51 protein-coding genes (1 of these 51 running past the window's edge) are annotated in these 57,671 nt (G+C 65.0%); 36 read left to right on the forward strand and 15 right to left on the reverse strand.

Translation table 11 applies throughout. The annotated features are described in order from the left end of the window. The first annotated feature begins 323 nt into the window (after window positions 1–323). Entirely contained in the window at window positions 324–1,769 is a 1,446-nt protein-coding gene (locus QWL29_RS13470; RefSeq protein WP_305823397.1) for an alkaline phosphatase, read from the forward strand. Between the two features lie 5 nt (window positions 1,770–1,774). Continuing rightward, entirely contained in the window at window positions 1,775–3,166 is a 1,392-nt protein-coding gene (locus QWL29_RS13475; RefSeq protein ID WP_305823398.1) for an alkaline phosphatase, read from the forward strand. 284 nt (window positions 3,167–3,450) lie between these two features. Here QWL29_RS13475 and QWL29_RS13480 read toward each other — a convergent pair whose 3' ends face one another. Both QWL29_RS13480 and ffh read right to left on the reverse strand, forming a co-directional pair. Further along, window positions 3,451–3,849, reverse strand: a complete 399-nt coding sequence (locus QWL29_RS13480) for an SWIB/MDM2 domain-containing protein (RefSeq protein ID WP_305823399.1) — start codon at window positions 3,847–3,849, stop codon at window positions 3,451–3,453. A 220-nt stretch (window positions 3,850–4,069) separates the two neighbouring features. Then, window positions 4,070–5,437: a signal recognition particle protein gene (gene ffh / locus QWL29_RS13485; protein WP_305823400.1), complete on the reverse strand. Its 1,368-nt coding sequence runs from the start codon at window positions 5,435–5,437 to the stop codon at window positions 4,070–4,072. 267 nt (window positions 5,438–5,704) lie between these two features. Between ffh and QWL29_RS13490 the strand changes: the two genes are divergently transcribed. The 13 genes from QWL29_RS13490 (at window position 5,705) to QWL29_RS13550 (ending at window position 21,513) form a co-directional block, all read left to right on the forward strand. Next, window positions 5,705–6,676: an ABC transporter substrate-binding protein gene (locus QWL29_RS13490; RefSeq protein ID WP_305823401.1), complete on the forward strand. Its 972-nt coding sequence runs from the start codon at window positions 5,705–5,707 to the stop codon at window positions 6,674–6,676. 25 nt (window positions 6,677–6,701) lie between these two features. After that, the gene (locus QWL29_RS13495) at window positions 6,702–7,547 is read left to right on the forward strand and encodes an ABC transporter permease (protein ID WP_305823402.1); all 846 of its coding nucleotides are present in this window, start codon (window positions 6,702–6,704) and stop codon (window positions 7,545–7,547) included. Beyond that, entirely contained in the window at window positions 7,548–8,342 is a 795-nt protein-coding gene (locus tag QWL29_RS13500) for an ABC transporter ATP-binding protein (protein WP_305823403.1), read from the forward strand. Between the two features lie 289 nt (window positions 8,343–8,631). Continuing rightward, window positions 8,632–9,444: a cytochrome C assembly family protein gene (locus QWL29_RS13505; protein ID WP_305823404.1), complete on the forward strand. Its 813-nt coding sequence runs from the start codon at window positions 8,632–8,634 to the stop codon at window positions 9,442–9,444. After that, window positions 9,441–9,713 carry a PP0621 family protein gene (locus tag QWL29_RS13510; RefSeq protein WP_305823405.1) on the forward strand — a complete coding sequence of 91 codons (273 nt, stop codon included), beginning with the start codon at window positions 9,441–9,443 and terminating at the stop codon, window positions 9,711–9,713. Before QWL29_RS13505 ends, QWL29_RS13510 begins: the two co-directional genes overlap by 4 nt. 4 nt (window positions 9,714–9,717) lie before the next feature. Continuing rightward, the gene (locus QWL29_RS13515) at window positions 9,718–11,445 is read left to right on the forward strand and encodes a sensor histidine kinase (RefSeq protein WP_305823406.1); all 1,728 of its coding nucleotides are present in this window, start codon (window positions 9,718–9,720) and stop codon (window positions 11,443–11,445) included. Window positions 11,446–11,456: 11 nt separating this feature from the next. Next, window positions 11,457–12,965 carry a sigma-54-dependent transcriptional regulator gene (locus tag QWL29_RS13520; protein WP_305823407.1) on the forward strand — a complete coding sequence of 503 codons (1,509 nt, stop codon included), beginning with the start codon at window positions 11,457–11,459 and terminating at the stop codon, window positions 12,963–12,965. 1 nt (window position 12,966) lies between these two features. After that, window positions 12,967–13,131: a hypothetical protein gene (locus QWL29_RS13525; protein WP_305823408.1), complete on the forward strand. Its 165-nt coding sequence runs from the start codon at window positions 12,967–12,969 to the stop codon at window positions 13,129–13,131. 582 nt (window positions 13,132–13,713) lie between these two features. Further along, window positions 13,714–16,632: a ribonucleoside-diphosphate reductase subunit alpha gene (locus QWL29_RS13530; protein ID WP_305823409.1), complete on the forward strand. Its 2,919-nt coding sequence runs from the start codon at window positions 13,714–13,716 to the stop codon at window positions 16,630–16,632. Between the two features lie 82 nt (window positions 16,633–16,714). Continuing rightward, window positions 16,715–17,824: a ribonucleotide-diphosphate reductase subunit beta gene (locus QWL29_RS13535; RefSeq protein ID WP_305823410.1), complete on the forward strand. Its 1,110-nt coding sequence runs from the start codon at window positions 16,715–16,717 to the stop codon at window positions 17,822–17,824. 613 nt (window positions 17,825–18,437) lie between these two features. Continuing rightward, window positions 18,438–19,403 (forward strand): hypothetical protein, encoded by a 966-nt coding sequence (locus tag QWL29_RS13540; protein WP_305823411.1) that lies wholly within the window; start codon window positions 18,438–18,440, stop codon window positions 19,401–19,403. A gap of 549 nt (window positions 19,404–19,952) precedes the next feature. Next, window positions 19,953–20,897 carry a transcriptional regulator gene (locus QWL29_RS13545; RefSeq protein WP_305823412.1) on the forward strand — a complete coding sequence of 315 codons (945 nt, stop codon included), beginning with the start codon at window positions 19,953–19,955 and terminating at the stop codon, window positions 20,895–20,897. An 82-nt stretch (window positions 20,898–20,979) separates the two neighbouring features. After that, complete coding sequence (locus tag QWL29_RS13550) at window positions 20,980–21,513, forward strand: YggT family protein (RefSeq protein WP_305823413.1); 534 nt, start codon at window positions 20,980–20,982, stop codon at window positions 21,511–21,513. A 195-nt stretch (window positions 21,514–21,708) separates the two neighbouring features. Here QWL29_RS13550 and QWL29_RS13555 read toward each other — a convergent pair whose 3' ends face one another. From QWL29_RS13555 to QWL29_RS13590, 8 genes are all read right to left on the reverse strand, one after another. Continuing rightward, complete coding sequence (locus QWL29_RS13555) at window positions 21,709–22,650, reverse strand: carbohydrate kinase family protein (protein ID WP_305823414.1); 942 nt, start codon at window positions 22,648–22,650, stop codon at window positions 21,709–21,711. 6 nt (window positions 22,651–22,656) lie between these two features. Next, window positions 22,657–24,150, reverse strand: a complete 1,494-nt coding sequence (locus tag QWL29_RS13560; protein WP_305823415.1) for a zinc-ribbon and DUF3426 domain-containing protein — start codon at window positions 24,148–24,150, stop codon at window positions 22,657–22,659. A gap of 13 nt (window positions 24,151–24,163) precedes the next feature. Continuing rightward, the gene (gene prmA, locus QWL29_RS13565; RefSeq protein WP_305823416.1) at window positions 24,164–25,117 is read right to left on the reverse strand and encodes a 50S ribosomal protein L11 methyltransferase; all 954 of its coding nucleotides are present in this window, start codon (window positions 25,115–25,117) and stop codon (window positions 24,164–24,166) included. After that, window positions 25,114–26,502, reverse strand: coding sequence for an acetyl-CoA carboxylase biotin carboxylase subunit (gene accC / locus QWL29_RS13570; RefSeq protein ID WP_305823417.1), 1,389 nt, complete (start codon window positions 26,500–26,502; stop codon window positions 25,114–25,116). The genes prmA and accC overlap by 4 nt, the downstream gene beginning before the upstream one ends. 93 nt (window positions 26,503–26,595) lie before the next feature. Beyond that, on the reverse strand, window positions 26,596–27,063 hold the full coding sequence (gene accB, locus QWL29_RS13575; protein WP_305823418.1) for an acetyl-CoA carboxylase biotin carboxyl carrier protein: 468 nt from the start codon (window positions 27,061–27,063) through the stop codon (window positions 26,596–26,598). 97 nt (window positions 27,064–27,160) lie between these two features. Then, a complete protein-coding gene (gene aroQ / locus QWL29_RS13580) occupies window positions 27,161–27,592 on the reverse strand; it encodes a type II 3-dehydroquinate dehydratase (RefSeq protein ID WP_305823419.1) in 432 nt (143 codons plus the stop codon). A 142-nt stretch (window positions 27,593–27,734) separates the two neighbouring features. After that, complete coding sequence (locus QWL29_RS13585; RefSeq protein ID WP_305823420.1) at window positions 27,735–28,295, reverse strand: TlpA family protein disulfide reductase; 561 nt, start codon at window positions 28,293–28,295, stop codon at window positions 27,735–27,737. Then, window positions 28,292–28,924, reverse strand: a complete 633-nt coding sequence (locus tag QWL29_RS13590) for a hypothetical protein (RefSeq protein WP_305823421.1) — start codon at window positions 28,922–28,924, stop codon at window positions 28,292–28,294. The genes QWL29_RS13585 and QWL29_RS13590 overlap by 4 nt, the downstream gene beginning before the upstream one ends. Before the next feature lie 76 nt (window positions 28,925–29,000). Here QWL29_RS13590 and mpl point away from each other — a divergent pair, with 76 nt between their 5' ends. The 10 genes from mpl (at window position 29,001) to corA (ending at window position 38,127) form a co-directional block, all read left to right on the forward strand. Further along, window positions 29,001–30,371, forward strand: coding sequence for a UDP-N-acetylmuramate:L-alanyl-gamma-D-glutamyl-meso-diaminopimelate ligase (mpl, locus tag QWL29_RS13595; protein ID WP_305823422.1), 1,371 nt, complete (start codon window positions 29,001–29,003; stop codon window positions 30,369–30,371). Continuing rightward, a complete protein-coding gene (locus QWL29_RS13600; protein WP_305823423.1) occupies window positions 30,368–30,976 on the forward strand; it encodes a YqiA/YcfP family alpha/beta fold hydrolase in 609 nt (202 codons plus the stop codon). Before mpl ends, QWL29_RS13600 begins: the two co-directional genes overlap by 4 nt. Continuing rightward, window positions 30,976–31,551, forward strand: a complete 576-nt coding sequence (locus QWL29_RS13605; protein WP_305823424.1) for a chorismate--pyruvate lyase family protein — start codon at window positions 30,976–30,978, stop codon at window positions 31,549–31,551. Before QWL29_RS13600 ends, QWL29_RS13605 begins: the two co-directional genes overlap by 1 nt. A gap of 40 nt (window positions 31,552–31,591) precedes the next feature. Continuing rightward, complete coding sequence (locus QWL29_RS13610) at window positions 31,592–33,652, forward strand: ribonuclease catalytic domain-containing protein (RefSeq protein ID WP_305823425.1); 2,061 nt, start codon at window positions 31,592–31,594, stop codon at window positions 33,650–33,652. Between the two features lie 26 nt (window positions 33,653–33,678). Then, entirely contained in the window at window positions 33,679–33,948 is a 270-nt protein-coding gene (locus tag QWL29_RS13615) for a hypothetical protein (RefSeq protein WP_305823426.1), read from the forward strand. Window positions 33,949–34,188: 240 nt separating this feature from the next. Continuing rightward, window positions 34,189–34,467, forward strand: a complete 279-nt coding sequence (locus tag QWL29_RS13620; protein ID WP_305823427.1) for a hypothetical protein — start codon at window positions 34,189–34,191, stop codon at window positions 34,465–34,467. Window positions 34,468–34,620: 153 nt separating this feature from the next. After that, window positions 34,621–35,472, forward strand: a complete 852-nt coding sequence (locus tag QWL29_RS13625) for a TonB family protein (RefSeq protein ID WP_305823486.1) — start codon at window positions 34,621–34,623, stop codon at window positions 35,470–35,472. 8 nt (window positions 35,473–35,480) lie between these two features. Beyond that, window positions 35,481–36,290, forward strand: a complete 810-nt coding sequence (aroE, locus tag QWL29_RS13630) for a shikimate dehydrogenase (protein ID WP_305823487.1) — start codon at window positions 35,481–35,483, stop codon at window positions 36,288–36,290. Window positions 36,291–36,298: 8 nt separating this feature from the next. Beyond that, window positions 36,299–37,030 (forward strand): monofunctional biosynthetic peptidoglycan transglycosylase, encoded by a 732-nt coding sequence (mtgA, locus tag QWL29_RS13635; RefSeq protein WP_305823428.1) that lies wholly within the window; start codon window positions 36,299–36,301, stop codon window positions 37,028–37,030. Between the two features lie 122 nt (window positions 37,031–37,152). Beyond that, complete coding sequence (gene corA / locus QWL29_RS13640) at window positions 37,153–38,127, forward strand: magnesium/cobalt transporter CorA (RefSeq protein WP_229437314.1); 975 nt, start codon at window positions 37,153–37,155, stop codon at window positions 38,125–38,127. On the opposite strand, the gene QWL29_RS13645 is transcribed toward corA, so the two are convergent. Then, window positions 38,128–38,799 (reverse strand): class I SAM-dependent methyltransferase, encoded by a 672-nt coding sequence (locus QWL29_RS13645; protein ID WP_305823429.1) that lies wholly within the window; start codon window positions 38,797–38,799, stop codon window positions 38,128–38,130. Window positions 38,800–38,897: 98 nt separating this feature from the next. On the opposite strand from QWL29_RS13645, the gene QWL29_RS13650 reads away from it, so the two are divergent. From QWL29_RS13650 to QWL29_RS13660, 3 genes are all read left to right on the forward strand, one after another. Continuing rightward, window positions 38,898–39,431, forward strand: coding sequence for a hypothetical protein (locus tag QWL29_RS13650; RefSeq protein WP_305823430.1), 534 nt, complete (start codon window positions 38,898–38,900; stop codon window positions 39,429–39,431). A gap of 67 nt (window positions 39,432–39,498) precedes the next feature. Further along, window positions 39,499–39,804, forward strand: a complete 306-nt coding sequence (locus QWL29_RS13655; protein WP_305823488.1) for a DUF4349 domain-containing protein — start codon at window positions 39,499–39,501, stop codon at window positions 39,802–39,804. A gap of 186 nt (window positions 39,805–39,990) precedes the next feature. Next, complete coding sequence (locus QWL29_RS13660; RefSeq protein WP_305823431.1) at window positions 39,991–42,420, forward strand: outer membrane beta-barrel family protein; 2,430 nt, start codon at window positions 39,991–39,993, stop codon at window positions 42,418–42,420. Window positions 42,421–42,469: 49 nt separating this feature from the next. On the opposite strand, the gene QWL29_RS13665 is transcribed toward QWL29_RS13660, so the two are convergent. Next, the gene (locus QWL29_RS13665) at window positions 42,470–42,985 is read right to left on the reverse strand and encodes a hypothetical protein (RefSeq protein ID WP_305823432.1); all 516 of its coding nucleotides are present in this window, start codon (window positions 42,983–42,985) and stop codon (window positions 42,470–42,472) included. Beyond that, a complete protein-coding gene (locus QWL29_RS13670; protein WP_305823433.1) occupies window positions 42,954–43,694 on the reverse strand; it encodes a glycoside hydrolase family 19 protein in 741 nt (246 codons plus the stop codon). The genes QWL29_RS13665 and QWL29_RS13670 overlap by 32 nt, the downstream gene beginning before the upstream one ends. Before the next feature lie 356 nt (window positions 43,695–44,050). On the opposite strand from QWL29_RS13670, the gene QWL29_RS13675 reads away from it, so the two are divergent. After that, a complete protein-coding gene (locus tag QWL29_RS13675; RefSeq protein ID WP_305823489.1) occupies window positions 44,051–46,252 on the forward strand; it encodes a TonB-dependent siderophore receptor in 2,202 nt (733 codons plus the stop codon). A gap of 24 nt (window positions 46,253–46,276) precedes the next feature. Continuing rightward, a complete protein-coding gene (locus tag QWL29_RS13680; RefSeq protein ID WP_305823434.1) occupies window positions 46,277–47,554 on the forward strand; it encodes a PepSY-associated TM helix domain-containing protein in 1,278 nt (425 codons plus the stop codon). Between the two features lie 624 nt (window positions 47,555–48,178). On the opposite strand, the gene hemL is transcribed toward QWL29_RS13680, so the two are convergent. Then, window positions 48,179–49,474: a glutamate-1-semialdehyde 2,1-aminomutase gene (gene hemL / locus QWL29_RS13685; RefSeq protein WP_305823435.1), complete on the reverse strand. Its 1,296-nt coding sequence runs from the start codon at window positions 49,472–49,474 to the stop codon at window positions 48,179–48,181. A gap of 18 nt (window positions 49,475–49,492) precedes the next feature. Then, window positions 49,493–50,314: a bifunctional hydroxymethylpyrimidine kinase/phosphomethylpyrimidine kinase gene (thiD, locus tag QWL29_RS13690; RefSeq protein ID WP_370663697.1), complete on the reverse strand. Its 822-nt coding sequence runs from the start codon at window positions 50,312–50,314 to the stop codon at window positions 49,493–49,495. Window positions 50,315–50,409: 95 nt separating this feature from the next. Between thiD and QWL29_RS13695 the strand changes: the two genes are divergently transcribed. The 6 genes from QWL29_RS13695 to QWL29_RS13720 all read left to right on the forward strand — a co-directional run. Further along, window positions 50,410–50,562 carry a rubredoxin gene (locus tag QWL29_RS13695; protein ID WP_091876441.1) on the forward strand — a complete coding sequence of 51 codons (153 nt, stop codon included), beginning with the start codon at window positions 50,410–50,412 and terminating at the stop codon, window positions 50,560–50,562. A 226-nt stretch (window positions 50,563–50,788) separates the two neighbouring features. Then, window positions 50,789–51,184, forward strand: coding sequence for a response regulator (locus QWL29_RS13700; protein ID WP_305823437.1), 396 nt, complete (start codon window positions 50,789–50,791; stop codon window positions 51,182–51,184). Between the two features lie 22 nt (window positions 51,185–51,206). Continuing rightward, complete coding sequence (locus tag QWL29_RS13705; protein WP_305823438.1) at window positions 51,207–51,575, forward strand: response regulator transcription factor; 369 nt, start codon at window positions 51,207–51,209, stop codon at window positions 51,573–51,575. Continuing rightward, complete coding sequence (locus tag QWL29_RS13710) at window positions 51,575–52,096, forward strand: chemotaxis protein CheW (RefSeq protein ID WP_305823439.1); 522 nt, start codon at window positions 51,575–51,577, stop codon at window positions 52,094–52,096. The genes QWL29_RS13705 and QWL29_RS13710 overlap by 1 nt, the downstream gene beginning before the upstream one ends. A gap of 81 nt (window positions 52,097–52,177) precedes the next feature. Next, window positions 52,178–54,511 carry a methyl-accepting chemotaxis protein gene (locus QWL29_RS13715; protein WP_305823440.1) on the forward strand — a complete coding sequence of 778 codons (2,334 nt, stop codon included), beginning with the start codon at window positions 52,178–52,180 and terminating at the stop codon, window positions 54,509–54,511. 13 nt (window positions 54,512–54,524) lie between these two features. Next, window positions 54,525–57,671, forward strand: partial view of a hybrid sensor histidine kinase/response regulator gene (locus tag QWL29_RS13720; RefSeq protein ID WP_305823441.1) — the 5' portion only. Its footprint extends 2,556 nt past the window's final position; the window shows 3,147 of its 5,703 coding nt (coding positions 1–3,147); it begins with the start codon at window positions 54,525–54,527; its stop codon lies beyond the right edge, outside the window.

Here is a 57,671-nt window from a genome sequence, read left to right on the forward strand (position 1 = left end):
AGGGTGGAGTCCATCACATTAGGGTGGGCACTCGTGCCCACGCGGTATGCACGTATCCTTGCACCGCTGGCCGTGATTACTCGCTCGCCAACATCTCCGCGAGCCGAGAATCAAAAACCGCCTTTTCAACCGTCCACGATATTGTCACCCACTGCGAGCGACAATTCACGGCAGCGGGCCAAAAGCATGCGCACGTAACCGCGTGGGCACGGAGTGCCCACCGTACGGATGAAGCCGCAGGCCATACAAGCGGCTACATATCAATCCCACCATATAAACAGTTTGCGGTGTAGACTCCCCGCTTTCCGTCCCAGGGATTTCCCATGCGATTGACCCTTCTCGCCGGCGCCAGCGCGCTGCTGCTGTCCGGCTGCGCCGCCACCGGCCCGGCGCCCCAAAGCAAGGCCACCCAGACCGCGTCCAGCGCCGACACCCGCGCCAAAAACATCATCTTCTTCCTCGGCGACGGCATGGGCATCAACACTCTCACCGCCGCGCGCATCTACGCGGTGGGTGAAGACGGCGAGCTGACCATCGACACGCTCCCGGAATCCGCCTTCGTCAAAACCTTCTCGAACGACGCGCAAGTCACCGACAGCGCCGCCTCGATGTCGGCCTACATGACCGGCGTGAAGCAGAACAACGGCGTGATCTCGATGTCCTCGGACACTCGCGCCATCAGCCCGGCCGCCGATGCCAACGGCAACAAGCAGGTGAGCCGCTGCGAGAATGGCCGCGCCATGCCGACCCTGGCCGAACTGGCCAAGGCGCGCGGCATGGCTGCCGGCGTGGTCACCACCACCAGCGTCACCGACGCCACGCCCGCCGCCACCTACGCCCACGCCTGCCACCGCAAAATCGAATCCGACATCGCCGCCGCGCTGGTGCCGGGCGGCGCGGGATACAACGCCGCCCTCGGCGCAAACGGCCTGGATCTGGTCTTCGGCGGCGGCGCCCAATTCTTCGCCCCCGTCGCACAAGGCGGCAAGCGCGCCGATGGCCGCAATCTGGTCGCCGAACTGCAGGCCAAAGGCTGGCGCTATGCCGCCGACACCCAGCAAATGCAGGCCCTGGCCGCCACCGGCCAGCCGGCCATCGGCCTGTTCGCGCCAAACCACTTCAGCTACGAAGCCGCACGCGATGCCACGAAGCAGCCGGCCCTGGCCGACATGACGGCGAAAGCCATCGACATCCTGTCGCGCAACCCGAATGGCTTCTTCCTGATGGTGGAGGGCGGCCTGATCGACCATGCGCTGCACGCCACCCTGGCCAAGCGCGCGCTGCAGGAAACCGTCAGCTACAACGCCGCGCTCAAAGTCGCCATTGACAGGATGAACGCCATCGACCCGGGCCTGAAGAACACGCTGATCGTGGCCACCGCCGACCATGACCACACCCTCTTGATCAACGGCTACTCGCCACGCACTGGCAAGACCACGCCGACCAACCCCGGCGTGCTGGGCCTGGTGCGCAGCCTGCCGGACAACAAGATCCGGCTCGACAAGGACGGCGCGCCCTTCACCATCCTGGGCTTCGGCACCGGCGAGCATCGGATACAGGGCAGCCGCAAGGACGTGCAACTCACCGACGCCATCGCATCCGGCGACGACTACCACCAGGAAGCCGTGGTGCGCACGCGTACCGGGGCCGAAACCCATGGCGGCGCCGACGTCTACCTGGGCGCCATCGGCGCGAATGCGGAACTGTTCCGCGGGACCATCGACAACACCCGCGTCTTCAACCTGATCAAGACGGCGGGGGACCTGTGAGCGCCATGAACAAACACACCACCACCCGCCTCACCGCGCTGCTGCTGGTCGCCTTCTGTACCCACGGCGCGCAGGCGCAGGCTCCGGCCAAGCCGACAACCAAGAACATCATCTTCTTCCTCGGCGACGGCATGGGCCCGACCACCATCACCGCGGCGCGCATCTTCAAGCATGGCGAAGACGGCCTGCTGAACTTCGAGCGCCTGGACCGCACCGCGCGCATCAAGACCTATTCCGCCGACGCCCAGGTGACCGACAGCGCACCCTCGATGGGCGCCTACATGACCGGCGTGAAGATCAACAACGACGTCATCTCGATGCAGGACGCCAAGCCTGTGGCGCCTGCCAAGGACGCCAACGGCAACGCCAGCATCAATCGCTGCGGCGCCGGCAACGGCAGCTCGCCGATGACGATCCTGGAACTGGCCAAGGCCAATGGCAAGGCGGTCGGCGCGGTGACCACCACCGAACTGACCCACGCCACCCCGGCCTCGACCTTCTCGCACGTGTGCGACCGCGACATGGGCTATACCATCGCGGAGCAGATCGTGCCGGGCGGCGCGGGCTATAACGAGCGTCTGAAAGACGGCGTCGACGTCCTGATGGGAGGAGGGCGCATGCACTTCACGCCGTTCGATGCGGCGCGCAACCCGAAGGGCCGCGGCGACGGGCGCGATTTGATGGCCGAGTTCAAGGCGCGCGGCTACTTTGTCGCGGGCACGCGTGCGGACATGATGTCTGCGCTCCCGAACCGCAAGTTCGTCGGCATCTACGCCGACAGCCATCTCGACTACGCGTCGAAACGCCGCTCCGAGCAGCCGACGCTGGCCGAGATGACGGCCAAGTCGATCGAGCTGCTGGCCAAGAATCCGAAGGGTTTCTTCCTGATGGTCGAAGGCGGCAAGATCGACCACGCGCTGCACGACACGAATGCGCGCAACGCCATGACCGAAACGGTGGCCTTCGACGAGGCGATCCAGACCGCAGTGGAGCGCATGCGCGCACTCGATCCGGGGCTGGAGAACACGCTGATCGTGGTGACGGCCGACCATGATCACACGATGGTCCTGAACGGCTATCCGAAGCGCGGCAACCCGGTGCTCGACATCGTGCGCGGCTACGCGAACGGCGAGCCGACGGAGGATGCCGACGGCAAGACCTTCACGACCCTGGTGTTCGGGAATGGCCCGAACCGGCCCGAGGTGCGCGCAGACGTGAGCAGCGCGCAGGCGCTGGCCGAGGATTATCACCAGGAGGCGGGCATCCGCTGGTCGAGCGAATCGCATGGCGGCGGCGACGTGAAGCTGTATGCGGCCGGGGCGGGCTCGGCGCCGTTCAAGGGCACGATCGAGAACACGCGCGTGTTCGATTTGATGAAGGCCGCGTTCGGGTTGTAAGGGCTGGCCAGCGGCATATGTCGTAGGGTGGGCACTCCGTGCCCACGCGGTACGCACGTATCCGTTCACCTTTGGCCGTGACATGTCGCCCGCGAACGTATGCGCGATCCTCAGCAAGCGGCCAGTCACCGCAGCAGGCAAAAGGATGGGCACGTAACCGCGTGGGCACGGAGTGCCCACCCTACGGGACACGCCAACGATCAGCACGCGCTCCAAAACAAAAAGCCCCGGTCACGCGACCGGGGCTTTTCAACGTTCAGGCTAGTGGAACAGCCGGCGTCTTGTTATTTCAGGTGATTCGAAATCAGCTTGGTCATCTCGAACATCGAGACTTGTTCCTTGCCACCGAAGACGGCTTTCAGCTTGTCGTCGGCGTTGATCATCTGGCGGTTGTCTGCAGCCTGCAGGTCCGCTTTCTTGATGTATTCCCAGACTTTCTTGGTCACTTCAGTGCGTGGCAGCGGCTTGTTGCCGACCACTGCAGCCAGCTCGGCCGACGGCGTCAGCTCTTTCATGAAAGCGGCGTTCGGCTTGCGTGCTGCAGCCGGTTTCTTGGCTGCTGCGGCCTTTGGTGCTGCTGCTTCCTTTGCCGGAGCGGCGGCCTTCTTCGCCGCAGGCTTAGCGGCCGGCTTGGCGGCTGCCTTCTTTGCGGGCGCTGCTGGGGATTTCTTGGCTGTTGCCATCTTCGAGCCTCCTAAACGAGCATATGTAAAAGTTGCGCAATATCGCACGGCTTATATTGGTGGCGTTTTAACGTTCCTGCAAGTCTTTTTCTTCATTTTTTCACTCTATACAGCCCAAAAACAGGGGTTTGCGCGTCAAGCGTGAGCGCAGAGTGAAAAACCACGCGAAATTCGGCGTAAAAACGCCGCGCGGGGCATGCACCCGGCGCGGCAAAAACGCTTAGCGCATGCCGGGCATCATGCCCTTCATCCCGCGCATCATCTTCATCAGGCCGCCGCCCTTGAGCTTCTTCATCATGGTCTGCATCTGGTCGTACTGCGTCAGCATGCGGTTGACTTCCTGTACCTGCACGCCGGCGCCGGTGGCGATGCGGCGCTTGCGGTTGGCCTTGATCAGTTCCGGCTTGGCGCGTTCCTGCGGCGTCATCGAGTCGATGATGCCGACCATGCGCCGCACCTGCTTCTCGGCCTGGTCCATGTTGGCGCCGGCCGCCGCCTGCTGGAATTGCGCCGGCAGTTTATCCAGCAGGCCCGACATGCCGCCCATCTTCTTCATCTGGGTCAGCTGGGCCTTGAAGTCGTTCATGTCGAAGCGGCCGCCCGCCTTGATCTTGTTGGCCATGTCGGCCGCGGCCTTTTCGTCGACGCCTTTGCGCGCTTCTTCCACCAGCGCCATGATGTCGCCCATGCCCAGCACGCGGCTGGCCATGCGGGTCGGATCGAAGGCTTCCAGGCCGTCCAGCTTTTCCGACACGCCGGCAAACTTGATCGGCTTGCCGGTCACGTGGCGCACCGACAGGGCCGCACCGCCGCGCGAATCGCCATCGAGCTTGGTCAGCACGATGCCGGTCAGGGGCAGGGCGTCGTTGAAGGCTTTCGCCGTGTTGATCGCATCCTGGCCCAGCATGGCGTCGACCACGAACAGGGTTTCGATCGGCTTGACCGCGCCGTGGACGGCGGCGATTTCCTGCATCATCGCTTCGTCGATACCGAGACGGCCGGCGGTGTCGATGATCAGGACATCGTGGTAGTGCTTCCTGGCCCAGTCCAGCGCGGCCAGGGCGATGTCGACCGGCTTGTCGGTGGACGACGATGGGAAGAAGTCGGCGCCGACCTGCTTCGTGACGGACTCCAGCTGCGCGATTGCGGCAGGGCGGTAGACGTCGGCCGAGACGGTCAGGACCTTTTTCTTCTTCTGTTCCTTCAGGTACTTGGCGAGCTTGCCGGTGGTGGTCGTTTTACCCACACCCTGCAAGCCGGCCATCAGGATGATCGCCGGCGGCTGCTGCGCGAACGAGAGCTGGCTGGCCTCGGCGCCGAGGTCGGCGCCCATCAGGGCGGCCAGCTCGCGCTGCACCACGCCGACCAGGGCCTGGCCCGGGCTGAGCGAGGCGATGACTTCTTCGCCCAGCGCTTTTTCCTTCACTTTGGCGATGAATTCGCGCACCGCCGGCAGCGCCACGTCGGCCTCGAGCAGCGCCAGGCGCACTTCGCGCAGCATCTCGGCGGTGTTCGCCTCGGTCAGACGCGCCTCGCCGCGCATCGTCTTGACGACCTTGGCTAGGCGTTGGGTAAGGTTATCTAGCATGTTCTACCTGACTATATATAAGACGGCATTCGAGAAAGCGGCCATTTTACCTTGCGCAAGAAGGCCTTGCCCGTCTACATCGCGCCAATTACGCCTTTTTCGAGTGCCCGTGGTGACGGATGTCACAACTGTGCGTTGCCACGTTTGACACATCTTGCATTCCCATATAGCCTTTTCCCGCTGGCATCATAACGATGTACAGCGGCATCCCGGCACCACCGCAGCAGCCCCTACCGATTTTGACGAAGCGCATAACGGAGACATGGCATGACTAAAGTGTTCGGCAAGACCCTGATCGCAATGACCCTGCTGGCAGCCGCCGGCGCCCAGGCCCAGGAAGTCGTCAGGCTCGGCAACCTCAAGTTCGCGCACTATGGCGCCGTCTCGTACATCAAGGAAATCGCGCCCAAGTGCGGCATCAAGGTCGAAGAGAAGATCTTCCCGAAAGGCCTGGACGTCATGCAGGCCATCATCGCCGGCGAACTCGATGTCGGCACCACGGCCTCGGAGGCGGCGATCTCCGGCCGCGCCGGCGGCGCCCCGATCTTTGTGGTAGCCGGCTTTGCCAAGGGCGGCGCGCGCCTGGTGGCGCGGCCCGATCTGAAGATCACCAGTGTGCCGCAATTGAAGGGCAAGCGCGTCGGCGTGACGCGCGGCGGCATCCAGGAAGTGCTGCTGATGGCGGAACTGGCCAAGCACAACATGAAGGCCGACCCGGCGCCCGGCAAGGATGTGCAGCTGGTGTTCCTGCCGTATGCGGACCTGAACCAGGCCCTGCTCGGCAAGCAGATCGACGCCATGATGCAGTCCGAGCCGCAATCCTCGCAGGCGATCAACAAGGGCTTCGGCGCCGAGGTGCTGAAGCCCTACGACACCCCGATCGGCGAACCGATCCGCACCATGGTGATGACCGAGAAGTTCTATAAAGAGCGCCGTCCGGTCGCCGAAAAATTCATGCGCTGCTTCGTGCAGGCGACCAAGACCTTCATCGACAACAAATCCATCGCCGAGAAGTACGTGCGCGAAGTCGTGTTCAAGAACCAGATCACGACCGACGACTTCAACGACGCCATCGGCAACTCCGAGTATTCGTACGACATCACGCCGCAGCACATCCAGATCACCACCGACACCATGGTCAAGACCGGCGTCGGACGCATGGCCAAGCCGCCGGTGGCGACCGACTGGGTCAAGACCGACTTGCTCGACGCCGCCAAGAAAAGCCTGAACATCAAGTAAGCCAGGCCACAACCCCGGGGGCGGCATGAGCACGAGCATCAGCAAGAACAAGCAGCGTAACTGGCGCGAGATCGGCGTCGGCATGGTGGTGCCGGTACTGGCAATCGCCATCTGGCAGGCCGTGGCGAGCATGGGCTGGGTCAATCCCCAGGTACTGCCGTCGCCGCTGGCGGTGTGGCACCGGTGGGTGGCCTACCTGCTGCCGCTCGTTCCCTACGAAGGCTATACCGACGGCGGCTGGTGGCATTGGGCGTTTTCGGGGGAGCTGATCGTCGACACGCTGACCAGTTTGTACCGGGTGGTGGTCGGCTTCCTGATCGGCGGCGGGCTGGCCTTGCCGCTTGGCCTGGCCATGGGCGCGAGCAACACGGTGTATGCCTGGATGAACCCGCTGGTGCAGATCCTGCGCCCGATTCCGCCGATCGCCTACATCCCGCTGGCCATCCTCTGGTTCGGGCTCGGCAATCCACCGGCCGTGTTCCTGATCGCGCTGGGCGCCTTTTTCCCGGTGCTGATGAATACCATCGCCGGGGTGCGCCACGTGGACGGCATTTATTTGCGCGCGGCGCGCAACCTGGGCGCCGGCGGGGTCACCATGTTCGTGCGCGTGATCCTGCCGGCGGCCGTGCCCTACATCCTGTCGGGCGTGCGCATCGGCATCGGCACCGCCTTCATCGTCGTCATCGTGTCGGAGATGATCGCGGTGAACAACGGCCTCGGCTACCGCATCCTGGAAGCGCGCGAGTACTTCTGGTCCGACAAGATCATCGCCGGCATGATCACCATCGGCATGCTGGGCCTGGCCATCGACATAGTCATGAACCGCCTGAACAACTATCTGCTGCGCTGGCACCGCGGCCTGGAGCATTGAATGGACGCGCATATCCAAGTAAGTGGAGTGAGCAAGGTGTTCGCCAGCGACGAGCGCCAGGTGGTGGCGCTGCAGGACATCAATTTGAGCATCCCGCGCGGGCAGTTCACCTGCCTGCTCGGGCCTTCGGGCTGCGGCAAGTCGACCCTGCTGAATGCGGTGGCGGGATTTTCGCCGCCAACCGCGGGTTCGATCCTGGTCGATGGCAAGCCGGTGGCCGCGCCGGGGCCGGACCGCGGCATGGTGTTCCAGGAGTACGCGCTGTTCCCCTGGATGACGGTGGAGCAGAACGTCGGCTTCGGGCTGGACATCAAGAAGACGCCCAAGGCCGAGATCCGGCGCACCGTGGACGCGCTGCTCGGCATGCTGTCGCTGACCGATTTCCGCGCGCGCTACCCGAAGGATTTGTCGGGCGGGATGCGCCAGCGGGTGGCAATCGCGCGCGTGCTGGCGCTCGATTCGCCGATCCTGCTGATGGACGAGCCGTTCGGGGCCCTGGATGCGCTCACGCGGCGCAACTTGCAGGACGAGTTGCTGCGCATCTGGGCCGAGCTGAAGAAGACGATCCTGTTCGTCACCCACAGCATCGAGGAAGCGATCTACCTGGCTGACCGCATCGTGGTGATGACTTACCGGCCGGGGACGGTGAAGCGCGACATCCTGGTCGATTTGCCGCGCATGCGCGACCCGGCGGCGCCGGAGTTCAATGCCTTGAAGCGCGAGCTGGGGCAATTGGTGATGGAAGAACAACAACGCCATCACAGCGATGAACTCAGGATGGCGGCGGTGGATTGACCGGGGAATCGATCCGTACGGTGGGCACGCCGTGCCCACACGGTTACGTGCTTGTCCCTGCACCTGTGGCTGAGGCGATTCGCTCCGGAACGCATGCGATGGATGGGGCGCTAACGAGGTGCTTTTGGAAACGCTGCGTTAGCGCGGACGGTTCGACGGGAACGACGCCAACAATGACCATGGTTCCGCGTGGGCACGGAGTGCCCACCGTACGGGCGCAGCCAACGTAGTGCCAGGAGCGGCAGGGCAGCCCCGCCACCGCCATTTGCCGATGGTGTAGACTGCCGGTATGCAGAACACCCTCTTTTTTGCCGCGGCCTTTCTGTACGCGGCCTGCGCCCTGCTGCCGTCGCGCCGGGGCGCTGTCATTTCCGGCGTCACCGCGCTGGCCTGGTTCGCGCACGGCGTGGCGCTGTGGGGCGCCGCCTTTGCGCCCGGCTCGCTGCGCATCGGCTTTGCCATCATGCTGTCGGCCGCCCTGTGGGTCTCGGTGGCCGCCTACTGGTTCGAGAACCGCAACTTCGCATTGGATGGCCTGCGCCGCCTGGTGATGCCCTGCGCCTTTGGCGCGGCGCTGCTGCCGGTGCTGTTCCCGGGCGCGGTGATGGCCATCGAGAACCGTTCCAGCGCCTTCGGCTGGCACGTGGCCGTGGCCGTGCTGGCCTACAGCACGCTCACCATTGCCGCCTTCCACGCGGTGCTGATGGCGCTGCAGGAAACCCGGCTGCACGCGCACACCGCGCCGAGCAGCGGCAGCGGCTGGATCGGCGGCACCCTCGACCAGCTGCCGGCCCTGCTCACCATGGAAAAGCTGCTGTTCCGCCTGATCGGCATCGGCTTCGTCCTGCTCAGCCTCACCGTGCTGTCGGGCGTGGTGTTTTCCGAGCAGCTGTTCGGCCAGGCGATGCGCTGGGACCACAAGAACGTGTTCGCGATGCTGTCCTGGGTCCTGTTCGGCGCCTTGCTGGCTGGGCGCCACTGGCGCGGCTGGCGCGGCAAGACCGCGCTTCGCTTCACGCTGGCCGGGTTTGCCACGCTGGCGCTGGCCTACGTCGGCAGCCGTTTCGTCCTTGAAGTGGTGCTGCACCGGGGGATCGCATGAGCCGCCTTCTGTTCTGGGTCGTCCTGGTCATCGTGATCGGCTTTGCCGTGCGCGCCAAGCTGCGCGCCGCCATCCGCAAGGGCCAGGAGCGGCAGCAGGAGGAATGGCGCCAGCAGGGAGGGCAGCAGCGCCGGGCCGAGCCACCCGCCGCCATCGAGAACATGACCAGCTGCGCCCACTGCGGCCTGCATTTCCCGGCCTCGGAGGCGGTGCGCGCCGATGGCCTGGACTACTGCAGTCCAGGCCACGTGCGCCTGCCGCCACGGTAAGCCCTTGAAGATCCGCTGGCCGGCGCTGTCCACGCAGTCGCGCACGACCTTCTGGCGCTCGCTGCAGGCGCTGAACGTCACCCGCATCGTCATCGGCATCGTGCTGCTGCTGTACATGGCCTTCGACGTGCGCGACGGCCGCGCCGGCACCGATCCCGCCTACGCGCGCACCTGCTTCTTCTACCTCGGCGCGGCGCTGTGCTTCGGCCTGGTGTCCACCTTCTGGAAGCGGCGCTTCCCGCTGCAGCTGGCGGTCCAGGTCGCGGTCGACCTGGTGGCGATTTCGCTGCTGTACCAGGCCGCCGGCGGCGTGCGCAGCGGCCTCGGCATCCTCTACCTGTTCCCGCTGGCCGGCGCCGCGATCCTGGCGCCGCTGCTGCTGGCGCTGTTCGCGGCCGCGGTGGCCTCGATCATCGTGCTGCTGCAGGCGTCGTGGCAGCTGTTCACGCGCGACGGCGAGCCGCCGCTGGCGCAGGCCGGGATGTACGGCATCGCCTTCTTCGCCGTGGTGCTGCTGGTGAACCGCCTGGCGGCGCGCCTGATCGGCCAGGAAGAACTGGCGTCCCAGCGCGGCGCCGACCTGGAAGTGCAGCAGTCGATCAACGAGATCGTGATCGCCGATGTCAACGACGGCGTGCTGGTGCTGGGCGCCGACGGCGTCATCCACACCGCGAACCCCGCCGCGCGGCGCATGCTGGGCGTCGACGACCCGGGCGGCCTGCGCCTGGACGCGGTGCACGGGCTGGAGCCGGTGGCCGGCGCCTTTGCGCGCTGGATCGGCGGGACGATGGCACCGGCACTGGCCGCGGTGGAGCCGGTGCAGGGCGCAGCCGGGCCCGACGAAGCCTGGGTCATCCTGAAACCCTTCCAGGAGCCGGGCGCGCCGGACGCCAACGGCAGCGCGCGGCGCGACCAGCCGGCGCACCTGAAGCTGCGCTTTGCGCGCGTGGAGGCGGCCGGCGGCAAGCCGGGGCGCAGCGTGGTCTTCATGCAGGATGTCAGCGCCATCGAAAACCAGGCGCAGCAGCTGAAACTGGCCTCGATGGGCCGCCTCACCGCCAGCATCGCGCACGAGGTACGCAACCCCCTGTCGGCCATCGGCCACGCCACCGCGCTGCTGGCCGAAGACCTGCACGGCAAGGCCGAGGTGCGGCTATTGAAAATCATCGGCGACAACGTGGCGCGCGTGAACCGCATGGTCGAAGACATCCTGCAGCTCTCGCGCAAGGCCCAGCCGTATGCCGAGCCGCTGGTGCTGGCCGCCTTCCTGGCCGAGTTGAAAGCGGAGTTCTGCGAAACCCAGGCCCTGCCCGAGGAAATGCTGTGGCTGGGCGGCGCCGGCGCCATCGAGGTGCGCTTCGATGCCCTGCACCTGCGCGAAGTACTGGTGAATTTGCTCGGCAACGCGATCCGCTATGCCAGCCGGGCGCCGGCCAGCATCCGCATCTGGCCCGAGCTCGACGCCTTCGGCACGCTGGAGCTGCACGTGCAGGACGACGGCCCCGGCATCACGCCGGACGTGCGCGCCCACCTGTTCGAGCCCTTCTATACTACGTCCAGCAAGGGCACGGGCCTCGGGCTCTACCTGGCGCGCGAGCTGTGCCTGAACAACGGCGCCAAGCTCGATTACGAATACCGCTTCGATCCAAACGCGCCAGGTATGCGCAAGGCCAGCGGCCGCTTTGTGATGACCTTCGCCCAGCCGGCCGCTGCCGGCGCGCACGCAGAATAAGGATTTGGTCCATGAGTTCCCCCCGCATCCTGGTGGTCGACGACGAAGCCGACCTGCGCGACCTGCTCGAAATCACCCTGCTCAAGATGGGCCTGGACGTCGATTGCGCCGCCACCCTGCGCGAGGCGCGCAGGCTGGTCGACGACAACGCCTACAGCCTGGTGCTGACCGACATGCGCCTGCCCGACGGGCTCGGGCTGGAGCTGGTGCGCGAAGTGTCGAGCACCTCGAAGACGCCGATCGCGGTGATCACCGCCTTTGGCAGCGCCGAGAACGCGGTGGTGGCGCTGAAGGCCGGCGCTTTCGATTATGTGTCGAAGCCGGTGGTGCTGGACGAGCTGCGCGTGATGGTGCGCTCGGCGCTGAAGCTGTCGGAAGCGCCGGGCGCGGCGGTGGCGGAAGAGGGGGGCGGTTCGCGCCTGATCGGCGGATCGCAGGCGATGCAGACGCTGCGCGCCCAGATCGGCCGCCTGGCGCGCTCGATGGCGCCGATTGCGATCAATGGCGAGTCCGGCGCCGGCAAGGAACTGGCCGCGCGCGAAATCCACGCACAGAGTTCGCGTGCCGCCAAACCGTTCGTGGCCGTGAACTGCGGGGCGATTCCCGAGAATCTGATGGAAGCCGAATTCTTCGGCCACCGCAAGGGCGCCTTTACCGGCGCCGGCGAAGAGCGCGACGGTTTCTTCCAGGCGGCGAATGGCGGCACGCTGATGCTGGACGAAGTGGCGGACCTGCCGCTGGCGATGCAGGTGAAACTGCTGCGTGCGATCCAGGAGCGGCGCGTGCGCAAGATCGGCGCCACCGCCGAGGAGCCGGTCGACGTGCGCATCATCAGCGCCACCCACAAGGACCTGGCGCGCTGCGTCGAGACCGGCAGCTTCCGGCAGGATTTGTTCTATCGCCTGAACGTGATCGAACTGTCGTTGCCGGCGCTGCGCGAGCGGCTCGACGATTTGCCGGTGCTGACGACCGCGATCCTGGCGCGCCTGGCCGGGCCGGGTGGCGCCGCACTGGGGCCGGGCGTGCTCGATGCCTTGCGCGCCTATTCCTTCCCGGGCAACGTGCGCGAACTCGAAAACGTGCTGGAGCGGGCGCTGGCCTTTGCCGATGACGGCGTGATCCAGGTCGAGGACTTGTCGCTGAAGGCGGCGCGGCCGGCCGAAGGGGCGCGCGTGCAGGCAGCCGAGACGTCGGCGTCTGCCACGTTGGCGTCTGCCACGTTGGCGTCCGCCACGTCGGCATTTGCAGCACCGGCGCCGGCGCTGCCGCTGACCCACGAGGCGCCGCCGGCGCCGGCCGCTGCGCCGCTCCTGGCGCCGGGTGCGCCTGTGCAGCTCGGCCCGGACAGTTTGCCGAGCAATTTGCCGGCCTACCTGGAGGGCGTGGAACGCGATATCATCCAGCGCGCGCTCCAGCAGACCCAATTCAACCGCACCAAGACCGCCAGCCTGCTCGGCATCAGCGTGCGCCAGCTGCGCTACCAGATGCAGAAGCTGGATATCCAGGCCCCGGAGAACTGACATGCCCAAGCTCTTGCGTTACGTCGCCCTGGCAATCGCCCTGATCGCCGCGCTGATGTGGATGCGGCACGAAATGAAGGTGGACAGCTGCCTGGATGCGGGCGGACGCTGGGACAGCGGGCTGGGTGAATGCATCCAGACCTATACGCCGGGCACACCGGTATAGCCTGCGTTTTCATCTGCTATCACTATCCAGAGCGTCCGCTGTTATCAAATTGTGTTGTCTTTTCGCCAGTGAAAAACGGTGCGCCATGCACCCTTGTTGAGCAATGATGATGGCGCTTGTATAAGCTTTAGGCAGCGTGTTAGTGCTTACTAACCCGAAGCGGCCCATCGTCCGGCTCAGAACCGATTGTCAAGAGGCGCGCACCCAAAAAACGCACGAAATTGAGAATTTATTCACTTGCACCCTCGCGCAGGCAGGTACTACAATTAGTCCCATCTCAATACGCGGCACTAGATATAGTGGTAGCGAGGTCAAGAGTAGCACCGGGTAGCCTGACCAGGCAGCCATGCAACGGGGCCCTTGACTGCAATACAACCCGGCAGTAGCGCATTTCGTCTTGCATCCGTTTTTTACTCGCTTTACACGCAATAAATAACTGTAGGCAATAATACTGCCCGGCTCGGCGTTGCCCGGCCGGTAGGGAACCCTTTTTCGCTTTTTTATATACGTCGATTGCTCGCATGCGCGGGCATTTGGCACGGAACAACCGGCGGCAGCCCGACTGCCCATCCTGGAGGCTCAATGCAAACTTCTCAAGACATCTCAATCAAACCGCAAGCGGCTCCAGGAGCGGCAACCGGCGCCAAGGCCACCGACATCGCGGCTCACGGCGACTACCGCATCATCCGCCGCAACGGCGCCGTCGTGCCCTTCGAGCCGAACAAGATTTCGGTCGCCATGACCAAGGCCTTCCTGGCAGTCGCCGGCGGCCAGGGCGCCGTGTCGGCCCGCATCCGCGACCTGGTGGAAGAGCTGACCAACAACGTGGTCGCGGCCCTGGTGCGCCGCCAGCCGAACGGCGGCACCTTCCACATCGAAGACGTGCAGGACCAGGTCGAGCTGTCGCTGATGCGCTCGGGTGAACACGATGTTGCGCGTGCCTACGTGCTGTACCGCGCCAAGCAGATGGAAGAGCGCCGCGCCGCCAAGGAAGCCGCCGGCGGCAGCGCCATCGAAGCGCCGCAGATCCACGTGGTCGATGGCGGCGAACGCCGTCCGCTCGACATCAACGACGTCCACGCCCTGGTGAACGCCGCCTGTGCCGGCCTGGAAAAGCACGTCGACGCCGACGCCATCGTCGCCGAGACCCTGCGCAACCTGTACGACGGCGTGCCGGTCGAGGAACTGCACAAGTCCGCCATCCTGGCCGCCCGCGCCCTGATGGAAACCGACCCGGCCTACAGCCAGGTTACCGCCCGCATCCTGCTGCACACGATCCGCAAGGAAGTCTTCGGCCATGAAGTCGCGCAAGCCAAGGCTGCCGCCGAATACATCACCTACTTCCCGCAGTACATCGCCAAGGGCATCGCCAACGAACTGCTCGACGAGCAGCTCGGCACCTACGACCTCGAGCGCCTGGCGAAAGCCATCGTCGCCGACCGCGACCTGCAATTCGGCTACATCGGCCTGCAGACCCTGTACGACCGCTACTTCCTGCACGTACGCGAAACCCGCATCGAGATGCCGCAGGCCTTCTACATGCGCGTCGCGATGGGCCTGGCCCTGCGCGAAGCCGATCGCGAAGAGCGCGCCATCGAGTTCTACAACCTGCTGTCGAGTTTTGATTTCATGAGCTCGACCCCGACCCTGTTCAACTCGGGCACCCGCCGCTCGCAGCTGTCGTCGTGCTATCTCACCACCGTCGGCGACGACCTGGAAGACATCTACGACGCCATCAAGGAAAACGCACTGCTGTCGAAGTTCGCCGGCGGCCTGGGCAACGACTGGACCCCGGTCCGTGCGCTCGGTTCGCGCATCAAGGGCACCAACGGCAAGTCGCAAGGCGTGGTGCCGTTCCTGAAAGTGGTGAACGACACCGCCGTCGCGGTCAACCAGGGCGGCAAGCGCAAGGGCGCAGTCTGCGCCTACCTGGAAACCTGGCACATGGACATCGAGGAATTCCTCGACCTGCGCAAGAACACCGGCGACGACCGCCGCCGCACCCACGACATGAACACGGCGAACTGGATTCCCGACCTGTTCATGAAGCGCGTGATGGAAAAAGGCCACTGGAGCCTGTTCTCGCCGAGCGAAACGCCAGACCTGCACGACCTGGTCGGCAAGGCCTTCGAAGCAGCCTACCTGGGCTACGAAGCCAAGGCGGCGCGCGGCGAAATGACCGTGTACAAGAAGGTCGAAGCGCTCGATTTGTGGCGCAAGATGCTGTCGATGCTGTTCGAAACCGGCCACCCATGGATCACCTTCAAGGACCCATGCAACATCCGTTCGCCGCAGCAGCACATCGGTGTCGTGCACTCGTCGAACCTGTGCACCGAGATCACCCTGAACACCAGCGCAGATGAAATCGCCGTCTGCAACCTGGGCTCGGTGAACCTGCCGCAGCACATGAAGGGCGATGGCCTGGACCACGTCAAGCTGCAAAAGACCATCCGCACCGCGATGCGCATGCTGGACAACGTCATCGACATCAATTACTACGCCGTGGAAAAGGCGCGCAACTCGAACCTGCGCCACCGCCCGGTCGGCATGGGCATCATGGGTCACCAGGACTGCCTGCACATGATGCGCGTGCCGTTCGCATCGGACAAGGCTGTTGAATTCGCCGACAAGTCGATGGAAGCCGTCTGCTACTTCGCCTACCTGGCCTCGACCGAACTGGCCGAAGAGCGCGGCCGCTACGAAACCTACACCGGTTCGCTGTGGGACCGCGGCATCCTGCCGCAGGACTCGATCAAGCTGCTGGCGGAAGAGCGCGGCGGCTACCTGGAGCAGGACAGCAGCGAATCGATGGACTGGACCGTGGTGCGCAACCGCATCAAGGAGTTCGGCATGCGCAACTCGAACTGCGTGGCGATCGCCCCGACCGCGACGATCTCGAACATCATCGGCGTGTCGGCCTGCATCGAGCCGACCTTCCAGAACCTGTACGTGAAGTCGAACCTGTCGGGCGAATTCACCGAAATCAACGGCTACCTGGTGCGCGACCTGAAGGCCCGCGATTTGTGGGACGAAGTCATGATCGCCGACCTGAAGTACTTCGACGGTTCGCTCTCCAAGATCGACCGCGTGCCGCAAGACCTGCGCGACATCTACGCCACCGCGTTCGAAGTCGAGCCGAAGTGGCTGGTCGAGCAGGCATCGCGCCGCCAGAAGTGGATCGACCAGGCCCAGTCGCTGAACATCTACATGGCCGGCGCATCGGGCAAGAAGCTGGACGAGACGTATAAACTGGCATGGCTGCGCGGCCTGAAGACCACCTACTACCTGCGCACCATCGCGGCGACGCACATGGAGAAGTCGACCACCCGTACCGGCGCGCTGAACGCGGTGCCGGTCTCGGGCGGCCTGACCGGTCATGCGGCTCCGGCGGCAGCACCTGCTGCCGCTCCTGCAGCGTCGGCGCCGGAAATCGTGGACGGCGCGGCTTGCTACCTGCGTCCGGGCGATGCCGGCTTCGACGAATGCGAAGCCTGCCAGTAATCGTTAATTAGTAATTAATCAGTAAGCGCACGCCCGGCTCCATGCCGGGCGCTGCCACGTCAAGAATTCAAAGGAAACAATCATGTTGTCATGGGACGATGAACCAAGCACCGCGCCACGCGCGAATCCTGCGCTCGCAGGCAATCCAGAGGGCGCACCCGCCGCCGAAGTCGCCAAGCGCGTGAACGCCGACGACAAGCGCATCATCAACGGCCAGACCGACGTCAACCAGCTGGTGCCGTTCAAGTACAAGTGGGCATGGGACAAGTACCTGGCCGGTTGCGCAAACCACTGGATGCCGCAGGAAGTGAACATGCAGCGCGACATCGAGCTGTGGAAGAACCCGAACGGCCTGACCGAAGACGAGCGCCGCCTGGTCAAGCGCAACCTCGGCTTCTTCACCACCGCCGACTCGCTGGCCGCGAACAACATCGTGCTGGGCACCTACCGCCACATCACGGCGCCGGAATGCCGCCAGTACCTGCTGCGCCAGGCCTTCGAAGAAGCGATCCACACCCACGCCTACCAGTACATCGTCGAGTCGCTCGGCCTGGACGAGCAGGAGATATTCAACGCGTACAACGAGATCGAGTCGATCCACGACAAGGACCAGTTCCTGATCCCGTTCATCAACGTGCTGACCGACCCGGAATTCAAGACCGGCACCCTGGAAGCCGACCAGCAGCTGCTGAAGTCGATCATCGTCTTCGCCTGCCTGATGGAAGGCCTGTTCTTCTACGTCGGCTTTACCCAGATCCTGGCGCTGGGCCGCCAGAACAAGATGACCGGCGCCGCCGAGCAGTACCAGTACATCCTGCGCGACGAGTCGATGCACGTGAACTTCGGCATCGACCTGATCAACACGATCAAGATGGAAAACCCGCAGCTGTGGACCCCGGCCTTCCGCGACGAGCTGAAAGGCCTGTTCCTGCAAGCCGTCGAACTCGAATACCGCTACGCCGAAGACACCATGCCGCGCGGCGTGCTGGGCCTGAACGCACCGATGTTCAAGGGCTACCTGCGCTTCATCGCCAACCGCCGCGCCGTGCAGATCGGCCTCGATCCACTGTTCCCGAACGAAGAGAACCCGTTCCCGTGGATGAGCGAAATGATCGACCTGAAGAAAGAGCGTAACTTCTTCGAGACGCGTGTGACCGAGTACCAGACTGGCGGCGCGTTGAACTGGGACTGATCTTCTGTTGTTTGAGACACGAAGCCCGGCGCGAAATCGCCGGGTTTTTTTATGTTCTCTGCGTTTGCGCAATTCAATCGTGCGCGGGTCAGGCGAAAACTGTTTTGCGAGATTTGCCGATGAAATAAGGCGCCGTTTGAAGCGCGATGCGTTGCGGCGCTGTCCAATAGAGTGAAATGTCTGTGTGCGGGTTGCGCACTGACAAGGTTTTCGTGTACTTTACGTGATTGAATTTGTCAAAACGTGAACATGGATTTTTTTGCATGCTCACTGGCAAACAAAACCGATCGAATAACGGGATGCCGATACGCTCAGTATGCACTTAAGCTTAGCGAAAAGAACAAGCCGCACTGCCTGATCGACATCAGGCAAGGCGGCTTTTTCTTTTCGCGCCCGCAGGGGTAGCGATGTGAAGGTGCTGGAAGTGTGGGTGTTTCAACGTCGTTGGCTGAAGCGCTGCAATTGTGAGGAGTTGCAGCAGTTCAGCTGGTGCCGTATTCATTGGCAGTAACCGATTGGTTTGTGCCGATGAATAATTCGCCCGATGCAGCAGGCAGTCGGACGGATTTCAACCTTGTAGCGTATTTTCTCATCGCAGAGAAGGAGAACAAAAATGGCAACAGCCGCTAAGAAACCAGCAGCAAAACCGGCAGGCAAGACTGCCGCCAAACCGGCCGCAAAAGCTGCCGCAGCAGAGAAACCAGCAGCGAAGAAAACCGCTGCTGCTAAACCAGCAGCGAAGCCAGCTGCGAAGCCGGCGGCAAAGGCTGCGGCGAAACCAGCTGCGAAGCCGGCTGCAAAGGCTGCGGCTAAACCAGCTGCAAAGCCAGCTGCAAAACCGGCAGCAAAAGCTGCGGCCAAGCCAGCAGCGAAACCAGCAGCGAAGAAAACCGCTGCAACCAAGACCGCGACCAAGTCGGCCGCCGCCAAGCCAGCAGCGAAGAAAACGGCAGCTCCGGCAAAGAGCGCCGCCAAGACCGCAGCGAAAGCGCCAGCTAAAGCAGCAGCGACCAAGACCGCAACCAAGGCTCCAGCCAAGGCAGCGACCAAGACTGCAGCTAAAGCGCCGGCCAAGGCCGCAACCAAGACTGCAGCCAAGTCGTCGGCCAAGACCGCAACCAAGGCTCCAGCCAAGGCCGCAACCAAGACCGCAGCCAAAGCTCCGGCCAAGGCAGCGACCAAGACTGCAGCCAAGTCGCCGGCCAAGACCGCAACCAAGGCTCCGGCCAAGGCAGCGACCAAGACCGCAGCCAAGTCGTCGGCCAAGACCGCAACCAAGGCTCCAGCCAAGGCCGCAACCAAGACCGCAGCCAAAGCTCCGGCCAAGGCAGCGACCAAGACTGCAGCCAAGTCGCCGGCCAAGACCGCAACCAAGGCTCCGGCCAAGGCAGCGACCAAGACCGCAGCCAAGTCGTCGGCCAAGACCGCAACCAAGGCTCCAGCCAAGGCAGCGACCAAGACCGTAGCCAAGTCGTCGGCCAAGACCGCAAGCAAGGCTCCGGCCAAGGCAGCGACCAAGACCGTAGCTAAAGCTCCAGCCAAGGCAGCGACTAAAACCGCAGCCAAGTCGTCGGCCTAGACCGCAACCAAGGCTCCAGCCAAGGCCGCAACCAAGACCGCAGCTAAGGCTCCAGCCAAGGCAGCGCCCAAGACCGCAGCGAAAGCTCCAGCCAAGGCAGCGCCTAAAACCGCAGCCAAGTCGTCGGCCTAGACCGCAACCAAGGCTCCAGCCAAGGCCGCAACCAAGACCGCAGCTAAGGCTCCAGCCAAGGCAGCGCCCAAGACCGCAGCGAAAGCTCCAGCCAAGGCAGCGACTAAAACCGCAGCCAAGTCGTCGTCCAAGACCGCAACCAAGGCTCCGGCCAAGGCAGCGGCCAAGACCGCAGCGAAAGCTCCAGCCAAGGCAGCGACTAAAACCGCAGCCAAGTCGTCGGCCAAGACCGCACCCAAGGCTCCGGCCACGGCAGCGACCAAAACCGCAGCGAAGGCTCCAGTGAAAGCCGCAGCGACCAAGACCGTAGCTACAGCTCCAGCCAAGGCCGCGACTAAAACCGCAGCCAAGTCGTCGGCCAAGACCGCACCCAAGGCTCCGGCCACGGCAGCGACCAAAACCGCAGCGAAGGCTCCAGTGAAAGCCGCAGCGACCAAGACCGTAGCTACAGCTCCAGCCAAGGCCGCGACTAAAACCGCAGCCAAGTCGTCGGCCAAGACCGCAACCAAGGCTCCGGCCAAGGCAGCGGCCAAGACTGCAGCTAAAGCTCCAGCCAAGGCAGCGACTAAAACCGCAGCCAAGTCGTCGGCCAAGACCGCAACCAAGGCTCCGGCCAAGGCAGCGACCAAAACCGCAGCGAAGGCTCCAGTGAAAGCCGCAGCGACCAAGACCGCAGCAAAAGCTCCGGCCAAAGCTGCAGCGACCAAGACCGTAGCGAAGGCTCCGGCCAAAGCCGCAGCAACCAAGACTGCAGCCAAAGCTCCGGCCAAAGCAGCAGCGACCAAGACCGCAGCGCAAGCCGCTCCGGTGAAAGCCGCCGCGACCACGACTGCAGCAAAATCGCCAGTGAAAGCCGCCGCCAAACCAGCAGCCAAGCCGGCAGCGCGTTCGACGGTGAAAGCCGAAGACTCGCCTGCAGCCCCGGCCAAGTCGGAAGCGACCCTGGCCGCCAACCCGGCAGTCAAGCGCGCGGTCGGCACGAAGTCAGCCGAAGCCAAGCCGGAAGCGAAGACCGAAGCCAAGGCAGCCGCACCGGCAGCCAAGGCCGAAGCCAAGCCGGAAGCCAAGGTCGAAGCAACGCCGGAAGTGAAGGCCGAAGCCAAGCCTGAAGCGAAAGCTGAAGTGAAGCCGGCAGCGAAAGCCGACACCAAGCCGGCAGTGAAAGCGGAAGCCAAGCCAGCGGCCAAGAAGCCAGCTGCGAAGAAAGCAGCCGCCAAGGCCGCTGACACCAAGGCCGAAGCGCAGCCAGCTGCTGCCAAGGACAAGGAAGGCGAGAACAAGGCAGCCGCACCGGCTCCGGCCGCAAAGACCACGCTGGCGCCGGCAGCGGCATGGCCGTTCCCGACCAGTAGCCGTCCGTAACGACAGTAGGCGCCCGCTTGGGGCAAAATACCGCTGTGTGATATGTTCGCACAGCGGTATTTTTTTATTTTAAGGAGTCCATGTGCTGCCCATTCTTCAGTTGATCGTCGACACCGCTGCCACCGTGCTGGGCGCGGTCCTGCTCCTGCGTTTCTGGATGCAGACCATCCGGGTCCGTCCACCTGCATCCGTGGCGCAGTTCACGTTCACGCTGAGCGACTGGCTGGTCAAGCCGCTGCGCCGCGTGGTGCCGGGAGCGGGCGGTTACGATTGGGCGAGCCTGATCGGCGCCTTCATCGTGGTGCTGCTGGCGACGTCGATCTACTTCCTGGCCGGCGCCGGCGGCGAGCAGGTCTTCCTGTGGGCGCTGGCGCGCTTCGTGAAGTGGATCATCTACGGGTTCGTGGCGCTCTTGATCATCGAGGCGATCTTCAGCTGGGTCAATCCGCATGCGCCGCTGGCGCCGTTCGTGCATGCGCTGAACGATCCGCTGCTGCGGCCGATCCGGCGCGTGGTGCCGCCGATTGGCGGGCTGGATTTGTCGGTGCTGGTGGCGGTGTTGCTGTTGCAGATTGCGCTGTATTTGTTGAGGATGGTGTTGCCGGGGCCGTATTAAAGGCTTCGTTGGATGTGGAAATGGGCAGCGGTGAGCTGCCCATTTTTTTTGTGGTGGTGGCCGGGCTTGGTGGTTCGAGCGATGTCTTGCTGCTAGCGGCTGACGCTCGGAGCACGTACCGCGTGGGCACGGAGTGCCCACCTTACGGTTGCGTGTTCGATTGCGGCGGACGCATCGATGTGCGCCGACTGTCGATTACTTGAAGCGGTAGCCGAAGGCGGCTTCGAACTTGTCGGCGATTTCGACGGGGGTGAATTTGTGGTTCTGGCCGCCCTGGTGGCCGATCTTGATCGAGCCGAGCAGGCTGGCGAGGCGGCCGGTGGTGTTCCAGTCGTAGCCCTGGGCAATGCCGAACAGCAGGCCGGCGCGGTAGGCGTCGCCGCAGCCGGTGGGGTCGACGATGTTCGCGGCCGGGACCACCGGAATGTCGTAGCGCTCGCCGCCGGCGTAGATTTCGGAACCCTTTTCGCCGCGGGTGATGACCAGGGCGTCCAGTCGCGCTGCGATCGCTTCAAGCGTCAGGCCGGTGCGGTCGACGATCATTTCGAATTCGTAGTCGTTGGCCGCCAGGTAGGTGGCCTGCTCGATGAAGCTCAAGAGTTCTTCGCCGCTGAACATCGGCAGCTGCTGGCCCGGGTCGAACATGAACGGAACGCCTTGCGCGGCGCAGTCGCGTGCGTGCTTGAGCATGCCGTCGCGGCCGTCCGGGGCGATGATCGCCACGCGCAGCGGGCCGCAGTCAGCCACGTTGTTCTCGTGCGAGAACTGCATCGCGCCCGGGTGGAAGGCGTTGATCTGGTTGTTGTCCTGGTCGGCGGTGACGAAGCACTGAGCCGTGTAGGCGTCGGCAATGGTCTTGATGGCGCGCGTCTTGATGCCGAAGTTGCGCAGGCGCTCGAGGTAGTCGGCGCCGTCCTGGCCGATGGTGGCCATGATCAGCGGGTCGCCGCCGAGCATGTTCAGGTTATAGGCGATGTTCGCCGAGCAGCCGCCGTATTCGGTGCGCAGGGTCGGCACCAGGAACGACACGTTCACGCGGTGCAGCTGGTCGGCCAGCAGGGTGTCGCCGAAGCGGCCGTGGTACTGCATGATCTTGTCGAATGCCAGCGATCCGCAGATCAGGGTAGGGTGGGTCATGTTCGCTCAGGGATAAAAGACGGCGATGTGGTAGCCGGATGGTTGAAGGTCGTCCACGCGGAAGTGGAGCGTGATCGCTTGTTCGACGCGCGGGGCCAGGCCGTTTGCGGCCGGTGTGCCTGCCGCCAGGTAGTCGCGCGGCGCGAACACGCGGCGCACCAGCGGCTTGTCGCTGGCGTCGGTCAGCGACAGCTCGAGGCTGGGCCAGGCCTGCGGCACGGCGCCCTGGTTGCGCAGCTGGGTGGTGAACGCATAGGCGCCGCCGCCGAGGGTGGTCAGTTCGCCGGTGTCGATGACGAGGTTGTCGACCTGGGCCGGCAGCTCGACGCGGCAGCCGAACAGGGCGCAGCCGGATACCAGCGCCGGCTTCGCGCCGGGGGAGCGGGCGGCGAGCGCGTTGCGGAAGGTGAAGGCGCCCTGGGCAATCAGGATCAGCAGCAGCACGACCGAGCCGGCCAGCATGGCGAGCTTGCGCGTACGGCTGCCTTGTTCCTGCTGGCGGCTGCGCTTCACGAATTCGGGCTCGTCGCTCTCCGGCACGCGGATTTTCGGCGGCGCGTCGATTTTCGTCGGGGTCAGGCGCGAACGGCGGGCGGCGGCCTTTTCGGCACGCTTGGACGAAGGCGTACGGGCCACCGGCGGTGCGCTTGGCGCTGGCGCTGCGCCGTGGACGATGGCGCCGGCTGCCTCGCGCAGCGGCAGCATCGGCGGCGCGTCGGCAGCGCGCACCGGCGCCGCGGTTGATGGCGTCGCCGGATCTTGCCTGTGCTCGTCCTCGTGGCCGGGCAGCGCGGTGGCGACGATTTCCTCGTCCACCGGCAGGCCAAAGGTCGGCTCGATGCGGCTGGAAGGCGGGAAGGCGATCTCGGTGGCCGGCGCAAAGGCCGGTGGCGTGAGCGTTTGGGCGGGGCCGCCCGATGTGGTGTTGCCCGAATCGGCTTGCGCGGCCGAATCGGCGTCGACCGGCGCCGGCGGTTCGACGACCGTCACCTTCGCTATCGGCACGTCTGCCGACAAGGCCTCCGCTGCGGGTATGACAGGGGCGTCCTCTTCCGGCGCAGCGACCTTGGGCAGGATGCCGAACGGGTCGAAGGTATGATTGAAGTCGAGCGTGTAGACCGGCTGGTCGTCGAAATTCGGCGCGGCGTCGTCTGCAAGTGCGGCAGGCGCTTCTGCGTCGACAACGGCAATGGGAAGGGAATCGGCTACGGCGTCCGCTGCCGGCTCTTCGACCGGCTCGGGCTCCAGTTCCGGCTCCGATTCTAGTTCCGATTCTGGCTCGAATGCCGGCGCAACAGCGGCAAGTGTTTCGGCCACGGCAGGCGGCGCCGCTGCTGCCGGCGCACGCACCGGCAAGGCATCGAGGTCGACCAGCGACGCACTGCCGTCGAAGATCTCCTGGCAGGCGCCGCAGCGCACGATGCCCCCACGTAGTTTGAGCTGGTCCGAGGCGACCCGGAACATGGTGCCGCAGTGGGGGCATTGTGTGGCGAGCGCCATGCCTGGGCTCTCCTTAGGCGGTGGCGGAACGCGCGGGCGGAACCGTGTCCTGGCCGAGCGTGCCGTGCAAGGCAACCCAGCCGTCCTGCTCGGCCCAGACGCCCAGCTTTATGAAAGGTGCGTAGGCGGCGGCCACTTCCTCGGCCTGGCGCGCCAGCACGCCCGACAGGATCAGCGAACCACCGGGCGCCACGCGGCCGGACAGCATCGGCGCCATCAGCTTCAATGGGCTCGACAGGATATTCGCCACCACGATGTCGAACTTGCCGCTGGCGTGACGCGCGTTCGGCGCCACAGCCAGGTCGTCCGGCACGTAGAAGTCGATCTCGCAATTGTTACGTTCGGCATTTGCGCGGGCCGATTCGATCGCTTGCGGATCGATGTCGACACCGGCCACGTCGCCGGAACCGAGCTTCTTGGCGACCATCGCCAGGATGCCCGAGCCGCAGCCGTAGTCCAGCACCGACTTGCCCGGTTTCGGATGCGCTTCCAGCCACTCCATGCACAAACGGGTGGTCGGATGGCTGCCGGTACCGAAGGCCAGGCCCGGATCGAGTTCCAGGATCAGGGCGTCCGGGTTTGGCGCTTCGTGCCAGCTCGGCACGACCCAGATGTTGGTGCCGATGTGGATCGGCTCGAACTGCGATTGGGTCAGGCGCACCCAGTCGGCGTCCGCCACATCGCGCGTGGTGAACGCCGGTACCTCGGCCAGCTTGATCGCGGCAGCGGCTTCGGCAACGATCGCTGCCTGGTCCGCGTCGGTATCGGTCAGGGCGACCACGCGGCTGTGGTCCCAGGCCGTTTCGGTCGGTTCCATGCCCGGCTCGCCGAACAGGGGATTTTCCTGGTCGGTGCCTTCGTCGGCGTCTTCCACCGAGACCGACAGGGCGCCTGCTTCCATCAGCGCGTCGGACAGGGCTTCGGCGTGGTCGCGGGCGATTTCGATGACGACTTCAGTCCAGCTCATGCGTCAGCCTTGTTTTCCGGGGCCACGACAACCTTGGTGTCGGGGCGGTTCGCCAGCTTCTGTTCCAGGTAATGAATGTTGGTGCCGCCTTCGATGAAACGGGCGTCGACCATCAGTTCGCGGTGCAGCTGGATGTTGGTGAGGATACCCTCGACCACCATTTCCGACAGCGCGATCTGCATGCGGCGGATGGCCTGCTCGCGGGTAGCACCGTAGGAAATTACCTTGCCGATCATCGAATCGTAATGAGGTGGCACATAGTAGCCCGCATACGAGTGCGAATCGACACGGATGCCAGGACCGCCCGGCGGATGCCAGCCGGTGATGCGGCCCGGCGACGGCGTGAACTTGAACGGGTCTTCGGCATTGATGCGGCACTCGATGGCGTGGCCGGCCAGCATGATGTCGCGCTGGCGGAAACGCAGCTTTTCGCCGCAAGCGATGCGGATCTGTTCCTGCACGATGTCGATGCCGGTGATCATTTCGGTGACCGGGTGTTCGACCTGCACGCGGGTGTTCATTTCGATGAAATAGAACTCGCCGTTTTCGTACAGGAATTCGAAGGTGCCGGCGCCGCGGTAGCCGATCTTGCGGCAGGCTTCGGCGCAGCGGTCGCCGATCTTTTCGATCAGCTTGCGCGGGATGCCCGGCGCCGGTGCTTCCTCGATCACCTTCTGGTGGCGGCGCTGCATCGAGCAGTCGCGTTCGCCCAGCCAGACGGCGTTTTTGTGTTCGTCGGCGAGGATCTGGATTTCCACGTGGCGCGGATTTTCCAGGTACTTCTCCATGTAGACTTCCGGATTGCCGAAGGCCGAACCGGCTTCGGTCTTGGTCATCTGCACGGCGTTCAGCAGGGCCGCTTCGGTGTGGACGACGCGCATGCCGCGTCCGCCGCCGCCGCCGGCCGCCTTGATGATGACCGGATAGCCGACCTTGCGCGCGGTCTGGATGATCTCTTTCGGGTCATCCGACAGGGCGCCGTCGGAGCCGGGCACGCAAGGCACGCCGGCGCGGATCATCGCCTGCTTGGCCGAGACCTTGTCGCCCATCAAACGGATCGAGTCGGAACGCGGGCCGATGAAGACGAAGCCCGATTTTTCCACGCGCTCGGCAAAGTCGGCGTTTTCCGACAGGAAGCCGTAGCCAGGGTGGATGGCTTCGGCGTCGGTCACTTCGGCGGCGCTGATAATGGCTGGCATGTTCAGGTAGCTCAGCGCGGACTGTGCCGGGCCGATGCAGACGGACTCGTCGGCCAGCTTCACGTACTTGGCGTCCTTGTCGGCCTCGGAGTGAACGACCACCGTCTTGATGCCCATTTCGCGGCAGGCGCGCTGGATACGCAGCGCGATTTCACCACGGTTGGCGATGAGGATTTTTTCAAACATGGTTAGCTTGGGTAGATGAGAGAAGCCGGCGTCGGGCGCCGGCCTGGGTTCGGATCAAAAGGCCGCGTAGACATCACGGCCGGCGAGGCTGGATCAGCCGATCACGAACAGCGGCTGGCCGAATTCGACCGGCTGGCCATTTTCCACCAGGATCTTGGTCACAACGCCCGACACATCGGCGTCGATTTCGTTCAGGAGCTTCATCGCTTCGATGATGCAGAGGGTATCGCCTTCCTTGATGTTGGCGCCCACTTCCACGAAAGCCGGTGCGCCTGGCGCCGACGAACGGTAGAAGGTCCCGACCATCGGCGACTTGACGACGTGGCCGGTTTCGGCGGCAACGGCCGGGGCTGCTGGTGCTGCCGGAGCAGGCGCTGCGGCAGGGGTAGCCGGCGCCGAGAACTGCTGCACGCCCGCGGACGGCATCATGACCATCTGGCCTTGGGGCATTGCGGACGACTTGACGATGCGGACCTTGCTTTCGCCTTCGGTCACTTCGAGTTCAGCGATGTCCGATTCGGCGACGAGGTCGATCAAAGTCTTGAGTTTACGAAGATCCATGTAGAACCCCTTGGAATTATTTGTGTTTTAAGAGTAAGCGAAGCGCCAAAAAGAGGGCGCATCCGCGCATGATGCATGAAGTTGGCGTAGATTAACGCTATTTAAGCGCAAAGTCGATGGCAAACCGATATCCGTCCACACCCAGGCCGCTGATCGTTCCGCGGGCGATCGCCGACAGGTATGAGAAATGACGGAATTCTTCACGCTGGTAAATATTTGAGATATGTACCTCAATAAACGGAATCGCCACCGCAGCCAGCGCATCGCGCAGAGCCACGCTGGTGTGGGTCAGTCCGCCAGGATTGATGACGATGGCATCCACGCCCTCGGTACGGGCAGCGTGGATGCGGTCGATCAGCGCACCTTCGTGGTTGCTTTGAAAGCAGGAAAGCGATCCGCCCGCAGCTTCGGCCTGGGCCGTTGCCGCGCTTTCGATGTCGGCCAGCGTTGCCGCGCCGTACACCGCAGGCTCGCGGGTCCCCAGCAGATTCAGGTTGGGACCGTTAAGCAGCAGTAGCTTTTTCGCCATGTTTTTGTAGAGTCTATGCTCGAAAGTGACGCATTTTGCCGCCAACAAGGGGTATTGGCAAGCAATAAAATTCTATGCGGATAAGGGTGACTTGGGCGCAGTTCGGAATAGAACGACCGTTCGCGAGTCCTGTTGCATCACCCTACAGCGCCGCCAGGTCCGCCTTCAACTCGTCGAACTTGAGTTTGCCCAGGTAGGTCTTCTTGACCTGCCCATCGGCGCCGATCAGCACCGTGAAGGGCAGGCCGCCCTGCGCATTGCCGAAGCCGCGCGACAGCTCCGTGCCACCCATGCCACCCACGTACAGCGGATACCGGATGGCGTGCTTGGCGGCGAACTCGCTCATCGCCGACGGGGCGTCGATGCCGATGCCGATCACGTTGTAGCGCTTGCCATTCTCTTCGTTCGCCAGCGCCGAGAGTTCCGGCATTTCCTGCACGCAGGGCCCGCACCAGGTCGCCCAGAAGTTCACCAGCAGCGGCTTGCCCTTCCATTTCTCCAGCGACTGCGGCTTGCCTTCCAGGTCGTTCAGCGACTGCGCATATAAGTTAGTGGAAGCCGTATGGGCCGGGCCGCCGGTCGGGGCGACGGCGGTGGTCACGGGTACTGCCGGTTGCGGCTGGGTCTTGTAGCCGAGGAAAGCGCCAAGCGCGCCAAAGACCACGGCCACGGCCGCGAGTGCTGCCAACTTCTTTTTATTCATTCGTCCTGTTCCAGAGATTGGTCGGTCGTCATCAAGGCGCGCAGGCCGGCCGCGTCGACACGCTGCAGGCGGCCATCGGCGCGCGGCTTGAGTGCGCCACGCAAGTCATGATAATCGTAGAGCTCGGCGTGGACGGCTTCCTTATGCCACAGGAAGCTCACCGTTTCAACCGGATCGTGGCGCGCGCCCTTGAAGTGGGGCGTTTCCGAGATGTCGATATTGACATTGCGGCCCAGCAGGAAGATCTCGACTTCCTTGGCGCTGTCGGCAAACAATTGCAAATGGATATCGTCGTGCTCGCCGGCGGTGCCGTTCAGTACCGCGCCGGTGAGATAAGGATGGAACGCAGCCAGCGCGTCCATCACCTGCAATGCCGTTTCGCGCAAATGCAGCAGGCGTTCGGCCTGGGCGCCGCCGCCAAACAGGGACTGGTACTTGCGCACCTCGTCCTCGATCTGGGTATTGTCGGGCATCAGGTTCGGCGCCGGCTGGTCCACGCCCAGCACTTGCCGTGCAGCCTTGCGGCGGGCAGTGGCGTAATCGGCGCCGTCCTGGGCGATCATGCGTGCGGCTGTGGCGGCAATCTCCAGGCGCAGCTGGAATAGGTCATTGTTCTGGCTTGGCATCATGAGGACGATCATACTCTTGAACGAAAAATGGCATCGCGTCGGTTAGAATCCTGTATTCGCTTTCATACCCACGACCATGCACATTCATATCCTCGGCATTTGCGGCACCTTCATGGGTGGCCTGGCGGTGCTGGCCAAGGAGGCCGGCCACCGCGTTACCGGTTGCGACGCCAACGTCTATCCCCCGATGAGCACCCAGCTCGAAGCCCAGGGTATCGAACTGATCCAGGGCTACGGGCCCGAACAGGTGGCTTTGGCCCCGGACCTGTACGTAGTCGGCAACGTGATGACGCGCGGCAATCCGCTGATCGAGGAAATCCTGAACCGCGGCTTGCCGTACACGTCGGGCCCGCAGTGGATCGGGGAACATATTCTGCGTAATAAATGGGTGCTGGCCGTGGCCGGTACCCATGGCAAGACCACGACCTCGTCGATGCTGGCCTGGATTTTGGAAGACGCGGGCTATTCGCCGGGCTTCCTGATCGGCGGCGTGCCGATGAACTTCGGCATCTCGGCGCGCCTGTCGGGCGAAGCGGACAGCGATTTCTTCGTGATCGAGGCCGACGAATACGACACCGCCTTTTTCGACAAGCGTTCCAAGTTCGTGCACTACCACGCCAAGACGGCTGTCCTGAACAACCTGGAATTCGACCACGCCGACATCTTCCCGGACATCGGCGCCATCGAAACCCAGTTCCACCACCTGGTGCGCACCGTGCCGGGCATCGGCCGCCTGGTCGTGAACGGCGACGAAGCCTCGCTGGCGCGCGTGATCAAGCGCGGCTGCTGGAGCGACAAGGAAAGTTTCGGTACGTCGGATGGCGTGAACTGGGCCATGGTCGAGCATCCGGGCGGCGCCAGCTTCGACGTGGTGTTCAACCACGAAGTGCAGGGCACTGTGCACTGGGAACTGACCGGCAAGCACAACCGCTCGAACGCGCTGGCCGCGATTGCCGCCGCGCGCCACGTGGGCGTGCCGGTGGCGCAAGCCATCGATTCGCTGTCGCGCTTCCAGAGCGTGAAGCGCCGCATGGAAGTGCGTGGCGTAGTGAACAATGTCACCGTGTACGATGACTTTGCGCACCACCCGACTGCGATCGCCACCACCGTGGGCGGACTGCGCCAGCGCATCGGCACGGGCGGGCGCATCCTGGCGGTGCTGGAACCGCGTTCGAACACCATGAAGCTGGGCGCCATGAAGGATGCCCTGCCGGGCAGCCTGAAGGACGCCGACCTGGTGTTCGGCTTCGGCAGCCAGCAGGCGCTGGGCTGGTCGCTGGCCGACGCCCTGAAGCCGCTGGGCGCGATTGCCCACAGCTTCGACCAGATCGACTACATGGTGCAGGCCATCATCCAGGCCGCCCAGCCGGGCGACCACATCCTGGTGATGAGCAATGGCGGCTTCGGCGGCGTGCACCAGAAGCTGCTCGAGGCGCTGGCCAAATGATTCTATATCTGCACGGCTTCCGTTCCTCGCCGCGCTCGTTCAAGGCGCGCGTGGTGCAGGAGCGGATGACGGCGGCCGGCCGCGCAGGCGACCTGATTTGCCCGCAGCTGCCGGCCTCGCCGAAGGCGGCAATGGAGCTGGCTCTGCTGCTGGCCGAACGTCATGCGCCCGAGAACCTGGCGATTGTCGGCTCCTCGCTGGGCGGCTTCTACGCCACCTGGCTGGCCGAGCGCCTCGGCGTGCGCGCGGTGCTGTTGAATCCTGCGGTCGACCCGTTGAAGAACCTGGAACAGCACGTCGGCGTGACGACAACGTGGCACTCGGACGAGACGTTCGAGTTCCGCCGCGAGTATATTGACGAGCTGGCCGCGCTGAAAGTTTCAAAGATTACGCATCCGGAGCGCTATTTCCTGGTCGCGGCAACGGGCGACGAAGTGCTGGATTACCGCGACATGGTGGCGCACTACGCCGGCGCGCGCCGGCATGTGATCGACGGCAGCAATCATGCGATTTCAGAATTCCCGCAGTATGTGGACGAGGTATTGGCGTTCTGCCAGCCGGATGTCGGCTGGACGCAGGCAGGTTCAAAGACAGGCGATAACTAGTGCGCGGCCAGTCTTTGCGCCAGGCGAAATGGCATCGCCATGTGGGCGCCGTGCACGCGCCGCCGGCCATGCGCGACTGGCTGACGACGCAAGGTTCGCTCACGGCGCGCCTGGTAGCGAGCAGCGAGACCTTCCGCGTAAAGCGCCTGCACCAGCACGCGGCACTGTGTGCGCTGGAAGAGACGGGGCCGATCGGCCTGCCGCGCCGCGAGCGGGTGTGGGAGCGCGAAGTCTTGCTCTGCTGCGACGATGCGCCGGCGGTGTTTGGCCACACGGTGGTGCCGATGTCGGCCACCGCCAGCGACTGGCCGCTGTTTTCGGCGCTGGGCGAACGTTCGCTCGGCACGACCCTGTTTTACGACCCGCGGGTACAACGCGGGACACTGGAATTTGCACGGCTGCGCGGCAGCCACTCGCTGGTCGAGCGGCTGCGGTCCGCCCTCGGTGGCGAGCTGCAAGGAAACGAATTTTATGCGCGGCGCTGTGTCTATCGCCGCCATCAAGGCCTGCTGATGGTCACCGAGGTATTTTTGCCGGCGGTACTCGATCTGGGTGCAACACTTAGAACCTACTGAGATAGGTTCTTAATAACGCGACACGATTGCGACATAAACGATGAATGTATTTTTTGAAGAATCGGGCGACTTCAAGGTCGGCTCGGTGCTGTCCCAGGCAGGCGAGGCTTACCAGGTAGAACTGTCGAGCGGCAAACGGTCGAAGGTGAAAGCCAAGGACGTGCTGCTCCAGTTCGAGAAACCCGACCCCGCCACGCTGCTCGACGCCGCCAAGGGCATCGCCGCCGACGTCGACCTGGAATTCCTGTGGGAAGTCGCTGGCCAGGAAGAATTCGGCTTTGCCGAGCTCGGCGCCGAATACTTCGGCCACGCGCCCTTGCCCGCGGAAGCCGCCGGCCTGGTGCTGGCCCTGCACAATGCCCCGATCTACTTCTACAAAAAAGGCCGCGGCCGCTACAAGGCGGCGCCCGAGCAATCGCTGCGTGCGGCCCAGGCCGGCATCGAGAAGAAAAAGCAGCAAGCCCTGATCCAGGCCGGCTACGTCGAGGAACTGAAGGCGGGCAAACTGCCGGCTGCGCTGCAGCCCATGGTGCACCAGCTGCTGTTCAAGCCGGACCGCAACACCATCGAATACAAGGCCATGGAAACGGCCGCCAGCGAACTGCAGACCTCAGCCCCGCGCCTGATGCTGAAGGCCGGCGGCATTGCGTCGCCGAAAGAGCTGCACATGGGCCGCTTCCTGTTCGAGAACTTCCCGCGCGGCGCCGGTTTCCCGCCCGTGCCGGTGCCGAGCGCGCCTGCCGGCCTGCCGACGGCGAACGTGGCCGCCTTCTCGATCGACGACGTGACCACCACCGAGATCGACGATGCCTTCTCGGTCGAGCAGCTCGATGACGGCAACGTGCGCGTCGGCATCCACATTGCTGCGCCCGGTCTCGCCATCAAGCCGGACGACGAGATCGACAAGATCGCACGCGGCCGCATGTCCACCGTGTACATGCCGGGCGACAAGATCACCATGCTGCCGGACGAGGTGGTGAATGCCTTCACCTTGGCCGAGGGCAATACCTGTCCGGCACTGTCGCTGTATGCGACCCTGAACCCGGCCGACTGGTCGACGGTGTCGACCACGACCCGCGCCGAACTGGTGCCGATCAAGAGCAATCTGCGTCACAACGACCTGGATGCGCTGGTCAATGAGGAAACGCTGGAAAACGGCGAGGGCGAGTATCCGCACAAGCGTGAACTGGCGCTGATCTGGAAATGGGCGCTCAAACTCGAAGCGGGCCGCATGGCCAAGCGCGAAGCTTTCGGTTTGAAGCCGGAGCAGGCCAACCGCGTCGACTTCAATTTCTATGTCGAGGACGACGTGGTCTCGATCGTGCGCCGCAAGCGTGGCGCACCGCTCGACAAGATCGTCGCCGAGCTGATGATCTTTGCCAACAGCACCTGGGGCAAGCTGCTGCACGACTCGGGCGTGCCGGGCATCTACCGTTCGCAGGGCGCCGGCAGTGGCGCCGGCTGGGCGGCCAAGATGCAGGTGCGCATGGTCACGCACGCGGCGCCGCACCAGGGCCTGGGCGTGGACCAATATGCCTGGAGCACCTCGCCGCTGCGCCGCTATACCGACCTGGTCAACCAGTGGCAGATCATCGCCTGCGCCGAACACGGCGTGACCGCGCCGCTGGTGGCACCGTTCAAGCCGCGCGATGCGACGCTGTTCTCGATCGTCTCGGCGTTTGATGCCGCCTATTCGGCCTACAACGACTTCCAGCAGACCATGGAGCGCTACTGGTGCCTGCGCTGGCTGGGCCAGGAGCAGGTCAAGCAGACTGAAGCGGTCGTGCTGAAGGAAGACGTGCTGCGCCTGAACGACGTGCCGCTGGTGATTCGCCTGCCGGGCATGCCGCAGGTGGCGCGCGGTGTGCAGGTCAAACTCGACATCGTGCGCTGGGACGAAGTCGATTTGTCGCTGGAAGCGCGCCTGCTCGAAGTGGCGCAGGCCGCGCCTGGCGAAGAGCTGGCCTTTGACGAGGAAGAGGGCGAGGGCGGCGAAGCTGGCGATACCGGCGAGGCCGCGGTGGAAGAAGTGGTCGAAGCCGAAGGCGCCGTGGCAGCCGTCAGCACCGACGACGCCACGCCGGCCGCCGGCGCGCAATAATTAGTCAAGGCGAGCACGGGGCAACCATGAGCAGCAAGTCGATACGCACCATCGTGATCGTGACGGCCGTGATCGTGCTCGGCTACTGGGCCGTGTTCGCCTGGATGGTGTACCGCTCGCCGCTGGCATACGAAGCCATCGATTTCGACCACGATGGCTCGGTGAGCTTCAACGAGGCCGATTACGCGTCCTCGTTCGGCATGCGCACGATCTACCGGGACGGGGCGGAATGCGTGGAGTACTTCGCCGAGCACGATGGCGCCGCGCTGAAGCTGGATTGTCCCAAGAAACCGTAATGCGGTTTTTCGTAGGGTGGGCACTTGTGCCCACGCGGTGATGAGCCTCATGCCACGCGACCCCACATCATCTTGCGCCGGATAATAATCGAGACCGCAAAAACAGCTCATTCGATCACATCGGAACCCGAAGTAGCCGTGCCATTCTACCCGAGCCACCTACTGGATAATCGCAGCACGCAGCCAACAGGAGACGTTCGTCACCGCGTGGGCACAGGGTGCCCACCGTACGTAAAAAATATGAGATACCTGGCCATCGCTTTCGCTCTCATCATTCCCTGTGCCGTGTCGTTCTATGCAGGCGTCCTCTCCACCTCGTTCGACACCAACATGTGCTATTCGAACGTCCTGCGCACGCTGGCCGAGCAGGCAAACAGCGCCGCCGCCTCCGGCAAGCCCGCCGACATCGAACGCTACGCCCGCATGATCGACTCCCTGCCGAACGCCGGCTACGAATCCGACTGCGCCCAGATCGAACGCGCCTTGCAGCAGCAGATCGCCGCCCAGCCGAAACCATAATCCCGCAGTAAACGGGCCGGCAACGACCAGCACCGTTGCCCTGCCGCCACCAACCGCCCGCAGCGACTTCCTCCGCTGTAGAATGCCTGGATTCCCAGATTCAATGCCGTCCGGCGCGCACGCGTGAAGTATTCCCGAGAAAACCGTCCCTTGATGATCGCCCTGGCCGCTTCGGTGGCCGCGCATGCGTTCTTGCTGGCGATCCGTTTTGCCGCGCCAGAAGTATTCCGCATGCAGCCGGCCGACCCCGGCCTGGAAGTCATCCTCGTCAACGCCCGGCATGCCAATGCCCCGGCAAAAGCCGACGCCCTGGCCCAGGCCAACCTGGAAGGCGGCGGCACGGCCGATAATGGCCGCGCCAAGTCGCCGCTGCCCGACCTGCGCCGCATCGACAACGGCGACAGCATCAAGGCCCTGCAGCGCCGCATCGCCGAGCTCGAGCAGCTCCAGCAAAACGTGCTCACGCGCGTGAAAACCTCAAGCTTCAACGCCGCCCCGGTGCGCGACAAGGACAAGCCCGACCCCACCCGCACCGGCCAGGACGAAATCGACACCACGCGCCAGATCGCGCGCATGACGGCCGAGATCACGCAGACCATCGACGACCAGAACCGCCGCCCGAAGCGCACCCACATTTCGCCGAGCACGCGCCAGGTGGGCTACGCGTTGTACTACAAGGCGATGCAAAAGCGCGTGGAGGAGATCGGCACGCTGAACTTCCCCCAGCAGAACGGGCGCAAGCTGTACGGCGAGCTGGTGGTGTCGATTCCCGTCTACCAGGACGGCAGTCTGTACCAGAAGGAGGGCGGCCCGCGCATCGAGCGCAGTTCCGGCAACGCGGCGCTGGACAAGGCCGCGCTCGAGATCGTGCGCCGCGCCGCGCCCTTCGGCAGCTTCCCCCAGAATATGCGCTCGGTCGGCAAGGATGACTTGTGGATCGTGATCACCCGCTTTACCTTTACGCGCGAGGAAAAAATGAAGGCCGAATTGCAGGAGCAATCGTGACAGACACCATGACGGACCAGTATTGCGTGATCGGCAACCCGGTTGCGCACAGCAAGTCGCCGCAGATCCACGCCGCCTTTGCCGCGCAGACCGGCCAGCAGCTCGACTACGGCCGCCGCATGGCGCCGCTCGACGGCTTTGCCGACGTCGTGCGCGACCTGGTCGCTAAAGGATACAAGGGCGCGAACGTCACCGTGCCCTTCAAGCTGGAAGCAGCAGCCATTGCCACGCGCCTGGAAGAGCGGGCGCTCGCCGCCGGCGCCGTGAATACCCTCAGCTTCGTCGACGGCGAGATCGTCGGCGACAACACCGACGGCCCCGGCCTGGTGGCCGACATCACGCGCAATGCCGGCGTGGCGCTGACCGGCAAGCGCATCCTGCTGCTGGGCGCCGGTGGCGCGGCGCGCGGCGTGATGCTGCCTTTCCTGCAGCAGGGGCCAAGCGCGATCGTGGTGGCCAACCGCACCCGCAAGACCGCCGACACGCTGGTGGCCGACTTCCAGGACCAGGTCACGCAGGTTACGGCCGTCAACTTCGAGGATATCCGGGGCAGCTTCGACATCGTGGTGAACGCCACCTCGGCCAGCCTGGCGCAGGAAATGCCGCCGGTCCCGGCGTCGGCCTTTACGCATGACACGCTGGCGCTGGACATGATGTATGGCGACGCGCCGACGCCCTTCATGCTGTTTGCCGCGAAGCAGGGCGCCGCCACGCGCGACGGCTTTGGCATGCTGGTCGAGCAGGCCGCCGAAGCGTTTACGATCTGGCGCGGCGTACGCCCGGACACCCGCGAACTCCTGACCTCACTCAGAACATAATTACAACGATGGCGAAAAAAGGCATTGCGGGCGGCGCGTCGGGCGCATCGAATAAACGCCGCTGGATCAAATGGATATTCCTCGGTCCGATCCTGGCGTTTATCCTGCTGCAACTGTATTTCTTCGTGCAAGTATGCTGGTTCGTCTGGTTCAATCCCGGCTCGACCAGTTTCATGCGCCAGCAACTCTCTGAACTGCGCGAAAAGAATCCGAATGCGCAGCTGAAACACCAATGGGTGCCCTATGACCGCATTTCAAATCACCTGAAGCGCGCGGTGGTGGCCTCCGAAGACGCGAATTTCGCGGATCACCCGGGCGTGGATTTCGATGCGCTGGAGCGCGCCTATAACCGGAATAACCGCAAGCACAAGGTGGTCGGCGGCGGCTCGACGATTACCCAGCAACTGGCGAAGAACCTGTTCCTGTCCGGCTCGCGCAGCTATCTGCGCAAGGGCCAGGAAATGATCATCGCCTTCATGCTGGAATCGGTGATGAGCAAGCGCCGCATCCTGGAAGTGTATTTGAACGTGGTCGAATTCGGCCGCGGCGTGTTCGGCGCCGAAGCGGCGGCGCGCTATTACTTCCGTACTCCGGCAGCCAATCTCGCCCCGGCCCAGGCCGCGCGCCTGGCCGTCATGCTGCCGAATCCCCGCTATTACGACCGCCACCGCAGCACCAATTACCTGGTCAAAAGGACCAGCCTGATCCAGCGCCGGATGGGTGCGGCAGAGTTGCCCTAATTCATCTGTTTAATTCGTCGAAAAAACGCCGAAGACGGGGCAAAACCGTTGTTTCGGGGTGGCCGCACACGGGGTGAGCGAGTACACTTGCGTCAGTTTTGATTCCGGCCGAGAAAGCGCGCATGATCAACGTATTTGTCCTACAAAATGGCCGTCTGAACCAGGTCCCGATCGCGTCGCGCGCGGACCTGGAGAATGCCACGCCTGTCTGGGTCGATCTTACCGACCCCGACGACGACGAGCGTGCCTGGGTCAAGGCCATCTACGGCGTCTCGCTGCCGGGCGAAGACGAAGTGTCGGACATCGAGGCGTCGGCCCGTTATTACGAAGCCGAAAACGGCGACCTGCACCTGCGCACCGACTTCCTGCTCGAAGAAGAAGACGGCCCGTCGCGCGTGGTCACCGTCGCTTTTATCCTGTCGGGCAAGATGCTGTTCTCGATGCACTCCGACGATCTGCCGGTATTTCGCCTGGTGCGCATGCGCGCGCGTTCGCGTCCCGGTTCGATCGGCGACTACATGGACGTGCTGCTCGATTTATATGCGACCGATGCCGAGTATTCGGCTGACGCGCTCGAGGGCATCTACGAAAGCCTGGAAGAAGTCAGCCAGCGCGTGCTGCAAAAGGAATTCACCGACCAGGACGCGGCTGCCGCGCTGAATGCCATCGCGCACGAGGAAGACTTGAATGGCCGCATCCGCCGCAACATGATGGACACACGCCGCGCGGTGAGTTTCCTGATGCGCGGACGCTTGCTGAATGCCGAACAATTCGACGATGCGCGCCAGATCTTGCGTGACATCGAATCGCTGGATGGCCACACCTCTTTCCTGTTCGACAAGGTGAACTTCCTGATGGATGCCACCGTCGGCTTCATCAACATTAACCAGAACAAGATCATCAAGATCTTCTCAGTGGCCTCGGTGGCTTTCCTGCCGCCGACCCTGATTGCCAGCATCTACGGGATGAACTTCCATAAATGGTTCCCGGAGCTGGACTGGACCTATGGCTATCCCTTCGCCATCGGCATGATGATTGCGAGCGCGATTGCACCATTGTGGTATTTCCGCCGGCGCGGCTGGCTGAAACTGGCCTGATTATGCCGGCAGCTGGCCGACCAGGATCAGCGACGCCGGCTTGCCGCTCTGCGGGTGCAGCGGTTCGCGCAGTTCGCGGATACGCAGGCCATTGTTTTCGAACAGGGCGATCCAGTTTGAGAGGGTGCGGAAATACCAGGGCGGCGCATCCTGGAAGCCGCCCTTGAAACCGGCCCAGCTGCCGTCGCGCCAGCCATCGATATACGCCTGCTCGCCGCAGGCCAGCACCGGGTGCACGGTCTGTACCACCAGGTAACCGCCGCGGCGCAGGTAAGAGGGCGCGGTGCGGAACAGGCCTTCGACCGCTTCTTTTCCGATCAGCGAAAAATTGCAGACCGCGAGATCGACGGCCAGCTGTAGTTCGCCCTGTGCGATCTGTTCGTACGACAGCGCGCGGAATTCCCCGCCGCCGGCCGCCTGCGCCGCTTGCACCAGGCCGGCAATCGCATCGACGCCAATCATGGTCACTTCCGGCAGCGCCCGCACCAGCCAGCCTTCGCCGCAGCCGAGGTCGACGGCGGTCTGCGGCGCATAGGAACGCACGGTGTCGACGATGGCCGCATTCGTGACCAGCGTGCGGCTTTCGATTTCGCCGTTGCGGATGGCTGTAGTCCAGGGCTCGGCATTCCGGTGCCAGGAGTCGATGACGGTGGTGTCGCGCTGGGCAGGCATATGTCCTCCGCTTGGAAAAGACCATTATGCGCCAGCCGCAGCCGCTGATGGCCGGCACGGTAGCGCTATACTCATCCGTTTCCACACCAGGAGACGCGATGCCGGACCTGCCTTCAGCGACAGCCCATGGACACCAGCCAGCCGGCGACGCCGTGCTGCGCATCGTCTGTCCCACCCAGAAGCGGCTGTTGCCGGTGCTGCTGGCCGGGTTCCTGCTGCTGTTCATGCTGCCCAAGGCAGTCGGGTCCGGCACGTCGGAAGAAGTGTCCTGGCTCCCGCTGGTGGTGCTGGCCGCGATGTGTTTGCTGGTGCTGGCCACGCTGTACCGCAGCTTCGTGTTCCGCGATGCGCTCTGCATCTACCAGGGCAGCGAGGTGCCCGATGGCCTGCTCGTGGTGGCGGCCAGCAGCATCCGCTCGGTGCGCGCGCTGCCCGCGCCGCAGGCCTGGTCGCCCGAGGGCAAATGGGATGCACTCGGCATGTATCCGGGGCGGATTGAAATCGACACCGACAGCGGCGCCTTTCGCTTCGGGGCGGGACTGAGTGGATACATGGTCGGGGAAACGGTCGACAGGATTGCTGATTTTTGTGGTCTGGCGCCCGAGGGATGGCGTTCTCTTCAGCAGCAATGAAGCACCGGCAAGGTGCTTGCTTGCTGGAAAAGCAAGGTGCTCGTACACTGCGTAAGCCCTGATCAAGCTGCACCGCGAGCTGGCCGAGGTGCAGAGCGAGATCGATAACGCGGCCACCGCCCAGGCACAGCTGCGCAGGCAGGTGGACACCGAACTGCCGGCGGTGGCCATGCACGAACACGCCAGGGCCGGCCAGGCCGGCAAGGTCGGCAAGGCGCTGGACGACTTCGGCGGCGACTTGCTGCAGGGCGTCGCGGCCTTGATCACCTTTGTCGCCTCGACGATACCGTTTGCCCTGGCCGGTACGGTCCTGTATCTCGTGTGGCGCCGGGTGCGCCGGGGCCGCCGCGGCGGCGCAGCGGACAAACGCTGACGCGGCATCGCTGCGTCCGATGCGGGTTCCGGACGCAGCAGGCTGTTACATCCGTTTACGCTTCTTTACGCCTCACGACGGTGCAGGCGCGATGCGAGGTTTTACAATGGAGGCTTCAGCCTGCCGAGCCCGCTTGATCGGGTGTGTGGCGAGCGATGCCATTCAACGTCAATAAAGCATTCACCGATGGTCCAACGAAACCGTTCCAAGCAGGCCCGCATCCAGCCAGGCGCCGCTCATGCCACACCGCGCAGGCAGGCCCTGTACCTCGCAGTTGTGCTGGCCGTGTGCGAATTCGGCGCCATGCAGCCGGCGCTGGCGCAAAGCAGCGCCGGCGTCCAGACTGCACCGGCAACGGCCGCCGCGCCGGCTAGCACGTCCGCCACCGCGCCGGTAAGCGCAGCGCCGCAAGCCGCAACTGCCGCCACCACCGCCGCGCCCGCCGCCGCAGCGGAACCCGCACCCCAGACTATCCAGTCCGTCAACGTGGTCGGCGAGCGCCAGAACAACCGCATCGACCGCCAGGTCTACGACGTGAAATCCGACGTGAACGCCTCGAACGGCAGCGCCGCCGATGCGCTCGGCAACGTGCCTTCGGTGGCTGTCGATCCGGACGGCACCGTGTCGCTGCGCGGCAGCAGCAACGTGCAGATCCTGGTCGATGGCAAGCCGTCGGCCATGCTGCAAGGCGAGAATCGCGGCTCGGCGCTGCAGGCCATGCCGGCCGAGGACATCGACTCGGTCGAGGTGATCAACAACCCCGGCGCGGAGTTCGGCAACGAAGGCGGCGGCGGTCCGATCCTGAACCTGGTCATGAAGCGCAACCGCCGTCCGGGCGGCTTTGGCGCGGCGAATGCCAACGTCGGCACGGCCGGGCGCCACAATGCCTCGCTGAACGGCGCCTACAATTCCGGCCTGTGGGGCTTCCAGGGCGGCATCAACATGCGCAAAGACGGCCGCGACTCGACCTATGAAAGCGAGCGCGAGCGCATCGATCCGGTCACCGGAGCCAGCCAGCGCAACACGCAGGAGTCGACCAGCAATGGCCTGAACGACAGCGTCGGCCTGCGCGGCCAGGTGACCTATAACCTGAGCCAGGACGACACGCTGGAAGCCGGCCTCGGCCTCATGAAGCGCAGCAACGACCAGCACGGCCTGGACCACTACAGCGTGTTCGACCAGAACGGCAACACCACCAGCGACTACGAACGCAGCACGCGCCGCAGCGGCGACAGCAGCAACAACATGGGCAGCCTGCGCTGGGACCACAAGGGCGCGAAGCTGGGCGAACTGTTCAAGATGGACCTGCGCGTGTCGACCACCGACAACGACAGCGAAACGGACTACGCCAACACCTATACGGTCACGCCGCCGCGCGCGGCCGACAGCCGCAATTTGCAGGACGTCGATAATTCCACGCGCATCATCGACTACACCGGCGACTACGAGCTGCCGCTGGAAAGCGGCGCCATCGTGAAGGTGGGCTACAAGATCGCCGACAACGGGAGCGAGTTCGACACCCGCTACTACGATTTCGATTTGGGCAGCAACGTGCAAAGCATCAACGACCGCCGCACGAACGCCTTCGAGATCGATGAAATGAACACGGCGCTGTACGGTTCCTACCAGTGGAAGGTGAACGAGCGCTGGGGCGCCCAGCTGGGCCTGCGCGCCGAGCACACCGACATGGACCTGAAGCAGGTCACCAGCCGCATCGACGCCAGCAACAGTTACCTGAACTGGATGCCGAGCGCCTTTGCCACCTATAAGCTGGGCGAGAAGACGAACCTGCGCTTTTCGTACGCCCACCGCATCCGCCGTCCGGGCGCGGGCGAGCTGAATCCGTTCGTGGTCTACCGCGACGAATTCAACGAGTCCAGCGGCAACCCCTACCTGAAGCCGGTGCAGACCGATTCCTTCGAGGTCGGCTACGAAACCAAGGCCGGCGTGCTGGACGCCAACGTGCGCGCCTACTACCGCAACGAGCGCGACACCATCCGCAGCCGCCAGCTGGCGGTGAGCGACACGGTGATCTTGACGACGCTGGAAAACGGCGGCAGCAACCGCTCAGGCGGCATCGAGTTCACCCTCAGCGGCAAGCTCACGCCGAAACTGTCGGTCAACACCAGCGGCAACGTCTTCCTGGCCGAGCAGCAGCAGATCGACTTGCTCGGCAACGAGTCCAAGCGCAGCGCGACTTCAGTGAACGTGCGCGGGCGCCTGAACTACCAATTGACGCCGCTCGACCAGCTGCAATTGATGTTCAATGCCCAGGGCAAGACCCTGACCGGCTATGGCTACCGCGAGCCGAGCGCCACCGCGAATCTCAGCTACCGCCGCAACCTGAACCAGAGCCTGACGCTGGTGGTGAACGCCAACGACATCTTCAGCTCGCAGAAACAGGAAACCGTCACCGATTCGGCCACGTTGAAGGAATACTCGGTGCGCCGCTTCGATGGGCCGGTGGTGTTCGTCGGCCTGTCCTACCGCTTCGGCGGGGTGCAGGCGAACCGCCGGCAGGATGGGCCGCCGGGCGAAGGCTGGCGTCCGCCGCCGGGTGGCATGCCGCCCGGCGGCTTTGGCGGCGGCCCCGGCGGTGGCGGTCCGGGTATGTAAATCCCGGTAGTGTGAAATAAAATTTCAGAAGGTGCTGTTGGATGAAATTTTATTTCACGAGCGCTGCGGGCGGTTCCAGGAAGCCGGCGCCGCCATCCTCGCAATGCGAATGCCTGAGCGTCTTGCCGCGCCGTTCGACGGTGAGGCCATCGTCGAACTCGGGCGTGACGCCATCCGGCCCGCGGCCGACGCGGCTGTAGACGGTGTAGGTATAGCCGCTGCGCTGGAAGGCGACCGAGGTGAGCCCGCCGCCGATCAGCGGCTCGTCCCGTACCTTGAACACCGGCTGCACGCGCTGGCCGGGCGCCGGATATTCCAGCTCCAGCCTGGCCGGTGAACCGAAGCGATACTGCAAGCCGTTCCCGGGAAGGGAAGGGCGGCACAGCGACAACGTCTTGCCCTCCATGGCGCAGGCGAACACGACCTGCTCGCCGGCGTTGCACAGCGAGGCCGGCGGTGCTTGTGCCGGCGCCTGCGCCCACGCCGGCAAGGCCAGGCAGCAGCCCAGGCAGCAGCTCAGCGCCGCCGCCCAATCAAATCCCCAATGCTTTCTTGATGTTCGCAAGGCGCGCTCCCCGGTCGCTCAATCCGTTCAGGCCGCCGTTGACGGCGCGGGTGACCGCTTCCAGGTCGTCGGTGTCGGCCACCGCATTGACTTTACGCGCCTCCCAGTAGTGGAAAGCCGATTCGATGGCGTATTTGAGCTCGCTCACGAGCAGGTCGGGTTCTGCAACAAAATCGAGTGGGTCGTTCGCATCGCGCGCATTGTGGGCGGCCGTGAAGGCGGCGTAGTTGTCGCGCCCGGTGAGCTGGATCAGGCCGCGCCCGCGGTAGCGGTAGCCGTCGCCCGAGGCTTCGCTGCCGTTGCCGAGACGGTCGGCATACACGTAGCTGAGCAGGTGCTCGGCATTGCCCGCATAAAAATCGGATGCCGTCCACAGCCTGGGCCGCAGGCGCGCCGGCTGGCCATCCGGCCCCAGGCGGCACTCGTCGAGCGTGCGGTCGTACTGCGCCTGCCCGCCCTTGCAGCCGAATACCTGGCGCATGCGCACGGCGGCATAGCGGCCGTTTTCCTCGGTCGCGCGAAAACTGCTTTCGTGCCCGATCTGGGCCAGGAAGTGGGCGATGCGCAGGGGCGTGTCGACCCGGTAGCGGCGCGCGCTGTCGTTCAGGCCGTCGACGATGGCGGCGTAATAATCCGCGGAATTGGTCGGCTCGGCAATTCGCAGCAGCGCCACGCTGACGCCGAACGGCGCGCTTTCGTTCTGCGGCAAGGCTGGCCCAGAACGGGGCAGGCGGGAGCGGGCACCCCCGCGGGAAGAGCGTCGAAGTCGCACCATGGTCGGTTTCCAGCCGAAGTTGAGGCCATGGTGGCACAGTACGCGCCTGCCGCCTCATCGCCATCGACCAGATGTTTGCGCTGGCGTAAAGGCTACGTTCACCAAAATTTACATTGGTCAAAGAACCCATATTGCATCTTTTTCAGGTGCGCGCATTGACTTTGAAATGAGAATCGTTATCATTCACGTTCTCATTACGGTCTGCAATCCTGCGTTTCCATGTGAATGGTGCTGCGCAATACCCGCCTATCGTTTTTTTTTCTGCTACTAACCCGAGGTCTCTGATGGAAATGCATGTGCACGCACGTGGGCTTTATAAACTGAACCGGATCGCGCTGTCGGTCGCCCTGGCCCTGCCGCTGCTCGCGCATGCCGAAGTCGACGAAGCGCCGCTCGCCGATGCCGACCAGCCCATCCAGCAAGTGCAGATCCGTTCGCAAAAGGTCCCGACGGCCGGCTCCTACAGCACCCCGTCGCAAACCTCGGCCACGCCGCTCGACTTGTCGCTGCGCGAAACGCCGCAGTCGATCTCGGTGGTCACGCTGCAGCGCATCGAAGACCAGCTGATGACCTCGGTCACCGACATCGTCGACAACGTTACCGGCGTCTCGGTGAATGCCTACGAAACCAACCGCGCCGGCTTCACTTCGCGCGGCTTCGACATCGACAACCTGCAGATCGACGGCATCCCGACCACCTACGAGCAGGCCTGGAGCGTCGGCGAAGTGTCGAGCAGCCTGGCGACCTATGAGCGCGTGGACGTGGTGCGCGGCGCCACCGGCCTGATGACCGGCGCCGGCAACCCGTCGGCGGCGATCAACCTGGTGCGCAAGCATGCCGACAGCAAGGAAGTCACGGGCTGGGTGGAAGGCGGCATCGGCCGCTGGCACGAAAAGCGCGTGCTGGGCGACGTCTCGACCCCGCTGAATGAAAGCGGCAGCGTGCGCGCGCGCTTCGTCGGCGAATACACCGACGGCGACAGCTGGATCGACTCCCTGAAGAACCGCAACCACACGCTCTACGCCACCATCTCGGCCGATCTGTCGCCGCGCACCCTGCTGCGGGGCGGCTACAGCCACCAGGACCTGAACGCGCGCGGCCCGATGTGGGGCAGCTTGCCGTACTGGTACAGCGACGGCACGCTCACCAACTGGGACCGCAGCAAGACCACCGCCGCCGACTGGACCGCGCTGCCGTCGACCTACGACAACGGCTTCCTCGACCTGACCCACACTTTTGAAAACGGCTGGAAGGTGCGCGCCAACTACAACCACGGCGAGCGCCGCGGCGACTCCTACCTGCTCTACCTGTCGGGCATGCCGGACCGCGTTACCGGCGCCGGCATGAGCGACTTCTCGGGTTCGTACCACACCCGCACGAAGCAGAACGACTTCGGCCTGCACCTGAGCGGCAGCTTCGACGTCGCCGGCCGCACCCACGAAGCCTCGTTCGGCTACATGCGCATGAAGCAGGAATTCACCTCGGACAACCGCGCGGCCGACTTCGGCGGCGCGAGCTCGGTCGTCACCGACTTCAACAACTGGAACCCGGCCGCCTACCCGGAGCCGACCTGGGGCGAGCTGACCTTCTACGAGCGCAGCAAGACCGAGCAGCAGGCGCTGTACGGCGTGACCCGCCTGAACCTGGCCGATCCGCTCAAGCTGATCATCGGCGCGCGCGTCACCGACTACGAAAAGAACGGCGTCGGTTTGTGGACCGCCGCCTACTCGGTGAAGCACGACCACGAAGTCACGCCGTATGCCGGCCTGGTCTTCGACTTTGCCCCGAACTACTCGGCCTACGCCAGCTACACCGACATCTTCCAGCCGCAGAACCGGCGCGACCTGGCCGGCAACCTGCTCGATCCGGTGGTCGGCAAGAACATCGAGGCCGGCATCAAGGGCGAGTTCTTCGAGAAGCGCCTGAACGCCTCGCTGGCCGTGTTCCAGATCAAGCAGGATGGCCTGGGCCAGGAAGCGGGCCTGGTCGACCGCGACGGCGCCGGCCCGAACGCGCCGGAAACCTACTACCGTGCGGTGGCCGGCGCCAAGAGCCGCGGCTTCGAGTTCGATTTGAGCGGCCGCCTGGCGCCGGGCTGGAACGCCAGCGCCGGCTATACCCAGTTCCGCGCCAAGGATGCCGACGGCAACGACTTCAACAGCATCTACCCGCGCCGCCTGCTGCGCGTGTTCACGACTTACCGCCTGCCGGGCGCCTGGGACAAGCTGGTCATCGGCGGCGGCGTGAACTGGGAAGGCCGCACCTGGACCGTCGATCCGCTGGCGCCACCAGCCACGAACGGCATCATCGAGCAGACGGACTTCGCCCTGGTCAACCTGATGGCGCGCTACGAATTCAGCCCGCAACTGTCGGCCCAGCTGAACCTCGACAACGTGACCGACAAGACCTACTTCGGCATGTTCGCGGCCTACGGCGGCGTCAACTACCGTGCACCGCGCAGCGCCTCGCTGACCGTGCGCTACCGCTTCTAACCAGTTCGACAAAGAGAGGCCGGCATGCGCGCATCCTGGACCCTGGTCCACCGTTATCTCGGCCTGCTCACGGCCGCCTTCCTGTTCGTGAGCGGCGTGACCGGCGCCATCATCTCCTGGGACCACGAGCTCGACGACCTGCTCAACCCGCACCTGATGGAAGCGCATACCCCTGGCAAGCCCCAGGACGCGCTGCTGCTGGCGCAACAGGTCGAGGCGCGCTATCCGGACATCCGCGTCTCCTACATTCCGCTGCACGTGGAAGCAGGGGAGTCGCTGGCGCTGGGCGTCTCGCCGCGCTACGACGCCAAGACCGGCGAACTGACCCAGCCCGGCTTCAACCAGGTCTTCGTCGACCCGGTAACGGGCGCCGAACTGGGCAAGCGCGAGTGGGGCGCGGTGTGGCCGATCACCAAGGAGACCTTCGTCTCCTTCCTGTACCGCCTGCACTACACGCTGCACATTCCCGAAATGTGGGGCATCGACCGCTGGGGCGTCTGGCTGATGGGCGCGATCGCCATCGTCTGGATGGTGGACAGTTTTGTCGGCTTTTATCTCACCCTGCCGGCGCGCAAGCGCCAGGCGGTGGTGGCGGTGGCTGCCTTGAACGGCAAGCTGGAGCCGTCCGCCAAATCCTGGTGGCAGCGCTGGCAGCCGGCCTGGAAGGTGCGCTGGAAGGGCGGTTCGTCGAAGCTGAACTTCGACCTGCACCGCGCCTTCAGTTTGTGGACCTGGGTGCTGCTGTTCATCCTGGCGTTTACCGCATTTTCGCTGAACCTCTACCAGGAGATCTTCTATCCGGTGATGAGCAAGGTGTCGCAGGTGACGCCAACGCCGTTCGACACCCGCAGCATGGCCGACAAGCAGCACCTGATCGAACCGAAGGTGCCGATGGCGGAAGCGGTGAAGGGGGCGAATGGCGAAGGCATGCGGCGCGGCTGGACCGACCCGGTCGGCGGCATCTATTATTCGCAGGAGTACGGCATCTACATGGTCAGCTTCTTCCAGCCGGGCGGCGACCACGGCACCGGCGGCGTCGGGCCGGCCCTGCTGTACTACGATGGCGTGAACGGGGCCTTGCTGGGCGAGCGCCAGCCGTGGAAGGGTACGGCGGCGGACATTTTCGTCCAGGCCCAGTTCCCGCTGCACTCGGGCCGCATCCTCGGGCTGCCGGGGCGGATCCTGATTTCCTTCATGGGCGTGGTCGTGGCCATGCTGAGCGTGACCGGGGTGATCATCTGGTGGCGCAAGCGCGCGTCACGCAGGGTGGTGGCGACGCAGCGTAAAGTCGCGATGGCTTGAACGGTGGCGCGGCATCCCGTACGGTGGGCACCCCGTGCCCACGCGGACGTTTGCATCGCGTCGGCCACTGAACGCGGCGATGGAAACATCAAACCCGACACGTTATCGCGGATCATCCGGATACGTTTCCGAACGGCGAAGGATTCGATGGAAAACGCGTCAACATGGCGCGGACATCCGCGTGGGCACGGAGTGCCCACCGTACGTTTGAAGAGTAGGGGGGGCACCCCGTGCCCACGCGGACGTTTGCATCGCGTCGGCCACTGAACGCGGCGATGGAAACATCAAACCCGACACGTTATCGCGGATCATCCGGATACGTTTCCGAACGGCGAAGGATTCGATGGAAAACGCGTCAACATGGCGCGGACATCCGCGTGGGCACGGAGTGCCCACCGTACGTTTGAAGAGTAGGGTGGGCACCCCGTGCCCACGCGGACGTTTGCGTGGTGTTGGCCGCTGAACGCGGCCCTTAAAACATCAAACCCGACACGTTGGCGCGGATCATCCGGATACGTTTCCGGAGGGCGAACGATTCGATGAAAACGCGTCAACATGACGCGGACATCCGCGTGGGCACGGAGTGCCCACCGTACGGTTGAAGCCTCAGGCCAAGTGTCAGGCTTACGCCAGTTTGGCGAACACCCGCTTCGCCGCTTCCACCGTCTCGGCAATCACGGCGTCATCGTGCGCCGCCGAGACAAACCCCGCCTCGAACATCGCCGGCGCAAAGTACACGCCTTCGTCCAGCATGCCGTGGAAGAAGGCATTGAAGCGCGCCTTGTCGCCGGCCATCATCTGGCCGTACGAGCCTGGCACGGTCTCGCTGAAGTACATGCCGAACATGCCGCCCACCGAATCGCCGCAGAAGGCAATGCCCGCTTCCTGCGCCGCAGCCGTCAAGCCGGCGACCAGCTTCTCGCCGGTCGCGGTCAGCTGCTCGTAGAAGCCCGGCGCCTGGATCAGCTTCAGCGTGGTCATGCCGGCAGCGACGGCCACCGGATTGCCCGACAGCGTGCCGGCCTGGTACACCGGCCCGATCGGCGCCATCTTCTGCATCAGTTCCGTCTTGCCGCCGAATGCCGCCACCGGCAGGCCGCCGCCGATGACCTTGCCCAGCGCGGTCAGGTCGGGCGTAATCCCGTACATCTCCTGCGCCCCGCCCAGGCCCACGCGGAAGCCGCACATCACTTCGTCGAAGATCAGTACCGCGCCGTGCTGCGTGCACAGTTCGCGCATGCGCGTCAGGAATTCCGGCGTGGCGCGGATCAGGTTCATGTTGCCGGCCACCGGCTCGACGATTACGCAGGCAATGGTCTCGCCCATCGAGGCAAACGCTTCTTCCAGCTGGGTGACGTTGTTGTAGTCGAGCACCAGGGTGTGCTTGACGAAGTCTTCCGGCACGCCGGCCGAGGTCGGGTTGCCGAAGGTGAGCAGGCCCGAGCCGGCCTTCACCAGCAGCGAGTCCGCATGGCCGTGGTAGCAGCCCTCGAACTTGACGATCTTGTCGCGGCCGGTGGCGCCACGGGCCAGGCGCAGCGCGCTCATGGTCGCTTCCGTGCCACTGGATACCAGGCGCACCTGCTCGATCGACGGCACCAGCTTGCAGATTTCCTCGGCGATCTCGATCTCGCCTTCGGTCGGCGCGCCGAACGAAAGGCCGTTCGCGGCCGCATCCTGCACCGCCTTGATCACTTGCGGATGCGCGTGGCCGACGATCGCCGGGCCCCAGGAACCGATGTAGTCGATGTAGCGCTTGCCGTCGGCATCCCAGAAATACGGCCCTTCGGCGCGGGTGATGAAGCGCGGGGTGCCGCCGACCGAGCGGAAGGCGCGCACCGGCGAATTCACGCCGCCCGGGGTGCTCTGCTGGGCGCGTTCGAACAGGATGTCGTTGCGGGAGGTGTGTTCAGTAGTCATCTTGGGAACCTTGTCTTCTTATTGCCGGCCCAAAGCCTGGGCGCGGTGGAAACGATTGGGAACGAACTTGCCCATGCCGAAGCGGCGGGCGTGGCGCAGGGCGCCGTAGGTGTAGTCCTGGGCGGCGGCCAGCGCCTCGGGCGCATCCAGGCCTTGCGCCATCAGCGCCGCCAGCGCGCCCGACAGCGTGGTGCCGGCGCCGACGAACGGCCCCGGCAAATGCTGCCAGTCGATGGTGGTCACCATACCGTCGCGGTCGAACAGGGTGTTGGCGCGGTTGTTGCCGCTGCCCTGGGTGCAGGTGACGAGCACGTACTGGCAGCCGCGCCCGGTGAGTTCGGCGACGTCGGCTTCCAGCGAACTGTCGGCGCCGGGCTCGCGCCAGGACTCGGCCATGCGGCCCAGTTCCGCCTGCGACAGCATCAGCACCGTGGCTTGCGGCGCCAGGATCTGGCGGATCGCGGCGACCGTGTCCTCGTCGGACATGCCGGCATCCGGCAGCGACGACAGGAAAGGGTCGACGATCAGCGGCACGTCGGCGTAGTCGGAGACGATTTCGGCGATGGCGGCGGCCTGCTCGATGCTGGCGATGGCGCCGATCTTGACGGCGGCCACCGGCATGTCTTCGAGCACGACGCGCGCCTGGTCGGCCATCCAGCCGGTGTCGAGTTCATGCATTTCTTCGACGCGTGCGCTGTCGGCCACCAGCAGGGCGGTGGGAACGGAAAGGGCGTGGCAGCCGTGGGCTGCGAAGGTGGCAAGGTCAGCCTGCACGCCAAGCGCGCCGACGGGATCCAGCACGCCAAAAGTGAGAATCAGCGGAGACGTTTGGTTTTGCACGACGGGTAGATTAAGATACCTGATTCCCCATTTTACTAGATAGAAGGAACGACACCGTGAGTAACGAAACGACGGCGACCGCGTACCAGACCTGGATGTGCCTGATTTGCGGCTGGGTCTACGACGAAGAAGCGGGCGCGCCGGAAGATGGCATTGCGCCTGGAACACGCTGGGCCGACGTGCCGATGAACTGGACTTGCCCGGAATGCGGCGCCCGCAAGGATGATTTCGAGATGACGGCTATCTAAAATAGCAGGTTGTACCGCAGGGTGGACGGCTGCGCCGTTCACACCGCATTTTCTGGCATTTTTGCCAACTCGGTTATCAAAAACACCCACACCGATAACTGATTTTCTAGCCCTTCCAGCAAGCTTTCTCCTCCCTGTTTTGTCTGTAGTTGACTCTGTGCAACACTTTGCGCACAAGCCTACAGCCCTATGCTATCGTGGCGTTCCATGCTGAAGTGAAACGAACATGACGACATCGCAGCACACCGACCGCCCCACCATCATGGTGATCGACGACAGCAACACGATCCGCCGTTCCGCCGAAATCTTCCTGACCCAGGCCGGGTACCAGGTCGTGCTGGCCGAGGATGGCTTCGATGCGCTGGCGAAGATCAACGACCATCATCCGGCGCTGGTGTTCTGCGACATCCTCATGCCGCGCCTGGACGGCTACCAGACCTGCGCCCTGATCAAGAAAAGCGCGCGCTTCCATGCCACGCCGGTGGTCATGCTGTCGTCGAAGGACGGCCTGTTCGATCGCGCGCGCGGCGCGATGGTCGGGTCCAGCGCCTACCTCACCAAGCCATTTTCCAAAGACACCCTGCTCGCGGCCGTCCGCGAGCATACGGCCCCAGCGGCCTGATTAACCGAGTACGGAGCCCACCGTGGCCATTCACAAGATCCTGATCGTCGACGATTCCCCGACCGAACGCTATTACCTGACCGATATCCTGGTGAAGAACGGCTTTTCCGTGTCCACCGCCGAAAACGGCGAAGACGCGCTGCTGAAGATCCGCGCCGACCGTCCCGAGCTGATCCTGATGGACGTGGTCATGCCCGGCGCCAACGGCTTCCAGGTGACCCGTTCGATCGCGCGCGACCCGGAACTGTCGTCGGTGCCGGTGATTATCTGCAGCAGCAAGAACCAGGAAACCGACCGCATCTGGGGCATGCGCCAGGGCGCGCAGGATTACCTGGTGAAGCCGGTCGACCCTGAACAGCTGCTGGCGCGCATCGCCGCCCTCGGCGCCTGATGAACGCCGCCCCGTCGGCCAACGCCCTGCGCCGCACCCGCCTGCGCGATTACCAGACGCAGCTGCTGGCGCGCGTGCAGGCGGCCCAGAGCGGCGCTGCCCAGGCCGTGCACCAGCTGGGCGTGTCGATCGGCGGCCAGCGCTATCTGCTGGAGCTGGCCGAGGCCGGCGAAATCGTGCCGCCGGTGGCGCTGGCGCGCGTGCCGCGCACCCAGCCCTGGTACCTGGGCCTGGCGAATATCCGCGGCAGCCTGCTCGGCGTGATCGACCTGGCGCGCTACCTCGACCCGCACCACAGCGCCGCCGGCCCGGAGGCGCGCTTCCTGTCGCTGTCGCCGCGCCTGGGCCTGAAGTGCGCGCTGCTGGTGACGCACGTGCATGGCCTGCGCCGCGCCGAAACGATGACGCCCGATACAGGAGGCGACGCGTTGCGCCTGCTCGACGCCGACGGCCAGGCCTGGACCCCGCTGTCGCTGGCCGCCCTGGTGCAGGAAGAACGCTTCCTGCAGGTGGGGCTGTAGCCGCCGGCAGGGGCCTGGCAAGAACACCGCAAGTACTCATTTATTACAACAACAATCAACCCGCTGGACCAGGGAGCCGCAATGGGAATCATGTCGTTGAATTTTCTGTCGAAGGGCAAGGCCGGAGACGAAACCGTGTTGTCGTCGCCGGATACCGAGTTCGGTGAAGGCGCCGGCGGCGCGCTGGCGCTGCCCGGCGGGGGAATCCTGGGCGCCGCTGCGGCTGCCCCCGCCCCGGCCGCCGAAGCCGCTTCCGGCTCGGCCGGCGATGCGATGCGCCGCCTCGGCCACCTGGTGCGTCCCGGCGCCGCCGGCGCCGACGACGAGGAAGAAAGCAACCTCAGTCTGCCCCTGATCGGCCACCTGTCGCTGCCGCGCCAGCTGCGCATCCTGCTGGTCGCCTTTGGCGGCGGCATCCTGCTGACCATCCTCGGGATGTGGCAGAACGCCAACGTGAACGCCCGCGTCGCTGCCCAGATCCAGGTCGCCAGCGAAGTGCAGCTGCACTCGCAGCGCGTCGGCAAGGCTGCGCCGAATGCGCTGTCCGGCAACGCCGACTCGTTCACCCAATTGGCCGAAAGCCGCAACGAAGTGAACCGCGACCTGCGCCTGCTGAGCGCGGGCGGCAGCGTCGGCAACGTCACCGTGCCGGGCGCCAGCGGACGCCAGGGCGCGCTGCTGGGACGGGTGCGCGCCACCTGGACCGCTTCCGAGCTCGGTGCGGCCAACATCCTGCAGATGAAGGGCGCGCTGATCGGCTTCGATAAAAGCGTGAAGCAGCTCGACGCACTGGCCACCGAGATGCTGGTGCTGACCGAAGACCTGATGGCGCAGAACGTGGAGCGCGGCGCCAGCGCGCGCGAACTGGCCGCGATCGGCCGCATGATGATGCTGACCCAGCGCCTGGCGCGCGGCGCGAACAGCTTCTTCGCCATCGGCGTGCCGCGCGACGACGCCGCGGTGCGCATCGGCGCCGACAGCGCCGCCTTCGAGCACGCCCTGCAAACCCTGCTGAGCGGCGCCGCTGCCCAGCGCAACGACGATTTGCGCGACAAGCTGCGCCAGATCCAGGTGCGCTTCGAGGCCTTCCGCAAGGACTTCACGCCCTTCCTCGACAACCCGGTGGCCTACTCGAAGGCGCGCGCCGCGGCCCGCACCATCCACCGCGACAATGAGGAAATGAAGAAGCAGGTGGCGTCGCTGGAAGCGAGCTACCGCTCGCAGCAGTCCTCGTCGAATCCCTGGTTCTGGCTGCTGGTGGCGGCCTCGGTGTTCACCCTGGCTACCGCTTTCTCGATCAGCCGCGTCATGCTGCAGGACTCGCGCAACCGCACCCGCGGCGCGGAAAACCGCCGCCGCGAAGCCGAGGCCAGCCGCCAGCTGGCCCAGGCCAAGGAAGAAGAAGCCAAGGCCACCAACGACCAGAACCAGGCCGCCATTCTGCGCCTGATGAACGAACTGCAGGACGTCGCGAACGGCGACCTGACCGTGCACGCCACCGTCTCGGAAGACATCACCGGCGCGATCGCCGACTCGGTCAACTTCACCGTCGAGGAATTGCGCGGCCTGGTGCAGCGCGTGACCGGCACCGCCGAGCAGGTGACCCAGGCCTCGAACGAAGCCCAGGACGTCTCCGCCGAACTGCTGGGCGCCACCGAGGCGCAGTCGCGCGAGATCGAGGACGCCTCCTCGACCGTCCTGCGCATGGCGAACGAGATTACCGACGTGTCGAAGTCGGCTAACGAATCGGCCGACGTGGCGCGCCAGTCGGTGGCGGCGGCGGAGCAGGGCTCGGCGGCGGTGCAGAATGCGATCATCGGCATGAACGAGATCCGCGAGCAGATCCAGGAAACCTCGAAGCGCATCAAGCGCCTGGGCGAATCCTCGCAGGAGATCGGCGAGATCACCGAGCTGATTTCCGACATTACCGAGCAGACCAACGTGCTGGCGCTGAACGCGGCGATCCAGGCGGCGTCGGCCGGCGAAGCGGGACGCGGCTTCTCGGTCGTGGCGGAAGAGGTGCAGCGCCTGGCGGAACGCTCGGGCGAGGCGGCCAAGCAGATCGGCGCCCTGGTGCGCACCATCCAAACCGATACCCACGACGCCGTGGCGGCGATGGAAAAATCGACCCAGGGCGTGGTCGAGGGGGCGCGCCTGTCGGATGCGGCCGGCGCCGCACTGGCCGACATCTCGCGCGTCTCGAACCGCCTGGCCGAACTGATCCAGGGTATCTCGTTCGCCACCGGCTTGCAGGCGACGTCCGCCAACGGCGTGGCGCACAATATGCAGCACATCCTGTCGGTGACCGAGCACACCCAGGCCGGCACGCGCCAGACCGCCCAATCGATCCACCAGCTGGCAGCGCTGGCGCAGGAACTGAAAAACTCGGTGTCGCGCTTCCGCGTGGCCCCATAAGCAAGCGACGACCATGACTTCATCCCTGCCAGCGAGCACCTTCGATACCGGCCCGTTGTCCTGGGTGATCGGCGAAATCCGCGATGCCCTCGAGCGCTCCGGCAGCGCGCTGAACGACGCCGCGGCGCGTTCGCCCGAGGCGCGGCCGACCCTGCTGCTGCATGCGAAGACCCACCTGCACCAGGCCCACGGCGCACTGCAGATGGTGGACGTGGAAGGCGTGGAGCTGCTCACCGCCGCCGCCGAGCGCGCCCTCGACGCCTTCAAGGACCGTTCGCTCGACTGCACGGCGGAGCACGCGAAGACCGTGCGCGACGCCTATGGCGCGATCGGCGAATACCTGGAAGAGCTGGTGGCCGGCGCCGCGCCGCAGCCGGTGCGCTTGTTCCCGTATTACCGCGCGTTGCAGGAACTGCTGGGCGCGGAGCGCGTGCACCCGTCGGACCTGCTGGTGGTGGATACGTCCGTCACGCTGGACCTGCCGGCATCGTCCGATGCCGGTGCGCCGGACTATGCCGGCTGCCGCGCGCGTTTTGAAAAATCGCTGCTGCCTTATTTGAAGAGCGTCGATCCGCAGCACGCGCAAGCCCTGGCCGACGCCATCGCGCCGCTGGCCGCCAGTGGCGACGCCTATGCGCGCACCTTCTGGACGGCGCTGCACGCCTTTGCCGCGCTGGTCGGCAGCGGCGCCTTGCCCGCCGACCTGTACGTGAAACAGCTGTTCGGCCAGATCAATTTGCAGCTGCGCCGCCTGTCGCAAGGGCAGGCCAGCCTGCCGGATGCGCTGCTGCGCGATGCGCTGTTCTTCATTGCCGCCGTGCCCACTGGTGGGGACGAAGATGAGGACGAGGTGGCTGCATTGCGCCGCGTCTTCCGCCTGGGCGGCGCCGTGCCCGCCAACTATGCCGAGCGCCGCTACGGCCGGGTCGACCCGGCCGCGCTGAAGGAAGCCAAGGAAGCGCTGGCGCGCTCGAAGTCCGACTGGGACCAGCTGGCGGTGCACGCCGACGGCACACGCGAGGCCGATTTCAATGCCGCCCTGGCCACCCTGGCCGGCGCCAGCGACAGGCTCGGCGCGCCGGCGCTGGCCCAGCTGCTGCGCGAACTCGGCCAGGCCGCCAGCGACTCGATCGCCTGCGGCCGCAGCGACCAGTTCGGGCTGGAGATGGCGGCTGCCATGCTGTTCGTCGAACATGGCCTGGACCAGGTGCGCCAGCTGCCCGAGGACTTCGGGCAGCACGCCGAAGTGGTCGGCCAGCGCCTGCTGGCCCTGGCCGCCGGCGCCACGCCGCCGGACGCGCCGCCATGGCAAAGCGAACTGGCCGGCCGCATCCAGCAGAGCCAGACCGTGGCCGTGCTGGCCGGCGAGATCAAGAGCGGGCTGCGCCAGGTCGAGAAGCTGCTCGACGATTATTACGACCAGCCGCAGCTCAAGCGCGGCGCGCTGGACCAGGCCGCGCCGCTGCTGCACGGGATCGAGGGCGCCCTGCGCATCCTCGACCAGGACGAGGCCGCGCGCGCCGCGGTCCACGTGCGCGACGCCGTGCGCGGGCTGGGACAGGGCGATGGCGACGTCGCCGCCCAGGCCGCGCCGCTGCACAACATCGCCCGGAACATCGGCGTGCTCGGCTTCTTCACCGACATGCTGGCCCAGAACAGCGACAGCGCCCGGACCCGCTTTGCCTTCGATGCGGACGCGGGATTGCTGCGCGAACTGAGCATCGAGCAGGCGCAGGCGCAGGCGCAGGCGCATGCGCAACTCGGCGCGCAGGCGAATGGGCATGATGCCGCGCCGGCCGCGCAGGTTTCCACGCCACCGGCGGCCGTGCCGGCGCCGCAGGCAGCGCAAGCCGCCCAGCCGGACGCCATCGACGCCGAGCTGCTCGAGATCTTCGTCACCGAGGCCGGCGAGGTGCTGGACACGGTGGACGGCACGCTGCCCCAGCTGCACGCCAACCCGGCCGCCCAGGACGCGCTGATCATCGTGCGCCGCGCCTTCCACACCTTGAAGGGCAGTGCGCGCATGGTCGGCCTGGAGGAATTCGCCGCCACCGCCGCCGCGCTCGAACGCGTGATGAATGTCTGGCTGGCCGATGGCCGCGCCGCCACGCCGGACCTGCTGGCGCTGGCCGCGCACGCGCACGCCCAGCTGCTGCCCTGGGTGGCCGAGCTGGCCCACAGCGGCCAGTCTGCGCGCAGCGGCGTCGGCCTGGTCGCGGCGGCCGAGCGGGTGCAGGCCGGCGGGGCCTTCGTGGAGGACGAGGCGCCGGACGAGGTGGCGGCGGCTGAAGCCGTTCCGGCAGCGCAGCCGGCCGATGCCGCCGCCGAACCGGAGCCGTTCGCCGAGCCGCATGACGCGTTGCAGGCTGCGCCGGAAACCGAAGCTGAAGCCGCGCCGGAAACCGAATTCGAGGGGGAGCAGCACGAGGCCCAGCCGGTCCCGACGAACGTGTTCGCGCTGCCGGCGGCCACCCGGCCGCTGCCGGAGCAGGACGACAGCATGCGCCGCGTGGGCGAGCTGGACATCCCGCTGGCGCTGTACAACATCTATGTCGCCGAAACCGACGAGCTGCTGCGCACGCTCGAGCGCGACTTCGGCGAATGGCGCCACGAGCCGGGCCGCGAGGTTACGCCCGACGCGCTGAAAGCGGTGCACACATTGGCCGGCACCTCGGCCACGGTCGGCTTCGACGCCCTGCACGACCTGGCCCAGGCCCTGGAAACCACGCTCGAACACCTGGGCGAACCGGCGCCGCTGCTGGACGCCGCCCAGCACGACGTGCTCGACGCCGTCCTGGCGCGCGTGCGCGACATGCTGCAAACCTTTGCGCGCGGCGAGCTCGCCCCCGGCCAGCCGGAACTGCTGGATGCGCTGGCGACGCTGCGCGCCCGCTTCACGGCGCAGCAGGCCGACGACCTGTACGGCGACGTGCCGCAGGACCTGGCGCAGCGCCTCGACGCCCTGTTCGCCGACACCTACGACAGCCTGATGGCCGACCCGCAACCGGAGCTGATACCCGCGCCGGCGGCAGCGCCTGCGGGCGCCGCCGCAACCGACGACATCGACGCGCTCTTCGGCCTCGATATCGACGACCTGTTCGACAGCCCGGCGCCGGCACCGGCTCCGATCGCTCCGGTGGACGAACCGGCTGCCGAATCG

Source organism: Massilia brevitalea (assembly GCF_030711405.1).
In the GTDB taxonomy this organism is placed as follows: domain Bacteria; phylum Pseudomonadota; class Gammaproteobacteria; order Burkholderiales; family Burkholderiaceae_D; genus Telluria; species Telluria brevitalea.

Bases quoted from the DNA above. Each gene is read 5' to 3' on its own strand.
- QWL29_RS13470 (WP_305823397.1), top strand. From the start codon at position 324: ATGCGATTGACCCTTCTCGCCGGCGCCAGCGCGCTGCTGCTGTCCGGC.
- QWL29_RS13475 (WP_305823398.1), top strand. From the start codon at position 1,775: ATGAACAAACACACCACCACCCGCCTCACCGCGCTGCTGCTGGTCGCC.
- QWL29_RS13480 (WP_305823399.1), bottom strand. From the start codon at position 3,849: ATGGCAACAGCCAAGAAATCCCCAGCAGCGCCCGCAAAGAAGGCAGCC.
- ffh (WP_305823400.1), bottom strand. From the start codon at position 5,437: ATGCTAGATAACCTTACCCAACGCCTAGCCAAGGTCGTCAAGACGATG.
- QWL29_RS13490 (WP_305823401.1), top strand. From the start codon at position 5,705: ATGACTAAAGTGTTCGGCAAGACCCTGATCGCAATGACCCTGCTGGCA.
- QWL29_RS13495 (WP_305823402.1), top strand. From the start codon at position 6,702: ATGAGCACGAGCATCAGCAAGAACAAGCAGCGTAACTGGCGCGAGATC.
- QWL29_RS13500 (WP_305823403.1), top strand. From the start codon at position 7,548: ATGGACGCGCATATCCAAGTAAGTGGAGTGAGCAAGGTGTTCGCCAGC.
- QWL29_RS13505 (WP_305823404.1), top strand. From the start codon at position 8,632: ATGCAGAACACCCTCTTTTTTGCCGCGGCCTTTCTGTACGCGGCCTGC.
- QWL29_RS13510 (WP_305823405.1), top strand. From the start codon at position 9,441: ATGAGCCGCCTTCTGTTCTGGGTCGTCCTGGTCATCGTGATCGGCTTT.
- QWL29_RS13520 (WP_305823407.1), top strand. From the start codon at position 11,457: ATGAGTTCCCCCCGCATCCTGGTGGTCGACGACGAAGCCGACCTGCGC.
- QWL29_RS13525 (WP_305823408.1), top strand. From the start codon at position 12,967: ATGCCCAAGCTCTTGCGTTACGTCGCCCTGGCAATCGCCCTGATCGCC.
- QWL29_RS13530 (WP_305823409.1), top strand. From the start codon at position 13,714: ATGCAAACTTCTCAAGACATCTCAATCAAACCGCAAGCGGCTCCAGGA.
- QWL29_RS13535 (WP_305823410.1), top strand. From the start codon at position 16,715: ATGTTGTCATGGGACGATGAACCAAGCACCGCGCCACGCGCGAATCCT.
- QWL29_RS13540 (WP_305823411.1), top strand. From the start codon at position 18,438: ATGGCAACAGCCGCTAAGAAACCAGCAGCAAAACCGGCAGGCAAGACT.
- QWL29_RS13555 (WP_305823414.1), bottom strand. From the start codon at position 22,650: ATGACCCACCCTACCCTGATCTGCGGATCGCTGGCATTCGACAAGATC.
- QWL29_RS13560 (WP_305823415.1), bottom strand. From the start codon at position 24,150: ATGGCGCTCGCCACACAATGCCCCCACTGCGGCACCATGTTCCGGGTC.
- prmA (WP_305823416.1), bottom strand. From the start codon at position 25,117: ATGAGCTGGACTGAAGTCGTCATCGAAATCGCCCGCGACCACGCCGAA.
- accC (WP_305823417.1), bottom strand. From the start codon at position 26,502: ATGTTTGAAAAAATCCTCATCGCCAACCGTGGTGAAATCGCGCTGCGT.
- accB (WP_305823418.1), bottom strand. From the start codon at position 27,063: ATGGATCTTCGTAAACTCAAGACTTTGATCGACCTCGTCGCCGAATCG.
- aroQ (WP_305823419.1), bottom strand. From the start codon at position 27,592: ATGGCGAAAAAGCTACTGCTGCTTAACGGTCCCAACCTGAATCTGCTG.
- QWL29_RS13585 (WP_305823420.1), bottom strand. From the start codon at position 28,295: ATGAATAAAAAGAAGTTGGCAGCACTCGCGGCCGTGGCCGTGGTCTTT.
- QWL29_RS13590 (WP_305823421.1), bottom strand. From the start codon at position 28,924: ATGATGCCAAGCCAGAACAATGACCTATTCCAGCTGCGCCTGGAGATT.
- mpl (WP_305823422.1), top strand. From the start codon at position 29,001: ATGCACATTCATATCCTCGGCATTTGCGGCACCTTCATGGGTGGCCTG.
- QWL29_RS13600 (WP_305823423.1), top strand. From the start codon at position 30,368: ATGATTCTATATCTGCACGGCTTCCGTTCCTCGCCGCGCTCGTTCAAG.
- QWL29_RS13610 (WP_305823425.1), top strand. From the start codon at position 31,592: ATGAATGTATTTTTTGAAGAATCGGGCGACTTCAAGGTCGGCTCGGTG.
- QWL29_RS13615 (WP_305823426.1), top strand. From the start codon at position 33,679: ATGAGCAGCAAGTCGATACGCACCATCGTGATCGTGACGGCCGTGATC.
- QWL29_RS13620 (WP_305823427.1), top strand. From the start codon at position 34,189: ATGAGATACCTGGCCATCGCTTTCGCTCTCATCATTCCCTGTGCCGTG.
- QWL29_RS13625 (WP_305823486.1), top strand. From the start codon at position 34,621: ATGATCGCCCTGGCCGCTTCGGTGGCCGCGCATGCGTTCTTGCTGGCG.
- aroE (WP_305823487.1), top strand. From the start codon at position 35,481: ATGACGGACCAGTATTGCGTGATCGGCAACCCGGTTGCGCACAGCAAG.
- mtgA (WP_305823428.1), top strand. From the start codon at position 36,299: ATGGCGAAAAAAGGCATTGCGGGCGGCGCGTCGGGCGCATCGAATAAA.
- corA (WP_229437314.1), top strand. From the start codon at position 37,153: ATGATCAACGTATTTGTCCTACAAAATGGCCGTCTGAACCAGGTCCCG.
- QWL29_RS13645 (WP_305823429.1), bottom strand. From the start codon at position 38,799: ATGCCTGCCCAGCGCGACACCACCGTCATCGACTCCTGGCACCGGAAT.
- QWL29_RS13650 (WP_305823430.1), top strand. From the start codon at position 38,898: ATGCCGGACCTGCCTTCAGCGACAGCCCATGGACACCAGCCAGCCGGC.
- QWL29_RS13660 (WP_305823431.1), top strand. From the start codon at position 39,991: ATGGTCCAACGAAACCGTTCCAAGCAGGCCCGCATCCAGCCAGGCGCC.
- QWL29_RS13675 (WP_305823489.1), top strand. From the start codon at position 44,051: ATGCATGTGCACGCACGTGGGCTTTATAAACTGAACCGGATCGCGCTG.
- QWL29_RS13680 (WP_305823434.1), top strand. From the start codon at position 46,277: ATGCGCGCATCCTGGACCCTGGTCCACCGTTATCTCGGCCTGCTCACG.
- hemL (WP_305823435.1), bottom strand. From the start codon at position 49,474: ATGACTACTGAACACACCTCCCGCAACGACATCCTGTTCGAACGCGCC.
- QWL29_RS13695 (WP_091876441.1), top strand. From the start codon at position 50,410: ATGTGCCTGATTTGCGGCTGGGTCTACGACGAAGAAGCGGGCGCGCCG.
- QWL29_RS13700 (WP_305823437.1), top strand. From the start codon at position 50,789: ATGACGACATCGCAGCACACCGACCGCCCCACCATCATGGTGATCGAC.
- QWL29_RS13710 (WP_305823439.1), top strand. From the start codon at position 51,575: ATGAACGCCGCCCCGTCGGCCAACGCCCTGCGCCGCACCCGCCTGCGC.
- QWL29_RS13715 (WP_305823440.1), top strand. From the start codon at position 52,178: ATGGGAATCATGTCGTTGAATTTTCTGTCGAAGGGCAAGGCCGGAGAC.